This window comes from Armatimonadia bacterium (assembly GCA_039679385.1).
In the GTDB taxonomy this organism is placed as follows: domain Bacteria; phylum Armatimonadota; class Zipacnadia; order Zipacnadales; family JABUFB01; genus JAJFTQ01.
In genome coordinates, this window is sequence record JBDKVB010000143.1 from 57,672 (window position 1) to 100,454 (window position 42,783).

Sequence of the window (42,783 nt, forward strand, 5' to 3'; positions counted from 1 at the left end):
CGACCGTGACATAGGCTCCCGAAGGACCGCGCTGCACGGCCTCGCGTGGAACAGCGATCTGCTGCTCGGCGCGCTGCGTCACGATCGTGACGTGGGCGAACATGCCGGGGCGGAAGGCACCGGCGGCGTTATCGAGGGCTGCGCGAACAGTGAACTGTCGCGCCTCGGGGTCGGCAGAGGGGTTGATCTGGACCACAGCGGCCGGGAAGATCTGGCCTGGGAAGGCGTCGAAGGTCACGTCGAGGTTGTCGCCCAGGCGGATGGCTGAGCTGACGTCCTCGGGGACGGATACGCTCACCCAGATCTGCTTGAAGGACTCGATGGTGAGGATCTCCTGGCCGGAGGAGGCCATTGCTCCGGGGTCTTGGTGGCGGCCGGTGATCACGCCATCCATGGGGCAAGTGAGGACGGTGTCGGCACGTTGCGCCTCAGCACTGCGCACGGCGGCCTGGGCAGCGGCAACGGAGGCTTTCAGTGCGGCGACGCCCTGCCGATAGGCGGGGCTCTGGGCGGTGTTGGCACGGGCGTATTCCAGGGAGGCCTTTGCCTGCGCCAGCTTCTGCCGAGCGGCCTCGACGTCGGCCGTTCCCTTGGTGCGCGTGATCTCGACCTGGTGCTCGTTGGACTTGAGCTGGCCCTGGGCGGAGTCTCGGGCGCCCTCAGCAGCCCGGAGCTTGCTGCGGGCAGACTCTACCTCGGCCTCCTGGACGCCCACAGCGGTCCTCGCATTGTCCACCTCCTGGCCGGAGACGTACCCCTTCGACAGGAGGTTGGAGAGCCGGTTGTAATGCGCTCTGGCGTTTGCGAGGGTTGCCTGGGCGCTGTCGATCGAAGAGGAGGCGGTGTTGATGGCCGCGACGGCGGCGTCGACCTTGCCCTGGGTGTCCTGCACATCGGACTGAGCGGCAGCGACCTGGTACTGCAGGCTGTGCCGAGCCTGGTCATAGTCCGCAGCGGCACTGGCGACGGCAGCCTCCTGCTGGCGTACCTGCGTCTTCACTCCGACGTCGGTGGGTCCCTGGGCAATCAGCGCCTGGGCGAGCTTCGACTGGGCCTCGGCGACGTTGGCGCTCTGCTTGCGGACCTCGGCCTCGACCTGTGAGTCGTCGATGCGGACCAGCACCTGGCCCTGGCTGACGCGGTCGCCCTCATGCGCGGTCAGAAAGAGGATGCGCCCGCTGACCTTGGGTGTGATGTCCACCTTGCGCGGGGCCTCGAGCGTTCCGGTGGCCTCGAAGGTGGTCTGAAGGTCGCGCAGTTCGGCGCGAGCGACGGCGACTTGGGGCACCGTCGAGGCACGAGCGGCCCGCTGCTGGGCCAAGGCTGCCTCTGCAGCCCGCTTCTCTCCCATTCTCCACCAGATCAAGCCGCCGAGGATCAGTACAGGGATGAGGATGGTAAGGATACGTTTCACGGGGATCCCTTTGTGACGACATCCGTGCAAGCGTTCCGCCCCTTGCGAGGCGGCTAAGAGTCGCGTCTGAGAAAGCGACGCGCGAAATCCAGAACCGAGCGAGTGAAGGTGAACTCGCCGGTCTCAGGCACAGTTCTCGGCGGCGCCGGAATCCAGCTTTCGATCACGTACTGGTCCGGAGCGCCGCCGACCATGGCGTAGTCATAGCCCTGGCGCATGACCGAGATATACCAGGTCGCCTCATCCGCGATCCCGAGTCGATTGAGCGCCGGGTAGTCTGCAGCCCAGTAGAGGAGGCTGAAGGGCAACTGATGGCTGCGGCAGTACTGCTCCAGGCTCCGGATCTCGACCCAGGAGCCATGGCCGCGGACGAAGTGGACCCAGTCGACGTCCAGGCGGAAGAAGTCTAGGCCATGCACGCCCATATCGGCCAGACGTGCCTGAAGAGCCTCCAGCCACCGAATCTGGTCAGCCACAGGGATGGACGGGCAGGGCTCGATGTCACCGATCAAGGTTTGCGGGTAGCGCCTGCGCACCAGCGAGATGAAGGTGGCGGTCTCCTGTACCGCGTACTCCTCGGGCTTCTTGAGAGAATTGAGCGCGCAACACAGGGGCTCATCAAGGGCGAGGGTGTGAATCGTGGCACCGAGGCCCTGGAAACGATCCCACATCGGGACTTGCGCGTTGAAGGCTTTCTCGCCGGTCGGGCCCCACTCCTTGACGGCGCCGACCTCCAACTCGAGCTTCAGACCCCATTCCCGCAGACGCCCGAACATTGAGCGGAGTTCATCATCTCTGAACTCGCGGTTGAGAACGTGGTCCGCGAAGCCGATGGAGTCAAGAATCTGGCGGGTCTTGCTCCAGGCCTCGGGCTGATCGAACAGCTCGCGGAAGCCTCGGGCATGGTCCTGTGAAGGAGGATACATGGCGAGGCTCGGCCTCGCCACAGTCGCAGAGGTGGCAGGCTGTCCGATGGCGGCCAGAGTCGGAAGCAGCGTAACGAGCAACAGACTACCCACCTTGAAGTGGATGCGGTTGCGACTGGACACCGCAGGTAGCCTCCACACAGCCGGCATGGCGACAGACGGACACAACTGGCCTATTCCCCGGCGCGTTGCTTTCGTCCTTCGCCCGGATTCGGTGGGTCTTGCGTAGGGTTGGCGGGAGGGATCACCTGCAGCAGTCGCCATTCACCCACTCGCGCCACCTCTTTGGTGGCAACCGGCAGCGGCCGGAGCTTCTCGTGCAGGATCTTGAACTCCTCCTCATCTATCTCCAGGAAGGAGCCCCAACTGCCGGCTCGCATCCTGTCGAGCAGGCTGTCACCGGCCGGCGGTTGCCTGGGTATCCGACGCCGGTAGACCGGCCCGGCCAGCACGTAGTCCACGGGTGCGCGTCGGATCAGTGAGGTCAGCTCGGGCGCTCCGACGGAAATCCCCGCGTAGCGCTCATTGTCGACCCAGTAGACGGTGGAGGCAGTCGTCAGATACACCGAGGCACCGACAAGATCGCCAGAAGTGCGCACACCATCCCGGGCCATCAGGAGTATCCGCCGCCCACGAACCAGTTCCTGCATCCGTGTGTCCTTCCCGAGCACTGCAAGGTCCGCTATCCGCTCTTCTGGTGTGGGGAGCAGCAGATTGGCGGTTCCCTGGAGTGCGCCGTCGAGGAGTATGCACAGCCCCAGCAAGGCAACGGGGGGACGCAAGGCGGGTAGACGCGCTGCAGCGGCAACCAGCGCGGCGATCGTCATCACGCACGCCTCCATCATCATCCGCCCGCCCGGGTGGTTGATCCACTTGGCAGACCGATAGAAGGCCAGGCCGAGAACCGCTGCCAGCGTGCAGCCGACTGCCAGGACAAGCAGCCACCGCAGCCCGGTAGTCTCCGGATCGCGTCGCAGGCGCCGGTACATCACCACCGTGACGATGACCGAGACGGCAAGGATCACCATGCCCTGGAAGGCGATGAGGCCCTGGAGTCCGCGTATAGCGGAGCCCGCGCTCGGGTTCCAGCAGAAGTTGCTGAGGTAACACCGGAGGGAGATGAGAAGCTGCTTGCCGAAGTCGCCGCGGCCGGTCCCGTAGAAGCCGCCACCATGCCCCGTAACGGCCAGGCAGCGTGCCGTCCAGACTGCCCAGGAAGCCACGCCCATACCGGGAGCAAGGAGGACCGAGGGCAGCCACCTTCGCCAGCCCTGTCCTCGCAGCACCATCCAGGCAGCACCTCCTGCACACACGGCCGCCGCAACACCCCAGTGCCGCGTGAGGCACGCGAGTCCCCAGAGAGTACCGGCTCCCAGGGCCAGGCGCCATCCGCCTCTCTTGACCGCCAGCAGGTGCAGGACCGCTGCCCAGGCCGCCAGCGGAAGGTACACATGCTCCGAGAGCGCCCTCGGGACCTCAGAAAGGAAGGGCCCGGAGAGGATGCACAGTCCGCCACCCAGAAGACCGGCCGGCAGACTCCCGCTTGCGACCGTGATGAGTGCGACCAGCCCCGCCGCTGCCACCAGCATTCCAGCCAGATCGAGGTTGCCCGCTGTCGCCACCAGGTGCGCCGCGTCCATGAGTCCGCGACCCGCCGCGACGGCGATCACCAGGGAGTACAGAGGCGGCCACCAGCCGAGACGGTCCAGTTCCGGCGCCTCCGGCAAGGTGTAGGGGTTGAGCTGCACGAGGTTCAGCCCGTAGACGCCCCGGGTAGCCATGATCCGCGCCGCAGACAGGTACCCGCAAGCGTCCGGCCAGATCACCGGGGCTGCATGGCGCTGCCCGGCGGTGTAGAAGGCTGCGCAGCAGGCGAAGAAGAGCGCGGCGCCCACCAGTGGGAGTCGAGACGGCCTATCAGAGCGCTTCGGCAAACTCTCAACTGCCATCCATGATCTCCGCGTCCGGGAAACCGGGTCGCAGGCACCTGCGGGCTCACGCCGAGCAGCCTGCACTCACCGCTCAGAGGGCGTCTGGGGAGGTACAACTGCGCAGATTCGTCGGCAGGGGGAGGCACACCTTTTCGGCGAGCACATAAGAGGCCAGGCAGAACGCAAAGCCCGCAATGGTGATCATCGCGGGCTTTCATGGCAACTGGCGGACGGGGAGGGATTCGAACCCCCGGAGCTTTCGCTCAACGGTTTTCAAGACCGCCGCCATCGACCTCTCGGCCACCCGTCCGTTAACCATGAAGTATACGGAGCCCCCGCGATTGCGTCAAGAAGTGCGGCGCCCAGGGCCTTGGCCTCACCCCCGTCTCGCTGCCGCTCGACTCCCCCTCGCCACGCGTGGCGAGGGGGACAAAGGGGGTGAGGTGCCGTGTGGCCTCCCAGCACTGTGAGTGCGTCAGTGCCAGGTGCGGCCCCGTGCCCCTCTACTTACGGCACTTCCGGGGTCGGTCCCGGAACGGTTTGAGCGCCTCCGAGCGTTCTGGTATACTGGTGCTAGTTCCAAGGTATGTTCTGACTATTAGGTAGCGGTGAAGTCCGCGGGCCGTTGGGGCGCGCGCCCTTTTGTGCTGTTTGCACTCTACGATGAAGACCGGCACCGCGCAGAACCCGTCAGTGGCTTGCTCATACCCGCCAACTCCGGGGAAGTACTCTTGAGGAGCTGCGTGCTGGCCGTACTGCAACTGTTACTTGCCCTGTCCTGGGGAACTTGCGCCGTCTGGGCTCAGCAGACGGTGACGGTGCCGTCGCGAGTCCACATCTCGGTGGAGGGCGACTGGAGCCGGTACACCCTGGACGGTCAGAGGGCGACCGTCCGGGGCGATGCGCGGATCAAGGTCACCTCGCCCGAACTGGGCGGGCAGAGCGCAGAGATCCGTGCGGAGGAGCTTGAAGCCGACTTCGCCCAGCACCGCTTCAGTGCGGACAAGGGCGGGAGGATACTTGCCGGTCCTGCGCTGATAGCAGGGGACAAGTTCACGTACGACGGAGCCCGGGGCGAGCTCCTGATGGACCGCGCCCAGGGCTATGTGGCGCTCGGTCCTTCCGCGACGAACCCAGACCAGCCGGGGCCCACGGCCTACTTCTCCGGCCGGCGTGTCGTGCAGACGGGGCCGAAGGCCTATCTGTACGGCGGGCGCTTCACGACCTGCGACCACGATGACCCGCACTACTACATCGGCGCCAAGCGCATCAAGTACGACACAAGCGACGGGAAGCTGACCGTCAACAATGCCAAGCTGCACCTATATGGTCTGTCCATCCCGATTGCGCCCTGGGCGAGTACTGGGCTTGGCGGCGCGGGCCCACAGAGCGGTCTTCCCTTCGGAACCCCCGGCTACAGCAGCCGAGAGGGCCTGTACGTGCCGCTCTCGCACAGCTTCAGCGGGCCCGAGGCAGACTGGACCCTGCAGGCCAACCTCATGGCCACCCGGCGTCTGGGTGTCACCGGCACCGCCTACGCGGAGCGCAAGACGGACGACTGGGAACTGAAGGCCCAGGTGACCCGCAAGGAGGCCGTCACTGACCGGCTGGAGGACCGTCTCGGACTGTCGCGGTACCCGGAGGTCAACTACACACGCCACGTGACGCCGACGGGAGACGGCAAGGCGGCCCTCAGCTTCAACCTGAGCCTGGGCAACTACGAGGAAGACCTGGAGACGCCCGTCGAAGGCACGCCCCCGCGGCCGCGCGTGAAGGAACAACGCGTGCTCGGAGCGTTTAGCTATGTGGGGAACGCTGCACAGCTTCAAGCCCGCCGGGGCGACTGGTATGGCCTGGCAGGCCGACTGAGCCACTACTCGAGCGGCGACACCTACGGCGATCTCGAAGCCTTTGCGGGAGCGGGCTTCAATCTGGGTTGGCGGGTGCAGGCTCACGCAACGCTGCGCCACCATTTCATCTCAGGCGAGACACCCTTCCTGTTCGATGACGTGGACATCAAGACGGAGCTCGCCGGTGGAGCGACCTTCGGGATCAGCGACAAGTGGAGCTTCTCGGGCTGGGGACGCTATGATGTGGATGAGCACGACATGCGCGACTATGAGCTGAGCGCGGACCTGCGTCAGCATTGTCTCACCTGGGGCGTCTACTACCGGGCCGTCGGCGACCGCGTGGGCCTCCGGGTCAACCTCAATGGTCTGACCGGTGGCACGAAGGGGTTTGAGGCCAAGTCGTCGTTGCAGGCGAAGATGGAGAGCGAAGGCTTGTTCATCAAGCCCATCACTCTGGTGAAACCCCCGGCTGCCACGCAGGAGCCGTCGCGGGAGTAGCTCCGTCACAAACCCTTCCGGTTGGCGTCGATGCCAGACCCTCTCCGGCTGTCCTTGCTCCGAGACCTGGTCCTGGCCCTCGACAAGAACCTTAGGTCACACAGGAGACCGATTATATGGCCGCTTTCCTTTCGGCCCTTCTGGGCCTGTTCGACCCGAACGCCAAGGCCGTCAAACGCCTGCGACGCATGGTCGACGGGGTGAACGAACTCGAACCGAGAATGCGCGAGCTCTCGGACGAGGCCTTCCCCGAGAAGACCGAGGAGTTCCGTGAGCGTCTGCGCAAGGGCGAGACCACCGACGACCTGCTGCCGGAGTCCTTCGCGCTGACTCGTGAGGCAGCACGCCGAGTGCTAGGTGAACGCCCGCACGATGTGCAGCTCATGGGTGCGATCGTCCTGCACGAGGGCAAGATCGCCGAGATGAAGACTGGAGAGGGCAAGACCCTGACGGCCACCATGCCGCTGGTGCTCAATGCTCTCACCGGGCGCGGGGCACACCTGGTCACGACGAATGACTTCCTGGTCCGCTGGCAGGCGGAATGGATGGGTCGCGTCTACCATTTCCTGGGGATGACGGTCGGCTACATCCAGCATGACATGGACGCTCCAGACCGCCAGGAGATGTACGCACGCGACATCACCTACATCGAGAATACCGAACTGGGCTTCGACTACCTGCGCGACAACATGTGCGGTCACCCGTCGCAGTTGGTCTTGCGCGACCTGTCCTACGCCATCGTCGACGAGGTTGACAGCATTCTCGTGGACGAGGCGCGGACGCCACTTATCATCTCCGGCCGACCACAGCAGAGCGTGCAGTTCTATGAGGCCATTGACCGCGTGGTCCGCCGCCTGCAGCCCTCGACCAATGATGAGGCCGTGAAGGCCAAGGAAGAGGAGCCCAACGGCGACTACATCTTCGACGAGAAGTTCCAGCAGTCGGCTCTCACCGAGCGCGGGCAGGACAAGGTCGAGAAAATGCTCGGGATCCACAACCTCTCCGATCCCGAGCACCTGGACATCGCCCACCACATCAACGCTTCGCTGAAGGCCCACACGCTCTTCAAGCGCGATGTGCACTACGTGGTCAAAGAGGGCGAAGTCATCATCGTCGATGAGTTCACCGGCCACCTGCAGCCCGGCCGGCGCTACGCCGACGGTCTGCACCAGGCGATCGAGGCCAAGGAAGGCGCCAGGGTCGAGGAGGCGCGGCAGACGGTCGCGACGATCACCTACCAGAACTTCTTCCGCCTCTATGACAAGATCGCCGGGATGACGGGTACTGCGAAGACGGAAGAGGGCGAGTTCGTCCGCATCTACGACATGCCGGTCATCGTGGTGCCGACGAACGTACCTGTGAAGCGCCTGGACTCGCCGGACGTGGTCTACAAGACGGCCGAGGCGAAGTACCGGGCCATCGTCGGCGAGATCGTAAACACTCATGTTCGTGAGCAGCCGACCCTGGTCGGCACGCGCTCGGTTGAGGTCAGTGAGTACGTGAGCAGCCGGCTGGCCGCGGATCGGATCCAGACGCAGTGCCTGGTCGCGCTATGTCAGGCGCAGATCTACGACGAGAAGGCGACCCGGCTCACGAAGGAACAACGCCAGGAATACATGACGACGCTGCGCAAGCCCATCGAGGAGCTGAGCCGGCACGACCTGCGTCCGATCGCCAAGGCCGTGGGCGTGGACATGGAGCCAACGGCCGAGGAGAACCTCGATGCGACGCTGCGGCTCCTGGATGTGGCGAGCGACAAGACGCCGCCGGAGGATCGGCAACGCTACCGGGAACGTCTGGAGCGAGTCCTACGCGAGGGCGTGGACCACAGTGTACTGAACGCGAAGTTCCACGAGCAGGAAGGGCAGATCATCGCACAGGCTGGTCGTCCCGGTGCGGTCACCGTCGCGACGAACATGGCTGGTCGTGGCGTTGACATCGTGCTGGGTGGCAAGCCTGAGGACGGCCGGAAGTTCGATCCGGAGCAGCAGGAGAAGGTGAGGGCCGCCGGTGGCCTGCACATCCTCGGTACGGAACGCCATGAGAGTCGGCGCATCGACAACCAGCTTCGTGGTCGATCGGGCCGTCAGGGCGACCCGGGTAGCTCGCGGTTCTACATCTCGCTGGAAGACGAACTGATGCGCCTCTTCGGCCCGGAGCGGTTCGGGTTCTTCCTGAACTCATGGCCGGAGGAGGAGGCGCTGGTCCACAAGATCGTCACCCGCAGTCTCGAGCGCGCGCAGGAGAAAGTCGAGATGCGCAACTTCGAGATGCGGCGCAACACCTTGCGCTATGACGATGTGATGAACAAGCAGCGCGAGGTCATCTATGGTGACCGCCGCCGCGTGCTCATGGGCGAGGACATCAGCGAGAGCGTGCTGCGGATGCTCGACCGGACGATCGCGAGCGCCGTGAGCACCCATGCCAGCAAGGACCTGCACGATCTGGACCGGGACATCGAGGGGCTGCATGCGGCCTTGACCGAATCCGTGCCGGGGATCGAGCAGCGCCTGACGGTGGAGGATGTGTGGAACCTGAACGGCCCGCACCTGGAGGAGGACCTGTGCGAGGTCGTGCGGGGGATGTATGCTGAGCGCGAGGAGACCATTGGCTCGGAGCTGATGCGGCAGATCGAGCGCAGTTGGTTGCTGCGGGTCATTGATACGAACTGGATGCAGCACCTGCAGGAGATGGACTACCTGCGCGACAGCGTGGGTCTGCGAGCCTACGGGCAGATGGACCCGCTCATGCAGTACCAGAAGGAAGCCTACGAGTACTTCGACGGCCTCCTGGACCACATCGCCCGGGACGTGACCAAGGCCATGTTCCTTACCGAGGTGGCCGTGGAGCAGAAGGGCGTGGAAGTCCAGGACATGGAGCAGGGCACGCCCATGACCGAGGCTGCCCAGGACCACCGGGACGGTCGCGGTCACACCTATGTGAAGCGCGACAAGGAACCGGGGCGCAACGATCCCTGCCCCTGCGGCAGCGGCAAGAAGTACAAGAAGTGCTGCGGGTTGACGACCGCCAACCGGTAGCTGCCGATCGAAGTCAGGCCGGCGTGGCTTTGGAGTCCGGCGCCGCGAACCTGCAACCCGTAGCGGGACGTGGAGGCACGCACAGATGCTAATGGAGACCCACGAGCAGATTGCACAACTGCGCAAGTCCCTGGAGGAAATGGGGAATCGTCTTTGACTTGGCCCGGCGCCGTCGCGAGCTGGACGAGCTAGAGAAGGTCGCGGAGGAGCCTGGCTTCTGGGATGCCCCGGAGACGGCCCAGAAGCACATGCAGAAGGTGAACCAGGCGCGGCAGGCAGTGGAGCCCTGGAGCGAGCTGCGCGCGCAGTTGGAGGACCTCGAGACCCTCGCCGAGATGGCCGTCGAAGAGCAGGACGAGGCAATGGAACCGGAATTGCAGGAGGGGCTGGAGCAGGCACGCAACAGCATGGCCGACCTGGAACTGTCGACGGTTCTGGGCGGCAAGTATGATCGGAACAACGCCATCCTGACCGTCACCGCGGGCGCAGGAGGCACCGAGGCCTGCGACTGGGCCGAGATGCTGTTGCGCATGTACACCTTCTGGGCTGAGAACTACCGGCGCTACCGGTTCGAGGTGGTGTCGCATGTGGAGGGCGAGGCGGCCGGGATCCGCAATGCGACAGCGCGGGTCAGCGGCCCGATGGCCTACGGGTATCTGAAGGCGGAAGCGGGCGTTCATCGCCTGGTGCGTCTGTCGCCTTTTGACTCCTCCAAGCGCCGCCATACGAGCTTCGCCTCGGTGGATGTGATTCCTGAGGTGGCGGAGGAGGACGAGCTCCCGATCCGTGAGGAGGACCTGCGGGTTGATACCTACCGGTCCAGTGGCGCGGGCGGTCAGCACGTGAACAAGACCGACTCCGCCGTCAGAATCACGCATATCCCCACGGGCATTGTGGTACAATGTCAAAATGAGAGGTCTCAACATTCGAACAAGCGGACGGCCATGCAGATTCTGCAGGCCCGCTTGTATGAACTTGAGCAAAGCAAACACAGTCAAGAGATACAGGGGCTGCGAGGCGAGAAGGGCGACATCGCCTTCGCGAACCAGATTCGAAGCTATGTGATGCAGCCGTATACGATGGTCAAGGACCATCGGACCGGAGTGGAGACGTCAGACGTCACAGGGGTTCTGAACGGCGATCTGCAGGTCTTCATTCGGGCCTATCTGCAGTGGTTAGCTGGGCAAGGTGGTGAGGGTGTATGACAACCCTCCGCACATTGGCAGTGGTGATGGGGCTGAGCCTGGCCGTCACTTCCTGGGCACTTGCAGCAGGCCAAACCGTCAACGCGCTGACTACCGAGAACATTCAGGCAGAAGAAGCGACCTTTGGCGACCTGACCACGGACGCCCTGTGTGATGCGGCCGGAAGCACCATCGCTTTGACACCCGCCGTCGTCTTCAAGCAGGGGATGATCCCAGCCGGACAGGTAACGCAGCAGGACATCGCGTCCTTGCTGTATGACCCCAACGAAAGCTGGGCGGTCCTCAGTCTCACAGGCACGCAGATCCGCCAGGCCCTGGAGCGCTCGGTGTCCTTTGCGCCTACGCCACGGACCTTCTTCCTGCAGGTCTCCGGCCTCACGCTGGTCTATGACCCGGACGCGACGCGTGGACGACGGATCAAGTCTCTGCGCGCGGGTTTCACCGAGATCGACGACGCGGCCAGCTATGAGGTCGCCATGCCGGAGAGCCTGGCCGCCGGCGGCTCGGGGTACTTCACCGTCTTTGATGGCGCCAGGCGAGTGCGCACCGGGACCGAAGGAGCAGCGCGACTGATCGACCGCTATATCACCGCGCGAGGGTCAGTCAGCTACACCGGCCAGGGACGGATCATCGTCGGCGGATAGAGCCCGGACCCAGGCACCAGCACCGAAGTGGATAACAGGCACGGCGGCCGAAGAGGGGAAGTCCTCAGGGCCGCCGTGTTTTTGTTTTTGGGCCTAGACTTTCCCGCGCAACCTCTCCCCCACACTGACGCCCGGCTCTAGTTCTTGCGGCAGACGAAGAGCAGTTGCCGCTGCCAGCCCTCGAAGTCCTCACCAAGGTAATCGCCGTAGATCCCCTTGACCTCCAGCCCAACGCCGGTGATGAGCTCCTGCAACTCCTCGACGCCGTAGAGGCGGATCGAGGCCTCGTGGATGATGGTGTCGGGATCCTCGGGGAGACTCCAGCGGCTGTCGAGGCGTCGCAACTCGCGGTGATAGTGGCAGCGCATGAGGTACTGCTTGTCGTCGGAGGTCGTTACGAGCTGGTGGTAGGGCGCGTAGAGGATCTGGTACTGGCGATTGCGGGTGTCGAGGAGGAAGCGGCCGCCGGGCTTGAGGATCCGTGCCGCCTCACGCAGGACTGCCACGTTCTGGCCCTCCTCGAGGAAGTAGCCGAAGCTGTTGAAGAGGTTGACGACGACGTCCAGACTCTCTGACCGGAAGGGCAGGGCCGCCGCATCCCCTCTCACGAGGCGAGACGCGTGTCCGGAGGCCTGCAGCACCTTGGCCGCACCCCGCAGCATCATCTCCGAAGCGTCCAGGCTGACGACCTGATAGCCCTTCTCCAGGAGGCCCAGAGTGTGGCGTCCGTAGCCGCAGCAGACGTCGGCGATCAGGTCGGTGGGCTGCAGGGCAAGGAGCTTCTCGAGACCGCGAATCTCACGCGCCGTCTCGCGCTCGTCGGGGAAGAAGGACAGGTCCAGCGACTCGTCGCTCTCGAAGAATCGGCGCCACCAGTTGTCGCGGATGGGCTTTGGTTCGGACATTTGACCACCTGGGGGTGTCCTTAGGACCTGTCAGTATGTGTCAGGTCAGGGTGATGAAGGGGATTGGTTGCGCGGCGGACCCTGGATGCCATAGCGAAACTCGTCGCGCAAAAGCCGACCGAAGTTGCGCCGGTAGTAGTCGACCATGGTTCGGGAGCGCATCGTGCGCTCGGCGCCACCCGGGCGCAGGAGCTGGAGACGAGTCCGTGCCCAGCGGACCAGGTACATCAGGGCGGTCGCCGGCCGTCCGTAGTTCAGCCGCCAGTAAGTGTACTCGCTTTCGAGAATCTGGGCGATGAGCTGGGCGTTCTCGACCTTCGCCCCCGACTGTCGGCCGCGGTGAAGGACGAGGGCAGCGGGCACATGCACCGCCTGATAGCCGGCGCGGTGGAGCTTGCGCCCCCAGTCGATATCATCGAGCCACATGAAGTAACGCTCGTCAAGCGGCCCCACCTCTTCCAGCACCCGGCGCGGCATCATAAGGGCGGCCCCGACGAGCCAGTCGACCACACAGGGCTCCGTCATGGCGGCCATTCGGCGGTTCACCACCTCGATGCGCCGGGCCTCGAAGACACCGGGAAGCAGACGCAGGAAGTAGGGCGGGAACTCGGAAGCGGAGAACTGGTAGGAGCCGTCGGGATTGGTGAGGCGTGCACCGGCGGCGCCGTAGCGACGGTCTTGCTCGAGGACCTCCACCAGCTCTTCGAGGCAGCCTGGGCGGACTTCGGTGTCACTGTTCAGCATGAACAGGTAGTCGCCCTGCGCGGCTGCGAGCCCCTGATTGTTAGCCTTCACGAAGCCGAGGTTGTCGTCGTTGCACAGGAGGCGCACGGCCGGGAACTCGGTACGGACCATCTCGGGGCTACCGTCCTGCGAGCCGTTATCGACGACGACGGCTTCGACCCTGAGGGCCGGGCTATCCCAGGGCAGGGACTCCAGGCAGGCTCGCAGCAGGTCTTTGGTGTTCCAGTTGACGATGATGACCGAAACAAGAGGCGGCATGTATTCACCAGGTTGAGGACTGGACCTGGAATCCGAGGAGGGACTTGTCGGGCTCCTGCCAGTCGACGACGACGCGCTGAACCCAGGCCAGCGCCGGGCCTTCATAGAGCTTCTCGAGGAGCTCCTGCAGCGCCTCGGGCGAGCCCTGGGCGACGACCTCGACCTGTCCGGTGGCGAGGTTGCGCACCAAGCCCTTGAGGCCCAGCCGGACGGCCTCACGCTGGACGAAGTAGCGAAATCCAACGCCCTGCACGCGGCCATGAACGCGGGCACGGAACTGCTTGACGTCCGTCTTGCGCTTAGCCATCCGAAGGTGGCGTCTTGGCGCGCACTCGCGGCAGCACCAGGCATAGACCCCAGGCGACGAGACCACCACCCAGGGCAACCAGGACGCCGAGCAGCAGCAGACGCAGGCCAAGGGTCTGCAGGAGAGGCAGCGCGGAAGGCGTGTCGTCCGGTCGACCCACAAGGGTATGGCCGGCGTGAGCGGGACTGGGAGCTTCCTCGGGAGTTGCCGGTCGCACACTGACCGTAGCCCGGTCGAGGATGCCCAGGACGGCCGGCGTCTCAAGGGCCGCAGCCACGATCAAGCACACACCAAGCACCAGGGGAAGGAGGCCCTGGGCCGTCCAGACACGCCTCTCCTCGGAACCGACTGCAGATTCAGGCCTGGCCAAGACCCTGTCTCACCTCCCGGCATCGGGTCGCCGATGGCCCGCCAGAGGGGCCTTGTGCTCTCACTGGCACTGGAACGGATTCGAAGTATAGCATACCCTCTCCAGGGCGAACAACGCTGCGCCTTGTATCTTCGCCAGACGCAGGTAACTGCGGCCCAGGTAGCGAACTGTATGTTATTCTGCGGGTGACAGAGGGCGGCGTGCACCTTACGACCGAGACGAGCGCTGGCGAGAGCGACGCACTTCCGGGGGATACGGACGGGTGACGGGCTGGACAGGCCACGGCCTGAGCTTGTTCACGTTCCTGATGGGAGGAAGCGGGATGACGCCCCTGGGGATCTGTGTGATTGGTGCTGGTGACCTGGGTGCCACTCAGGCGGAGAGCTGGCTGAAGGTTCCGGAGGTCAGGCTCGTTAGTGTTGCGGACCCCGACATTGTGCGCTGTCGGTCGTCGCAGGTGAAGTACGGATTTGACTCGTGGCATGAGGACTACCGGGAGGCCCTCGCACAGCCGGGGATCGACGTCGTGTCGGTGGTGGTGCCCTCGGACTTGCGTCGTGAGTGTGCGGAAGCGGCGATGGGGCGCGGGTACCACGTACTGTGCGCCAATCCGCTTGCGGTGAGCATCGAGGATGCAGAGTCGATGATCGCCAGTCGTGACCGCGCCGGGGTGAAGCTGGGCGTCGGTCTGTGCAGACGTTACCTGGGTCAGGTTTTGAAGACCCGGGAGCTGATTCAGGCGGAGGCCCTCGGCAGGCCCTGCGTGTACCGCTACGTCAGCGGTGGAGAGCGTCTGCACAGGCTGTGGGTCATGGACAAGTACAGCGGCGGCGGTCCCGTCATTGATCTGTGCAGTCGCTACTTCGACGAGATGCGCTTCATCTTCGGCAGTGAGCCGGTCCGAGTGCGGGCTTCGGGGCTGACCCTCTCGGAGGGCGCCGGAGAGATGTCCGGCGCCGACCTTGCGACAGACACGGTGAACCTGATCGTGGGCTTTGCGAGCGGTGACATCGGCGTCATGAGCATCACCTGGGGGCTGCCGCAGGGAGTGGAGACGGGTGCTCTGGAGGATGTGCTGGGCTCACGCGGGGTGATTCGTCTCGACAACCCCACCGAGGTGACGCTGGTAACGAAGCGGGGTCACGAGGAGAAGTTCACCGGACTCGAGGCGGATGCGCAACTGCGGCAACTGGAGGCCTTCGCGCAAGCCATCCGCGAAGATCTGCCGATTCCCTTCTCTGCGGAGGATGGGCTGACGGCGCTGCGGGTCTCCCATGCGGTTTTGGCATCGGTGCGGACCGGTCAGGCGGTTGACCTGGCCTGAGCCCCGCCTTGAGACTGCCTGCCACTTGCACCCTTGGACGGCGCTGACGGCGCCGTCCCGCCATGTCTGGAGAAGGTAAGGATGAGCGGCGACAAGAGCTTTGACGTCATTGCAGTCGGCGGCGTGTGTTGGGATGTGCTGGGAACGGTGACGCGCTATCCTGCCCTCGACGAGAAGGAGATTCTCGGCGAGTTGGTTGAGCAGGGAGGCGGACTGGCGGGCACGGCGGCCGTCGCTGTGGCACGGCTTGGCGGGAAGGCGGCAATCTGGGGTCGCGTGGCCGATGACGAGTACGGCGACAAGAACCTGAGGGAGTTTGCCCGCGAAGGCGTGGATACCGGGCACCTGCAGGTCGTTGCCGGCGGCGCCTCGCAGTTCGCCTTCTGTGTGGCCCAGCAGGGGAGCGGACACCGCAGCATCTTCTGGAAGCCGCCGACGGTGGGACGTCTGCAGCCGAAGGACCTTGACCGAACTGCGCTCATGGACTGCCGGGCGCTCATGATCGACGGCAACCACGTCGACGCGGCGCTGCAAGCCGCCGAGTGGGCGCACGAAGAGGGCATCCCGACGGTGCTGGACATCGAGCGTCCCAGCGCCGACAAGATGCGACTGCTGGAGCTGTGCGACTACCCGATCCTGCCGCAGGACTACGCGATGCAGGCCCTGGGGATTGCCGATCCGCTGGAGGCGGGTCGTTCGCTGCACCGGCAGTTGGGGAAGCTGCTGATTGTGACGCGCGGTGTGGAGGGCTCAGTGGCCTTCGTCGAAGACCAACTCCACCATCAGCCAGCCTTCCGCATGGACAAGGTGATCGATACGACCGGCGCCGGGGACGTCTTCCACGGCGCCTTCGCCTATGGGCTGACGCTGGGCTATGAGCTGGCCCAGAACCTGCGTTTCGCTTCGGCGGTCTCCGCGCTCAAATGCCGGGCGCTCGGTGGACGGACCGGCATCCCGAGCTTCCCCGAGACCCAGGCGCTGCTGGATCGCGGGGAGTAAGGCAAGGACGCCTAGGGCGCCTGCAAAGTCAGGACGCCTGCGGACAGGGCCGGCATAGTGAAGACGACCACTCTGCCCGCGACCGTTGTGGGTGCGCCGGCCGTGGTGACCTTGTGGGACAAAACGAGATTGTTGCGCGCCTTTAGGTCGCCGGGGCTCACGAGCTCCAGGGCTGCGCTGCGCACGCTGTAGGGCGGCTTCAGCGTCACCACTACCGTCGCTATCTGCGGCGTCGGGTTGACGCACTTGAGGTAGACGGTGCGGCTGTCAGGAGTGGCGGTGGCGGCAACGTTCAGCGGCGATTGCGGCCCCCCCTCAACGGCAATCAGATCCGGCGCGAAGTGGTCACGCCACAGCTTCATGACGACGTAGTTGGGCGCCGGGAACCAGGTGCCCTGATCGAAGTTGATGAGGGCATTGTCCCAGGCGGTGGCAGAGACGTGCCGCAGCCAGAGTGCCGGGCTGCCCATCGTCACCACGTCGCCGCAGCGCTCGAAGGCATTGAGCAAGCCCCCGCAGTAGAGGCCGGTGCGCCAGTCGGTGCTCTGCGCATTCCACTCCGAAACGAAGACCTGGACCTTTGGGTTCGGCGAAGCGGCGATCATCTCGCCCAGCTTGCGGAAGAGGTTCTCATAGACGCGAGGCCCGTCGGCGTACCGATCGGGGTTCTCGTAGTGGTGGATGCTGAGGTAGTCGAAGAGCTCGCCGCAGCCCTTCAGCACTTTGGCGTTCCAGTCGTTGTTGCCCGCCGGGTTCGTGCCGGAGCCCCCGCAGACGAGGATCTGCACCTTGGGGTCGGTCTTGCGCAGGGCCGGTGCGAAGGTCTTGACCAGCTCGACGTAGCGCTCCGCTCCGAGGTTCCAGGTCTCGTTGTCAATCTCCCACAGCCGCACGTTGTAGGGCTCCGGATGACCGTTGGCCGTGCGGACCTTCCCCCACTTTGAGGTAGCAGGCCCGTTGCAATAGTCGATCCAGTCGCAGGCCTCCTGAACATACTGAGCCTGAGGCGTGGTGCTGTCGTGACGCCCGGTGTTGATGACGATGAGGGGCTCGGCGCCGACCTTGCGGCACATCTGGACGAACTCATCCACGCCGAAGGAGTTGACGTCGACATCGTCCCAGATGGAGACGGGGTAGCTGCGGCGCTGACTCTGCGGGCCAAGGGCGTCCTTCCAGCGGTAGTACTCGGCGAAGCACCCTCCAGGCCAGCGAATCACGGGTGGACGAAGGTCGGCGACAGCCTTGAGCAGGTCGGGGCGATAGCCACCCGTAGCAGCGGCCTCGTCACCCATGAGGCTCACCTGATCCACCCAGACGCGACCGCGACCCAGTAGACCGACCTGCAAAGTAGCGGCGTCGACGGTCTCGGGGGCGAGGAACTCGAAGGGGAACTCGCGCCACTCGGCGGAGGGCCTACCGAGGTTGACCTGTGCCAGCGTCTTGGTGCCGTTGCGAAGGCGCAGGACCAGACCGAGGGAGGAGCTGCCGCGGGCCCACACGGAGCCGCGGTAGGTGACATTCTCGCGCAGGGAGAAGGGCTGCTGCTGGATGCCGCACTCACCACGCTCGGCGGCCAAGCGGACGGAGACGCTGCTGTTCAAGGGCCGGTCGGAGTCAGCCACGACCTCGCCCGTGCCGTAGATGGACCAGAAGCGGGCTCCGAAGGCGCCGGTGTTGTCGATGGGCGGCAGACCGCTGAAGAGGACCCTGCCGTCGAGCCTGGTGACCTTGAAGTTGCGATACTCGGCCTGGGTCGCCCAGGTACCGACCCCGACGCGACCGGATAGGTGCGCTTTCTGGTCGTCGGTGAAGTCGAGCACGAGACGGTCGTCGAGCCACGCCTGGAGATGGCGCCCTTCGCAACGGAGGCGGATCCTATACCAGCGCCCGGTCTCGATGCTTCCGGGGCCGAGGTCCTTGATGACGCCCCAGCGACCGCCGCCCTTGATGCCGCGTTCCAGAGCATGACGCGTGTTGCTCCAGCCGCCGAAGTTGAGCCAGTAGAAGTCGTCGTCACCAGCTACGCGGAACAGGAGGAGGAAGCCCTCGTTGCCGCCGGTCTTGCGGGCCTCAAGGGTGTAGTCGTAGTCCTTCCAGTCCGCATCGCCAAAGGACAGTCGCAGGTTCGTGCCGGCGCCCTGCTGGCTGACAGCGTTGCCGCGCACTTGCCAGCCACCTACGCCGGGGCCGTCCTCGAAGCTGCGATTCCAGACCATCTCCCCCCAGAGCCCGCCGTTCACCGAGTGGTAGATATGCTCGAGGAAGTGGCCGTAGATGCGCTCATCGACCTGGTGCAGGACCCGGCCGGGATCGACGGTCAGCGCCACCTGCGTCGTGTCCTGCGCCAGAGTCAGCACGGGAAGTAGGAACAGTGGAGCCACGAAGAGCAGCCGATCCATGCGAACCCCTCCAGAGCTGTCAGGTGTCCTGAGGCGTCAGCGCGGTTAGGGCAACTGGGCTCGGAAGTTGAAACGATCGTCCGGGGCGCAGTCGCCGTTGAGGGCAAAGTCTGACCAGTCGCCGGTCTGGGCCAGGTTGTCGGCCCACTTGAAGTCGATGGTCGCGGAGCTTGCAGGCAGCCCAAGCGCCGCACGGGGAACCGCCAGCTCCAACTCGCAGCCGGCGACTCGCAGGGGAAGCTCGACGGGGCCGGTCCACTCGTAACGACCGCCGAGGTTGCGCTCGAGGTTTGTTGCCTGTGGACGCACGCCGGTGCGGTTCACCACGAAGTCGTAGCCCAGCCAACCTGTCGCCGGGTTGTGGTCGACGTCGAGGAACAGCATCATCCACGCCGGATCGGTGCAGGACGACAGTGGCTCACGGGTGCGAGCGTAGAAGTAGACGGTCTCGGCGTCGCAACTCACCTTCGCAGCGACGAGGTCGTTGCGGCCGGTCTGATTCACGTAGCGGCCGGCGCCCTCCCAGCCGTCATGATCGCGGCGAACGGGATCGCCGAGGTGGTCGTGGAACTCGGGCCGGACGGCGGACCAGTCGTCGAAGTTGCCGTCGATGCGGATGGGATGGGGTGCGACAGGAGGAAGAGGACGGACGCCTTTGAAGCGGCGGATCCCGGCGATCATCTGGTAGTAGTAGTTGTCGCCGTGGCCGCCCTTCATGGGCTCGGCGTCGCGGCTGAACTCCTGGTTGTACTGGTCGACGAAGTAAGTGTCGCCGGGATTGCCCTTGCGGCCGAGAAAGCCGACGTTGCCCTTGTTGATGAAGCGCTGGGCCACCCACTCGTTCCAGCCGGTGATGAAGACGAACTCCGGGTCAACCTGGAGTGCGCGCTCCCATTGCTCGGCGAAGTAGAGGCCACGCTCGGGAGTGATCTCGCCGGGTCCGGGCTGCTTGCGATCGTGGAAGCTGCGGCCGATGTTGGAGGTGGGATGCTCGGCGACACAGACGCAGATCTGCTCGGGCCTGGTCGGGTCGTCATGCCAGCCGAAGCCCTGCGGCGTGTGATCGACCCAGGGCCACTTGTCCTTACCGTCGCCGAACCAGCCGCCGGGATTCGTCCAAGCCCAGGACTCGCGGACGGTGAAGAAGTCGGCGAGAGCGGGAGTGAGCTCGCCGGGAGTGGCCAGGATCAGCGGCTTGCCCTTCCACAGGAACCAGAGGTCGCGGTGCAGGCCCCTGGCGTAGAGGCTGTCGTAGAGGCGCTGCGTGAGCTCCCCGCTGCGGGCGTGAGTCATGAAGGCGATCTGCGGCGTTGCCTGGCCGCTGCGCCGGAGGTCCTCGTAGACGCGGAAGAGACTCTCGAGGACGCTGTCATACGTGAAGGCATTCGTGACGTCGAAGAAGACGACATCGACGCCGGCAGCGGCCAGCATCTGGGCATGCCTGCGCAGGACAAACTCGTCTTCGCTGCGGTAGTAGCCGAGGAGCGGCTCGCCCCAGAAGTGGAAGGCGTGCTCCGGTCCCCAGGTCGGCTGCTGTGGATTGGCGGCGAGGATCTTCGAGTTGTCGTAGACCTGCCTGCTGTGTTGGCCGAGCCAGAGGAAGTAGAAGATGCCGACGTACTTGCCCGGGCGCGGCGAACCGACCTGGTCATGTCCGGGAAGGGCACGTCCCAGGCCGTCTGTCGCTACCCAGGTGTCACTGTACGGGTCCCATGCAGGCATGGCCTTCGGCTCCTGCGCCACTCCCTGCGAGAGGGAGAGAAGGGCAACGCCGATCATGAGGGCAAAGGTCAAGAAGCACTGGACTCGGCTATCCTGTGGGGTGCTCAGCGACCTGCGCAGCATGCCAAGACTCCTGTTGGGAGACTACTGGACGACGGGCTTGATGCCGAGTTCCTCGATGGTGAAGATGGACTTGAGCGCGAAGCCCTCGGCCTCGACCGCCGCCTGAGCGCCCTGGAGTCGGTCGACCATCGCAATCACTTTGACGATGTCCACGTTTCGCTCGCGCTCAACGGCCTCGATGGCTTTGAGGGTCATGCCGCCGGTGGTGACGACGTCCTCCACCATGACGACGCGGTCGCCATCGCGCAGGGGACCGGCGACCTGATCTTCCATGCCGCGTTCCTTGCGCTCCTTGCGGACGATGAAGCCACGAAGAGGGATGCCCATCGAGGCAGCGACGCCAAGGGTGGCTCCGACGATGGGATCGGCCCCGAGGGTCATGCCGCCGACGGCGTCGATCTTGTCGTCGGCGATCTCAGCGAGGAGGAGGCGTGCCAGGCAGTAGACGCCCTCGGCATCGAGAGTGGCCTGCTTGCCGTCGATGAAGTAGTTGCTCCTCTTGCCCGAAGCCAGCCTGAAGTCACCGAGGGCCAGGGCGCGCTCCTTGATGATCTGTGCGAGGCGCTCACGAAGCTGCGGGATTGTGGCATCGGAGGGGATCATGGGATTGGGTTTCCTTTCCTCGTACTAGGCTCCGTGAGAGAGGCACAGGGCTTTGGAGAGCGCAGGCGAAGCCGCTAGATCGGTCGAAGCTGCAGCAGCGCCTGGACCATCTTCACCTCGTAGCTGATGAAGGGAACGCCCAGACCGGGTCGCGCGTAGGATTCCGGGTCACGGTTGCAGATGCAGACGACACAAAGCGCACCCCGGTGGCGGTAAGGGACCAGCAGCGCATTTCGCAGACCGGGGAGGAACTGCTTGCCCGGGTCCTCTCCGTTGCGGACGGTGTCATGGCGCTCGGCCTCCACCACGGCGCGCAGATAGGCATTGTCGAGCTGATGCGGGATCTCGATCGGTGTCGGCTCAGGATAGGAGACGAAGGGTCGCAGCGTGCCATCGGCGGGTGTATGGATGGCAGCGAAGGCGAACTCCGACTCACAGGTTTCGACGAGGACACGCAGGAGGCTCTCCTGGAAGGTAAGGCCTTCGCCCTCCATCATCTCAGGGATGTGGGTGAGGCCGGCGATGAAGGCCTGGTGGGTCAGCATGTCCACAACAAGATTGCTCATGTCACCTTGACTCAGTGGGTACATGGTTTGCTCTCCTACGCGTAGACAAGGCTTGTGGCGTGACAGCTCAAGGGCAGCGGGCAAGACCGGGAAGGGCGCGGTTCCGCAGGGGAGTCGCGACCAGGCCCGGCTACTCGAACAGCGTCATGCAATCGCCTTTTGGATGGTGCTCAGAACGACCTTCATGCTCTCGGGCTTGTTGAGGAAGGCATCCAGGCCCAGAGCCCGCATCTCTTCCTCCACAGCCGCCTCGGGGCGCCCTGTGAGGACGATGACGGGGGTCTGAGCATCGGCGCCGGGCAGGGCTCCGCCCCGCAAGCGACGGAGGAACTCGACACCGGCAGTGAGGGCCTCGGACTCGCTGTTCTCGCCCTCCCCGGGCGGGATCATGACATCGAGCAGGATACAGCCGTAGTTGCCGGACTGAGCCGCCGACAGGGCTTCGCTGAGGGTTCCGGCAAGGCTGACTTCCAACCCGTTGGCCCTCAGGAAACGGATCATCTTGTCATTGCGGTACTCTTCGTCTTCGATGAACAGCACGTGGGCGCGCCTGCCCATGGCTACTCCTCCTGTCGCAGCGGCAAACGAATCGTGAAGGTGGTAATGTGGTTCTCCCAAGCGTGGGCAGGGTCTCTGACGGGTTCCTTCGCGGTCGACACGCTTTTGACCTCGATATCGCCGCCGTGAGTCTGCACGATCTCCCGGGCGACCGCAAGGCCGAGACCGCTGCCCCAGATGAAGCGACGGGGATCACGCTGGCTCCCGCGGACGTAGGGCTGGAAAATGCGGGTGTACTCGGCCTCCGGGATTCCGAGGCCGAAGTCCTCTACGGAGATGCGGATCTGGCCATCGTAGCGGGAGCCATAGATACGGATGGTGCGGTTGAAGTGCGAGTACTTGACCGCGTTGTCGATCAGGTTCATGAGAGCGATCTTGAGCATCTCCCAGTCGAAGGCGGCATGGGGGAGCTTGCGGACGCTCTCATCGATCTGGATGTGGATATTGCGGGCCTGTGCAACGGTGCGGAAGGGCTCGACGCAGGTGGCCACCAGCCTGTCCAGCGGATGGGAGGCCAGAAGCTTGTACTCGGTGTGGGGCATCCCTCCGCGCAGATGGAACAGAGAAGAGCGAGCACGAGCGCCGAGACGCAGGACCTCGCTGAGGATGCGCTCGATGGGCTCCAGTATCTCCTGGTCATCGAGATGAGCCATGTCCTGCACGTAGAACTGCAGCCACTCACTCTCCTCGACAATGGTCTGCAGGCCCGCGTTGATCTCGTGGGTGGTCTGGGCGAGAAACTGCGTGTTGTCGGCGTTGGCCTGCTGGAGGTCGAGGAGCAGGCGGGCATTGCGGGCCCGCATCCCAACCTCGAAGTGGAAGCGCTCCAGGAAATCGTCACCGGCGGTCCGCAGCAGCGTCTCGGTGTGTCCGGGAAGCTGCGGGCCGAAGATGGTGACCGTAGAGCGCTCCCCGGCCTCGCCGAAGTCGCAGATCAGAGCCTGGGCGTCCGTGAAGGGCGGCTTCTCAGGCGAGATGCTGTGGAGGAAGGCTGCGATGGCGTCGGTGTCGGTGCAGATGGCAAAGGTAGCCTCACCACCGCCCAGGGGTGGGCGGGCGGGCAAGCGCAGACTGGGCAAGGGTGGCTCGCCACAGTCGCCGGAGCAGGCGATGGCCGAAAGCTCCTGCGCCCGCGGGAAGCTCTGGGTGTAGACGACGCTGTAGCGGAGGCGGAAGAAGTCGTTGATCCGCCCCAGAACCCCGGCGAGTCGAGCCTCCAGCTCGCGGTGGTTGGCGCAGGGCAAGCTGAGCTCCATCATGAGCTCTGTGAGCAGCAACTCCTGGCGCAGACGGCGCTCGACATCCCAGCGGTCCTGCCCCAGCTTGGCGATCGCCCCGGCGTGCTGCTCGAAGGTGGCGACGACCTGGGCCATGCCGTCCTTGCTGACCGCCTGGAGCTCCTCGGCAGCCTGGTACAGTTCGTCGGCGTCGAGGCCGGGAGTCTCAGCGGCGATCCCGCGAACATGGGCACGGAGGTCGTCGTCGGTGCCCTCCAGACGGTACTGGCCCGTGAGGAACACCGCGACTACACGATCGGCGACGATGATGGGGATGGCGACCTCGGCGACGCCCAGATGGCAGCGGCACCAGCTTGCGGTCGCCTCGGGTCCCTGGTCGAGAAGCTCCCGAGCCACGGCAAGGTCACACTCGCGGCAGCGACGCTCGCCCTCAGGGGCGGTGCCCATGAGTGTGCACAGGCGTGATCGGCTCTCCGCCTGGTTCCAGGGCGTGATGTAGCGGAAGCCCTCCCCGTAAGGCTCCAGAATGGCTACGGCCGTCTTGTGCTGAGTGGCGAGGCCGGCCTGGAAGGTCTCCAGTAGGGAGATGGGGACAACGTCGGACAGCCGCGCGATGGCGAAGGGCTGCACCGGCCGCTGTCGAGCATCACCGGCCGGGCGTGCTGGAGGCGTCGGATCAGGCTGCTGCTGCGAGGGTATCACAAAGGTCAATATAGGAGAGTGGGTCGGTTAAGTCAAGGAAAGGGCAGCTCAGCGGGGCAACAGCATCTCAGTCGCGAAGAGCTGGTACCTCTTGCATGGCCGACCGGCGGCCGATAGGATAGGTAAGGCACAGGCTGATCCCGAATAGCGCGACCGGCCCTCGTGACCCGTTGTCAACCCAATATCTCGTTCTTTGTGAGCTTGTCATGACCTCCTATCAACCAATCAGCCAGATCTATCTATATGATGAGCCCGATGCGGCGGGCCTGGACGTTGACGAGATTGGCGGGTTCATCGCTTCGCAGTTCCCGTCGGTTGAGGTCCAGCCCAGGGCCGACTTCGTCACCCACCAGTTCCGGCGCTTCACTCCTCAGCAGCGGACCGAGCTGGAGCGCGAGATGCTCAAGCAGTTCGAGCGTGCCCAGGTCAAGGACCTGGAGGTGATTGTCGGCGGCGGCTCGGTCGGCACCTACAAGAGCGAGGACCTGGGCCTGGTGTTCGACGCGGCGGCCTACCAGGCGATCCTGCGGCTGCTGACTGAGGAGACGGAGGCCGGACCGGATCACCTTCACGTGGTGTTCACCGAGAACCTGATCGGCTCGTGGCGGGAGGAGAAGACGCTATTCCAGCTCCAGCCGATCTGCCTCGGCGACCCGGCGATCGTGTCGACGACAGGGCTGGTCGAGGCACTGGCCAAGCCCCGGGAGTATGAGTACCGGCGAGCCCAACTGGCGATGCTCGGGATGGACACGGAAGCGCTGGAGGACCTGGCCGAGGACTTCGCGAGCTGCACCCTGGGCTACGGCGACCCGCGGCTGAATGAGGTCTGCAAGGGCTATGCGCTGATGGCCTGCATGCACCGGATGTTCGGCGAGGCCTTCTGCGACGACCCGGGCTGCCGACTGTTCAATGCGCGCACGCAGCCGGAGATGATGGCGGCCCAGTGCGGACCGAAGGCCGGTCTGTGTGAGCGGCACCAGGAGATGCTGGAAGGTGTGACCGGCCCGAAGGAGGACCAGGAGTAGCCCAGGAGTCCACGTAACGGCAACGGCACCTCACCCCCTTTGTTCCCCTCTCCACGCGGTGGAGAGGGGAACGGCAGAGGCCAAAGGCAACGGCGAGAGGCAACGGATCACGGCAAGGGCACCTCACTCCCCGGCCTTCTCTCCACTGGCGGCGGCAACGACTCGCCACCTTAGGAGAGTGGGAGAAGGGCAAAGGCGAAGGCCCTCGCCGGCTTCCTCTCTCAGAGGGAAAGGTTGCACTGCCACTCAGGACCCCGGCGTCGCGCTGACGTCGGGGTTTTCGTCTTCCCGAGGCGCCCCCGTCGTATCCTCTTTCACCTCACCTGGACGCACGAAGCGGCACATCGCCAGATAGGCGGTGACGACCATCGGAGGCAACCAGAGAAGCACCGGACGAAGGTGGTCGCGCACCAACTCGAAGGGTGCCCCCATGAGACTGATCTTGCGGACCATATCGGCGAAAGCGGTCAGCGGCAGGGCGTTGGCGACGGTCTGCAACCAGGTGGGCATCGCCATCAAGGGCCAGGTGAAGCCAGAGAGCATGAAGGCCGGGACAGACAGGCACAGCAGGACCTGGACTGAGGTCAGGGCAGTGCGGAAGAGCCCGGCCACGGTGAACCCGGCCAGCACCTGAACCAGAAGGAACAGCGCGGTCGTGGCCAACACCGGGCTCCAGCTTCCGTGGAAGGCAGTCCGGAACACGGAGAAGGGCAGATACAGGCCGAGGCAGCCCAGAGGAATCATGAAAAGGCACTGGACGAAGGTCTTCGCCAAAAGCACTTTGAGAGGGCTGCGAGTGAGGGCCAGGAGACTGCGGCGGTGCTTCTCCTCGCACTCAAGCCCCAGAGCGATCGCGGCGCCCATCATCGTCACCTGCTGCAGGGCGATGCAGACCAGTCCCATGAGCAGGAAGGTGCTGTAGTTGTAGGCGGGGTTGAACATGACCCGGAACTCGGCCTGGAGCGGGCTGATTCCGGGCATGAGGTGTCGGCGCGGTGTGCCGGTGAGCAGCAGACGCTCGGCCTGAGCCCCCGCGCTGTAGGTCGCGATGACCGTCCGCACCGAGCGGTAGGTCACGTTGGCTACCAGCGTGTTGCTACCGTCGACGAGCACTACCACCCTGGCTCCATGGCCGCGCTTGAGGTCGCGCTCGAAGTTCGCCGGAACCATCACGCACAGGTAGACCTGACCGCGCTTGACCGCATCGGCGAAGTCGTCGGTGGTCTCGCCGTAGCGCAGGATGTGGAGGTTGTCGGAGGCGTCGATGGCGGTGAGGAGGTCGCGCGACAGGGCTGAGTTGTCCTGATCGATGACCAGGATCGGGACCTCTCGCACCCGGCCGTACCAGTACACGCCGCCGAAGAGCAGACCGTAGAGGAAGGGTCCGCCCAGCATGATCAGGGCAAGGCGGGCGTCCGTGAAGATGCGTCGTAGCTCACGCAAGACGAGGCGCACCCAGCTACGCACTCGGCGTCGCCTCCTTGCGTCGAGCGAGACGGCGGAGGCGCCAGGCTCCGAGGTAGCCCACTAACAGGGCGACGCCGGACCAGATGGACAGGGCGAGGATCTGCGGCCCCAGGTACTCAGGACCTGCGTTCTGAAGGGTGATGCGCCGGACCGCCATGACGTAGGGAGACAGGGGCAGCGCGTAGGAGACGACCTGCAGCCCCGGTGGCATGGCGAAGGTGGGCCAGGTGTAGCCTGACAGCAGGTATGAGGGCATGGCGACCACGGCGAAGACCTCAGTGGTCTGGAGAGCGTCGCCGACGAGTGCGGAGACACCGGTACCGACAACCGTCAGGAGTGCGATCAACCAGGCGGTGAAGGCCACCAGCAGCCAGGGACTCCCGAGCATGGGCACATCCAGCAGCGCAGCGGGCAGGTACAGCGCCACCATGCAGGAGGGGAGCATGATGACCAGGTACGGGAGGGGCTTGCCGAAGACCACGGGCGTCAGGCGACGGGTGATCCGCGTCAGTTCAGCGGCTCGTCCCGGCTCGTGCTCGCGGGAACCGGCAGAGGCCACGAGCAGGAGCGTGAGAAGCTGCACCGCGATCATGACCAGGCCGAGGAGCATGAAGTTGGTGTAGTTGTAGTTGAAGGCGGGGTTGTACCAGAGGCGGTACTCGTCGGTGATCGGCCGGGCCACCGTGAGGACGTTGGTCGGCGAGGCCATACCCCGCAGCAGGTACTTTCGTGCGTCGATGCCCACGGAGTAGGTAGTGAAGACCGTGGAGGCGGCAGCGATGCTGACGTTGCCGATCAGGATGCTGGTGGCGTCGACGAAGACGGCGACCTTGGTTTCCTTGCCCGACTTGACGTCGCGCTCCATCCCCGGAGGGAAGACGACGAGGACGTTGGCGCGGCCCTTGATCGCGAGCGGCAGGAAGTCTTCGGGCTTGTCCAGGTAGCCGGCGAAACGGAAGGACTCACCGGCCTGCAGCGCCGTAAGGAGCTGGCGCGAGAGAGCGGAGTGGTCGGAGTCCACGACCACCAGCGGGACGTGGGTGACCTTCTTGTTCCAGTAGATGCCACTGAACAGCAGCGCATAGGCCAGCGGCACCAGCAGGGCAAGGACGAGACAAGTGGGACTCGCCACCAGGGCCGCAAACTCGCGGGCTGCAACTCGGCACGTCGCCCTGATCATGATCGGCTCGCCGTGGTCGGGATCTTCACCCGGGCCGTCATGCCGTTGCGCAGACGCGGGTCCTGGGAGAGTATCCTGACCACAACCTCCATGGATCGCACGTCGAAGGTGCCCTGCTCGTTGGTGGCCTTCTTGGTGGCAAAGTCGGCAGCTTGGGAGACCCGCAGGATCTGCCCATCGACCTCTGCATTGGCCAAGGCCGGTAGGACGACCTTCACGCGCTGGTTCAGGCGCAGGAAGCCGAACTTGGACTCGTCGGCATAGACCTTCACCTTGAAGTCCTGGGCCTTGACGATGGTGAAGAGCGGGAAGCCCGCGGAGACGATCTCGCCGGGGTCGGTCATCTTCTCGCTGATGAAGCCGGAGATGGGCGCAAGGATCTGCGTCTCGGACTGGTAGGCCTGGGCCTCGTCGACTTGCCCCTCAGCGGCCTCGGCTTTCATGCGCGCAGCTTCCTGGTCCTTCTGACGAATCTGGACCTGGAGCGCCGCGTCGCGGGCGAGCTTCAGTTGTGCCTCGGAGGCCGAGACGCCCGCCCGAGCCTGCTTGATCTCCTCGGGACGGGCACCCTCAAGAACCTCGCGCAGCTTCGCCTGTGCCTGGTCCAACTGCGCACGGGCAGCCAGGTGGAGGCGGGACTCCTGGGCCATTCGCAACTGGGCCTGGGCGGCGTCGACGCCTGCGCGAGCCTGGTCGAGGTCTTCCTTGCGAGCACCCTCACGGACAAGGCTCAGCTTGGCCTCAGCGGCCTCCTTCTGGGCCTTGGCGGCGAGGTACTGGTAGCGGATCTCGTCATCTTTCTGCTGGGCGATGACGCCCTCCTGGAAGAGCCCGTGGAAGCGTTCGTAGGTGGACTGGGCGGTGTCGTAGGCTGCCCGTGCAGCCTCGACGGCCTTCTCGGCCTGCGCGATCTCCTGCGGCCGGGCACCCTTGAGGGCCATCTCGAGCTTGGCCCTGGCGGCGGCGAGACCGGCCTCGGCTTGCTTGATCTGCTGGTCGTGGGCCCTGGTGGCGGTCTGGTAGGCCTCGCGAGCCTGGTCGACGGCTGCCTGCACCTGGGCGATCTGGCTGCTCTTCGGGCCGTTGAGGGCCATCTCGAGCGTGGCCTTGGAGGCGGCGAGACCAGCCTGCGCCTGGCGGATTTGGTCGTCGGTGCTCAGTGACTGCAGGCCGACGGCAGTGCCCGCCTGGTCATGCACGGCCCTTGCGGCGCCCAACATGCCGGTCGCCTGAGTGACCTTGGCGTCGACCTCTTTGGACTCGAGGGTGGCGATGACCTGACCGGCGGAGACCGGGTCACCCTCGTCGACCATCAGCGCGCTGAGGCGACCGGGAATCTTGGAGGAGACGTCAACCTCCGGAGCCTCAAGGGTTCCCTCCAGGAGTGTGTACTGGGCCTCAGGAGCGACGGACTGGGACCTCTTGAGGACCGTCCGGGCGAGTACCACGGCCGTCAGGGAGAGGGCCACGACAACGATGACGACTGCGAGGATTCTGATGGCTTTGGTGCTCATAGTCCGGCCCTCCGGCAGGCGGCACGAAGGTCCCCTACGTACCGGTGCATCTTCAGCCAGGCTTTGTCGAGCTGGTACAGCGACTGCGTCTCCCCCACGCGAGCGCCGGCGAGAGTAGTCGTGGCATCGAGGACTTCAAGGCTGGTGCCGACGCCGAACTCGAAGCGCCGCTGGGCCAGACGCAGGCTCTCCTCGGCCAACTCAGCGGATTTGTGTGACGCCTCAAGACCCACGCGGGCTGCTCCCATGTCAAGGTAAGCGCTCTGGATCGCCAGTTGGATCTGGTTGCCGGCATACTCGCGCTCAGTTTCGACCTTGCGCTGCTGGGCCTGCTGCTCGCGGACCTTGGCCTTGCGTGCGCCGCCGTCGTAGAGGTCGTAGGTGGCCTTGACGCCGACGGTCCACTCGGGGTCAGTGGCGGCGAGGTTGCCGGTGAGAAGCTCCACCTGACCGATGGCGGCGACCTGCGGACGACCTCCCGCCTCCTCGACTTTGCCGGCCATCTGGTAGGCAAGGCTCTTGTTGTCGAGGGCCTTGAGGGCGTCGCTGTCGGTGAGGGCGATCTTCTGGGCCTCAAGGAGGGTCAGGCTCTCGGAGACCTCCTGAAGACTGCCGCGGAGTTCGATGGGCGTGTCACGGTCCATCACCAGGGCTGTGCGGAGAGCGGAGAGGGCCAGGTCGTACTGGTTCTGCGCGTCGCTGACCTTCTTCTCCTGGTCCTTGACGGCGGTCTCGGCCCGAATCACATCGTACCTGGCGACGACGCCGGCCTTGAAGACCTTGTTGGCCTGATCGAGATGCTGCCGGTAGGTGTCCAGGGCTTGCTGCTGCACCTTCACGACCTCGCGAGCCAGCAGCGCCCCGAGGTAGTAGTCGGAGACTTCGAGCATCACACCGGACTCGGTGTCACGGGCGAAGGCTTTGAGGGCCTCGGCGCCGTAGGTGGCCTGCTGGACCGCCCGCTCGATCTTGTTGCCCGTGTAGAGCGGCAGGCCTGCTTGCACGCGGGCATGGAGAAGCTCCTGCGGGACAATCACGATGGGCGGCAACTTGAGGCCGAGCCCGGCCGGGAGGTTAATGGACATTCCGATGGAGTCGTTGAGGTGCAGGTACTCGGCTTCAAGCCCGACCTTACCGCGCTTGAGGGCCTGCACTTGCTCGACGACCTGAGCGGCGGCCTCAGCGCCCTGCCAGGCAGCGCTGATCTGCAGGCTGCGCTGAAGCGCCAACTCGGTCGCTGCGGGCAGATCGAGTGAGACTGTAGGAGGAGTCGTGGCCGCATGGGAAGGCGTCCCCGCGAGGGACAAAAGAAGGAACGTAACGACCGGAAGCACGTCGCATCACCCAGCTATCAATACCTGTCGATGGACGCAGCAGGGACACGGAGGGGCGTGGTCAGCTCTGCTTGTCGCAAGTTTCGCCGGCCGTTCCCTTCGTTCCTGTCAGCGACCTACGGGATGGTATTCTTGTTTGTTGCAAGAGTCAACATTCACGCCCGGAGGAGAGGCAGAGGCACCTCACCCCCTGCTTGTGGCATCCCCTCTCGCTCGCGGGACAGCGCCGGGTTCAAGGCGAGAGTCCGAGGAGAACTGGGAGCGGTGGCGAACAGATTGCCGGATAGCTCGCTCCAAGGCTTGTGGGAGGTGTGCCGACATGACCGTGTCGTCTCCGCTGAGGTTGGTGGCCCTGGGATGCGTGGCCCTGCTACAGACGAGCTGCGGCTGGACTGCGACGGGCACCTATGTGCTCGCCAACGGCTACGTCCGGCTGGTCGGCTCGGGACCTGCGCTGCAACAACTGGCCTTCGACCCCGCCGGTGGGGGCAAGTACAGCGCCAATCTGCTGCGCAGCGGCGGGTTCGCGGGTCTCGAGGCACCGCCCGAGGTTACCTGGACCAGAGAAGGTAACGTCCTCACGGTCAGTGGACTTGAGCTGTGCGTGCAGGACGTGGTGGAGCCGCAGAAGTGCAGCACACCCGACCGACTACTGCCCGGGCACGTGTTAGGGCAGTCTTTCACGGCCACCGGGACCTTCACACAGGTGGCGGTGAAGGCCCCGACTTGGAACACCGACACCTCTGGGGCGTTGCTGCGTCTGCGTCGCGAGGGTCCGGAGGGAGAGATCGTCGCCAGCCGCCAGTGCGAGAAGGTAGCGGACAACTCCTTTGTGCCGCTGACCTTTGAGCCGCAGCCCGCGGGCAAGTACCTGATTGAGTGGGCCGAACCCGTGGGGACGGTCGGCTGGTGGAGCTCGCAGGACGAGCAGTACGCCGGTGGCGAGGCCTATCTGGACGGCAAGCCGCTGCCGGGTCGAGACCGGGGCATCCGAGTGACCTTCCAGCGACCAGTGGGCAAGGCTCGGCTGCGCTACGCCCTGGAGGGTCCCACACTGGATATCACGCTGGACAGCCTCACGGGCGGCCTGCCTGCTGCGTTCCCGATGATTCTGCGCATGCCCTGGGACAACACGGGCTATGACGTCTCGGCGAAGGCGGTGCCCTTCTTCCGGTTCTTCACGGACAACCAACGCTACCTGCCGGCAGAGCAGTTCAAGCGGGCAGGCTCACCCGGCGTGTCGATAGGAAGCTGCGGCTGGCTGGAGGCGGAAGGCACAGGGAACTACGACCTGCGCTTCAGCGGAGCGGGACTCGCTGCCTCCTGGGACACGACCTCAGACACGGCGTCCTTCCGGCTCTCGTCGAGGGCGCAGTCCGGTCCGGGCGAGTCGAAGAGTGTGGCGGTCTCGGTGCGAGTGATGCCGCGAGAGGATTCGGTGCCAGAGGGATGGCCGTCCTTCGAGACGCCGGACCCAGAGCTGACTCGCGACCTGAACCGATTCTGGTATGAGCGCGCCTTCTCCTATCCGGCGCCCAGCGGACCGGCAGCCTGGTATGAGTGGTCGGCGCTGATCCGGTACTGGTTCGGCGGACCGCTTCATGACGGTGAGGCCAACAACCTGCGCAATGCCCGGATGAGCGACGAGGGCTACGTCTACACCTGGGGCGGTTCAGCAGGCTGGCCCTTCCCCGACAATGCGGTGTTCGACACACGCCACTTCGACACCAATGCACGGTTCCTCCTCGCCTGCTGGCGGCACCTGTGCTGGACGCAGGACCTGGACTTCCTGCGGTCGCAACTGGCGCGAGTGCGGCGGGCGATGGAGTATCAGTTGACCACGCTGAAGGGCGAGGAGGGGCTGATCGTCGCGGCGAGCAAGGACGTGACCGGGCGACACAAGGGGATCGGCGACAACTACTGGGACATTCTGCCCTTCGGCCATCTGGACGCCTACGCCAACACGGTCTACTACGCTTCGCTCGAGGCGATGGCGCAGGTGGAGGAGCTGGCGGCCCGGCAAAAGCTCACGACCGAGACGGCGGCGGCGCGGCCTCCGGACTACTACCGGACGCTGGCGCAGAAGACCCGGGAGGCCTACAACCCGACCTTCTGGGACGAGGAGAAGGGACGCTACCTCGGCTGCGTGGATGCGGACGGCAAGCGGCACGACTACGGCTTCACCTTCGTGAACCTCGAAGCCATGGCCTACGGGCTCGCGACGCCCGAGCAGGCGAAGCGAGTCTACGAGTGGATGGAGCACGGCAAGAGCTCCTCGGGCGAGGCCGACATCTACAGCCGCTGGATCTTCGCGCCCCGGGCGACGACGATTCACAACCCAAGGTGGAACGACAAGGGAGTGAACGACCCGAAGGCCGAGGGAGTGGAGCCCTGGTGGATGTTCGGGTGGCGAGGCACGCCTTTCGGTGACCAGTGCCAGGATGGCGGGGCGATTCTGTATACCTCGTACTTCGACCTGATGGCCCGGACAAACCTGATGGGGACGGAGTCGGCCTGGCAGCGTTGGAGCCAGATTCTCGGGCGCTACCGGATGCCGGACCGTCTGTGTGGTGGGCCACCGCTGAGCCGGGGTGAAAATCCGCAGCAGGCGAATCCGGGCTCGACGGGAACGGACATCCCCTTCCCGGAGAGCGGGCTGGTGCCCTGCTGGTTCGTCTACGGCGTGGCAGGGGTCAACGCGACCTCGGAAGGGCTGGTGATCTCGCCACGACTGCCGAAGGAGCTGCCCTGGCTGGTGATCCGGAACCTGCAGTACCGCGGCCTGACGATGGACCTGCGGGTGCAGTCGCTGGGCGACGCCGGTGTACGGGTGGAGCTGTCTTCACAGCGGCCCGGTGCGGAGTTCTCGCTGCGTCGTGACCTCAAGCCGCAGGAGAAGCTGGTCGTCGCCGAACCTCCGGCACCGCTGAAGGCCTGGCCCCAGGTGGTGCAGCTCCCGAGTGGCTGGCAGGCGCAGTGGATCTGGGCGACCGGCGATTCGGAGCGGGTGACGCGAGTATTCCTGCGACGGAGCTTCGATCTCGCGCAGGTTCCGGCAGCGGCGAAGGACCGGAATCAGGTGGCGCCGATTGCGGTGACAGTGGACAACGCCTTCCGGCTCTACGTGAACGGTGCGCTGGTCTTGAGCGGCGAGGGCTGGGAGCAGCCACAGCGCCTTGACTTGCAGCCCTTCCTGCGCAAAGGGCACAACGTGCTGGCTGTCGAAGGCATCAACGCCGGAGGTCCGGCGGGAGTGCTGGTGCAGGCCAAGATCCCGCAGGCAGGGAAGGCAATCAGCATCGTGTCGGACGGCACCTGGAAGGTCAGTGACGCTGAGGTCGCCGGATGGCAGGGCACGGACTTTGATGATTCGGCCTGGCAGGTAGCCGTGAGTCTTGGCGCGCCGCCGAGCGGTCCGTGGGGTGATGTGGCCGGTCCGGGGTTCTGAGACGATTCGGTTCAGTTGAGCCAGGCCTTCGCATACTCAAGACCAGGAGGCAGTTATGTCCCTTCATGCGCCGCGTTCGACCGGTCGCCCGGTTCCGTATAGTGATGAAGAGCTGCTGCAGGTCGGTCCGCCGGCGCCGATGACCGGCGAGAACCTGCGGGAGATCGCCTTCCCGCTGGGCGGCCTTGGTACCGGCTGTCTGGCCCTGTCCGGCAGCGGGCAGTTGGTGGATTGGGAGATCTTCAACCGGCCCAACAAGGGCTGGCGTCCCGACAATACCTACTTCGTCTTGTTCGCCCAGGCGGAGGGAGCAGAGCCGACCTTCCGCGTCATGGAGGGGCGACTGCAGCCGCCCTACCAGGGCTACCAGAAGGGTGCAGAGCAGTATCGTGGCTTCGGCTTTGGTCCACCGCGAGAGTTCGGCTCGGGCTTCGTGAGGTTCCAGGACTGCACCTTCACCGGGCGGTTCCCCTGCGCTCAGGTCGACCTGCAAGACCCGGAATCGCCCGTTGCGGTGAGCATGGAGGCCTGGAGTCCCTTCATCCCGCTGGATGACGCGAACTCCTCCTTCCCCGTGGCGATCTTTGACATCACGCTGACGAACACCACGGACAAGCCGGTGCGGTCGACAGTGGCCCTCGGGCTACAGAATGTAGTGGGCTGGCCGGAAGTGGGACGCGGACTGACGAGCTTCGTGGAGGAAGAGGGCTACTGCGGGCTCCTGATGACCACGCAGAAGCACGAGGAGGATAGCCCGCGCTTCGGGTCGATGGCGCTGCTCACGCCGACGGAGGGTCCGGCTGAGGAGGCAGTGACCTACCAGTTGCGCTTCGCGGAGACGAGCTGGTTCGCCCAGACCGAGGGACTGATGGACGACTTCGGCACCACGGGCGAGTTCAAGGGCCCGCGGGACCTGCAGCTCAGTGGCGACAACGCTGCCTCGACCGCGCACCTGGGGCTCAAGGTGTCACTGGCACCGGGCGAGAGCTGCACGCGCACGCTTGTGCTGGCCTGGCTGATGCCCAACTTCGAGAAGTACTGGGGCCCCGGCGCAGGCACGACCTGGAAGACCTATCAGGCGACTCGCTGGGAGAGCGCGCAGGAAGTTGCGGCTGAGGTGCTCTACAATCTGGGGACGCTGCGGGACCGCACGCGACGCTTCGCGGACACGTTCTTCTCGTCCACGCTGCCGACCTATGTGCTGGACGCTATCTCGACGCAGGCGTCGATCCTGCGCTCGCCGACGGTGACGCGGCTCACCGACGGCACGCTCTACGGATGGGAAGGCTGCCACTGCAACGCCGGCTGCTGCGAGGGCTCCTGCACCCACGTGTGGACCTATGCGCAGACGCTCGCGTACCTGTTCCCGCAACTCGAGCGCGCGATGCGGGACGTCGACTTCGCCTATGACCTGCGCGACTCGGACGGGCACATGCAGTTCCGGATGCCGCTTCCGCCGGGCACCTACGCCGACCACAAGTTCCATGCCGCCGCTGACGGGCAGATGGGCAACGTGCTGCGGGTGTACCGCGAGTGGCAGATCTGTGGGAAGGACGAGTGGCTGCAGAAGCTGTGGCCGGGAGTGAAGAAGGCGCTGGAGTACGCCTGGACGGACTGGGACAAGGATCGCGACGGGCTGCTGGAGGGCGTGCATCACAACACGCTGGACATCGAGTACCACGGACCGGAGACCGTCTGCGGAAGCATGTACCTGGCAGCCCTGCGGGCAGCGGAGGAGATGGCACGGCACCTGGGTGACACGGAGGCAGCGGAGAAGTACCGGAGGGTGTTCGAGTCGGGCAGCCGGCTGAGTGATGAGAAGCTCTACGACGGCGAATACTACGTGCAGCGGATTCCGGAAGGCTCCGAGCTGCCCTATCAGTATGGGCCCGGCTGCATCTGCGACCAGGTGCTGGGCCAGTGGCATGCGCGAATGTACGGCCTGGGCGACCTGTATGATCCGGAGCACGTACGCAGCGCGATTGCCTCGGTGTACCGGCACAACTTCCGCGACGACTTCTTCTCGCACAACAACCCGCACCGGGTCTACGCGCTGAACGATGATCGCGGGCTGCTGATCTGCACCTGGCCGAAGGGTGGACGGCCCAGGCGCAGCGTTACCTACGCCTTCGAGTGCATGATCGGGTTCGAGTACCAGGTCGGCGCGCACCTGATCTATGAGGGGTTCCTGCGCGAAGGTCTGACGGTGTGCAAGGCGGTGCGCGACCGGCACGACGGCCTCAAGCGCAACCCCTTCAACGAGTTCGAGTGCGGCAGTCACTACGCACGGAGCATGGCCAACTACGCCTTCTTGCTGGCGCTGTCCGGGTTCCGCTACAGCGCCCCGGAGAGGACGCTGCATCTGGAGCCCCGGTTGTTCGCTGAGGACTTCCACTGCTTCTTCTCGGTGGAGGGCGCCTGGGGACTGGTGCACCATTGCCGGGGCTCCGAAGGGCCACAGGTCGAAGTGGAAGTGCTGGAAGGGAGCCTGAAGCTGGACCGCGTGGTTGTGCAAGAAGTGGAGCTTTCGACGACGGCGTGGAAGGTGAAGTAGGGAGGGCACCTCACCGTTGCCTTCTCATGCACGGCGACGGCACCTCACCCCTGCCTTCGGCCTCCCCTCTCCACGCGGTGGAGAGGGGGATAGCGACAGGGGCAAGGACTGAAGGCACTCGCGGAAGAGGGCGGCGTGTATACGACCGTCCCTGTGGTGAAGTAGTCGCGCATATCAGCGGCCCGCTGCACCGGGGGCCGCAGAAACGTGAAGGACCTCTCATGAAGGACTCTTTGACCCTCCAGGATGCCTTACCCCTGGCCGAGAAGCTTGCCGCGGACCTTGAGGCCGCCAACGACGCCATCACCGCGCTCGATGCACAGATGGGAGACGGCGACCTCGGGGTGACCTGTCGGCTGGGGATGAAGGCGGCGCTCGAGGCCGTGCCGACCGTGGCAGACGGCTCCCTTGACGCAGTGCTGATGAAGGCGGGCATGGCCTTCAACTCGGCAGGCGCCTCGACCTACGGAGCCCTCGTAGCGACCGGCGCGATGAGGGCTGCCAAGTATGCGAAGGACAACGGCCTGGCCGCCTGGGACCTGGCTGCTCTCGCGGGCGCTCTGAAGGCAGCGGCGCAGGGAATCGAGCAGCGGGGCAAGGCGGCTCGGGGCGAGAAGACGCTGCTGGACGCCCTGTGGCCGGCGATCGAGGCACTGGAGGCTGCGCAGCCAGAGGGCAAGTCGCTGGGAGATGCCCTAACTGAGGCTGCGAAGGCGGCACAAGCCGGCGCTGAGGCGACGATTCCGCTGAAGTCGAAGTTCGGGCGTGCCGCGTGGCTGCAAGACAAGACCGTGGGCGTGCAGGACCCCGGCGCGACGGTAGTGGCGACTGTCATGGCTGCGTTGGCGGCTTACGTGGCGGGAGCTTAGCGCCACTGCCAGGGGAGGTCGCCGTCATCGCGATCAGCGTCTGGCGGCGCCTTGCTTGGGTCTGGAGTTAGCCTCCACAGCAGCCTGCCGCCGTCGTCGTCACCGTCTGGGCCGACGCTGTACAGCAGGTACCGGTCGCCCTGGAGTTTGTACTTCATTGGCGCGTCAGTGAAGGGGTCCTGCGGCACCGGCCAGTTGATCTGTGCAAGCGCGTCGAGGGACTGCGGGTACCGGCCGGTCTTCTGCTTGTAGAGTCCGAGGCCCAGGCCGCCGCACAGCAGGTTGAGGTTAGCCTGGCACTCGAAGCGTCTCTGCGAGGGTTTGTACCAGACGATGCCCACATGCCGCGCGATACGCGTGTACTTGAGGTGCTCCTTCCCCCATTTTGCGAGCGTTTGCATCTCACGCTTGGCCTCCGCCCAGGGGAGGGTCGCGATAACGAGTGAACGTTCGGCCAGTTGCAGGTAGGATAGCTCGTCGGCGCTGAGCAGACCTGGGACACAGCGGACGGCCAGACACCAAGCCCCATCTCTCGGTTTGTCCAGGAGTATCCCCAGCAGGTTGATCGCCGACATGGGGTCACGTCGCGCCATATCGTAGAGCTCGATGTCCATGGCGCGATCCGTCCGTAGCGCGAGGACCGTGCTGGTGGCCAGGTCCAGACTGGTGACCTGCGACAGGATCGCTCGTGCCTGCGGCTCCGGCACCACGACCCTGGAGAGCGCAACCTCGGCCGAACGCTCCGCGATGGCCACGATGGCATAGGTGACCGTCTGGGAAATCACTGTGGGCTCCTGCGACGCGTGACAGGCCAGGACTACGTTCGCATGAAGTCGCTGCCCCGTCAGCTCACCGTTCCCCTCAACCGCGGCCACAGCAGTTGCGACGGCGCAGAAGCGGGACATGGCACGCAGCCTCGACAAATGGGACAGCCGCATGTTGATGCCCTCGGACCACTTGAGGTCGAAGCGGCAGCCGGGCCGCGCCGCTGCCTGGCAAAGCAACTGCAGCGGCTTCTCGTCGCTCTTGACCATCGCCGATAGAGCCCTGACAGTCTCGGGGTCGCTCCAGTTCACGTACGCGCCCCACAGCCGGTTGTCAGGCTGCCACTGGACACCGTCCTTGTCAGCCTTGGCCCCCAGGCTGGGGTACCTGTCCTCGTGGGGCTGAAGCAGCTTTGCGGCCTCCAAGTATAGCGGAGCTGCGTTGTGGTCTGCCGGGATCAGGGGTGGTGCGGCTTGTCCGACCGAGATTGGCGCGCCCGCTGCGCGGAGGCGTTCGAGCTCGCCGTATACGCCGGTGCTGCCATAGGTTAGCACCGCACTGACGATCCCATCCACGATCAGGAGCGCCATGATGAGGTAGGCGAAGTACAGACATCCGCGCCAGAGCGGACCGCGCCGAAGGGGAGCGTGACTCCCAGTAGACGGCCCTGCAGTCGATGGCGGCAAGGTCGGCTCGGGCATGGTGACCAACTCCCTCACACACGGCCACCGAGGGAGCTTCGCCACCCTTCCCCCGGGTTGTGCGGCGACTTCGAGGCCTGACGCACGGACTCCTTGCCAAAGCTGCGCTGCACGGCCCAGAGCGTGCGCCCCGGACTGTGGCTTCTGGACCACACGCTCTGAGTGGTACTTCACCTGACGGGCCTGTCTAGCCAGGTTGTCTACCCAGGCCCGGTGATACTAGCGCCCCGCCACCTAGAGAGGTTCCCAGAGAAGGCGGCCGAAGGGCTCAGCGCCACTGCCAGGGCATGTCGCCGAGGTCCTGGTCGGCGGGTGGCGGTCCGGGTGGATGGGAGGCCATCCGCCACACCGGCTTGCCGCCGTCATCGACACCGTCCTTGCCCACACTGTAGAGCAGGTACCGGTCGCCCTGGAGGGTGTACTTCATCGGCCCGTCGGTGAAGGGGTCCTGCGGCACCGGCCAGTTGATCCGTGCAAGCGCGTCCAGGGACTCCGGGAACTGACCCGTCTTCTGCTTGTAGAGGGCGAGGCCCAGGCTGCCGCTGATCAGGTTCAGAAGAACCTCGGTCTCGAAGCGCCGCTGGGCCACCCGGTAGGTTGCGGGCCCCACAGAGCGTGCGATGAGGGCCCGTGCGAAGTGCTCCTTGGTCCACTCCTCCATCTTCTGGTATTCGCTCCGGCACTCGGCCCAGGGAAGGGCTGCAGCCCGCACCGACCAGTCGGTAAACTCCAGGTAGGCCAGTTCATCCGCGTTGATCAGGCTCGGGAAGCCCTTTACGTAGAGCCACCACATCCACTCCGTGATCTTCTCTGCGCCCTCGGACGACCCGATCAGAGCGCTGGCTGACGCGGGGTCTCGCCGGGCCATGTCGTAGATGTCGAGAACCATAGCCCGCTCGGTCTGCAGCGCGCGGATCATGCCGTTGCTCAGCTTGAGGTCCGTGATCTTCGCGAGGATGGCCCGGGCGTCTGCTTCGGACAAGGAGCCCTTGGAGAGTGCGAACTCGGCAGTGCGCTCAGCCATGTTCGTGATGGCGTAGGCGACGAGCTGCGAGATCAGCGAGGGCTCCTGGGTTGCGTGGCAGGCCATGGCAACCGCGGCCTTGAGTCGCCGACCGGCCAGTTCGCTGTTGCCCTCGACCACCGCGACCGCCGTTGCATCGACGCAGAAGCGGCAGATGGCCCGCATCTTGGCTAAGTGCGGCATCATCATCGCGAAGCCGTCGGACCACTTGAGGTCAAAGCGGCAGCCCGGTCGCGCTGCTGCCTGATAGAGCAACTGCAGCGACTCCTCGTCACTCTTGACGAGGTCAGACAGGGCCTTCATCGCCTCGGGGTTCCACCAATCCGCCACGCCGTAGCGCATCGGCTGACCGGGCTTCCAGTCGCCGGCGCCAACGCGACCATCTGCATAGCCCGCGCCCTTTGGCTGGTGCGGCTCGATCTGCGCCGCGACCTTCAGGTACAGAGGAGCCGCGTTCTGGTCGGCCGGGATCGCCGGCGGTGCTGCCTGGGCACAGGACAAGGGTGCGCCCTGGAGACGCAGGCGCTCCAACTCAACCTTGAGGTCGTCACTGCTGGAGTAGGTCCCCGCCGCGTTGACGATCCCAACCACAAGCAGGAGCGCCACGCCGATGTAGGCGAGGTATAGCCAGCCACGCCAGAGGAGGAGGCTGCGGGTCACGGGCATAGTGCGGGCAAACCACCCTCGCGGGCGTGTTTGCGGGGTCAGTTCACGCATAGCGATCATCTCCCTCACACCTGGGCACCGAGGGACCTTCGCCACGGCGTCCCGCGGGCTCCGGTGGGACTTCGAGCTTTCTGGGTGCAGGCGGCTGAGCGGCAGCGGCTTCCGGTTCGGTCGCATCGAGAAGGGCCAGTCGGCGTGCGAACAGACCGGCAAGGTCTCTGACCGGCGTCTGTATCTGGGTCACGAGGCTGCCGGGGTTGCTGAGGTGTCGCAGGTCGCGGGCGGTGAGGTCGCCACCGAGCAAGACCAGCAGCCAGGCAGCCACGGCTGCCGCCGTCATCCAGCGCAGAGGACGCAGCGCACGGGCCCTGTCCCGGACTCGGCCGCCTTCGAGTACCTGCGACAGGTCAAGGCCCGGCTTGCTGAGCTCGACGGCACGGAGCCGCTGCTTGAGATCGTCGTCACGGTTCATCCTGCATCACCACCCTCAGTTTCTCCAGAGCATACCGGTAGCGACTGGCCGCCGTATTGGGCGAGACCCGGGTAAGCTGCCCAATCTCCTCGAAGGTCAGGTCGCCCCAGATATGCAGCACCACGCACTCCCGCTGCGGCGCCGGTAAGGCCAGGACGGCCTCACGGACGGCAAGGGACACGGCATCGGGCCCTTCTGCCGGGTCCGAACAGACCTCGGCGCGGTCAACGAATCGCCGAAGCCGACGCCACCTGCTGCGGACTGCATTGCGGACCATGGCGAAGAGGTAGGCACGGGGATTGCGTGCCCTGCGCAGGCACCCCGGACGACGGGCAAGCTTGAGGAACACATCGCCGACCACATCCTCCGCCTCCTCGTCGGACCCGGTGAGCGCAAAGGCATAGTTGTGCAGCGGTTGCGAGAGGCTCTGCCAGACCTCTGACAGGGCCTCGGCTCGGCCTTCGCTCAGATGGACGAAGGCATCCTGCACACTGCCGCCGAGTGCCGGGCTCATGGTCATATCTATTCGGAAAGACGCGCGAGGGACCTTTTCCTGTCTACGAATCGAGGAGAAAGGGCAAGGGGGAAAGGACAGCAAGAAGTGGCTCAGGGAGGGGTCCTCTGCGGATTCCGGACGCAAGGAGAGCTTCCGCCCGGAATCCGCAGGACTCAGTCATCTGGCCGGCTCGCGTGGTCAGCGTGAGGCGCGCCACTGAGGTAGGAAGGGCGAGTAGGCAGGCGCATCCAGCAAGGGCAGGAGTTCGTCGTCGAGCTTGAGCAGGCTGATCGAGGCGCCGGCCATCTCCATGGAGGTGGCGTACTCGCCGATGAAGACACGCTCGAGGGTGATGCCGTGATCCGCGATGACCTGGTTGGCTTTGCGGAAAAGCAGGTAGAGCTCCTCGGGCGGCGTGGCCCCGAGACCGTTGACGAGGAGGGCAACGTGGTCGCCGCTCGCGAAGGGCAAGTCGGCGACGACACGCTCGGTCATGATCTGCGCGACCTCGTCGGCGGTCTTGATCTTGCCGCGCTCGATGCCCTGCTCACCGTGGATGCCCATACCCAGTTCCATCTCGTCTTCGCCGAGGGTGAAGGTGGGCTTGCCGACGGCAGGGATGGTGCAGGGAGACAGGGCGACGCCCATGCTGCAGGTGTTCTCGACGACCTTCTGGGCGGTGGCGGCGACGGCGGCCAGATCGGCACCGGTGTCGGCCTTGGCCCCGGCGATCTTGTAGGCGAAGAAGAGGCCGGCAACGGCGCGGCGGGTGTCGGCGGACTCCTTCGGTGCAGAGACCACATCATCACGGACGCGGACGGAGAGGACCTCGATGTCCTCCATGGCGCACATCTCGGCGGCCATGTCGAAGTTCATGGTGTCGCCGGAGTAGTTGCCGTAGAGGTACAGCACGCCTGCGCCGGCGTTGATGGACTTGGTGACGG

32 protein-coding genes and 1 tRNA gene (1 of these 33 cut by a window edge) are annotated in these 42,783 nt (G+C 65.2%); 10 read left to right on the plus strand and 23 right to left on the minus strand.

Going from position 1 to position 42,783, the window contains the following annotated elements:
• The 4 genes from ABFE16_16495 to ABFE16_16510 form a co-directional block, all read right to left on the minus strand.
• On the minus strand, positions 1–1,414 hold the 5' portion of the coding sequence (locus tag ABFE16_16495) for an efflux RND transporter periplasmic adaptor subunit (GenBank protein MEN6346905.1). 260 nt of this gene lie to the left of the window's left edge; only the first 1,414 of its 1,674 coding nucleotides appear in the window; its start codon is at positions 1,412–1,414; its stop codon lies off the left edge, out of view.
• Positions 1,415–1,467: 53 nt separating this feature from the next.
• Positions 1,468–2,463 (minus strand): hypothetical protein, encoded by a 996-nt coding sequence (locus tag ABFE16_16500; GenBank protein ID MEN6346906.1) that lies wholly within the window; start codon positions 2,461–2,463, stop codon positions 1,468–1,470.
• 50 nt (positions 2,464–2,513) lie between these two features.
• Positions 2,514–4,289, minus strand: coding sequence for a hypothetical protein (locus ABFE16_16505; protein ID MEN6346907.1), 1,776 nt, complete (start codon positions 4,287–4,289; stop codon positions 2,514–2,516).
• Positions 4,290–4,495: 206 nt separating this feature from the next.
• Positions 4,496–4,581: transfer RNA gene (locus tag ABFE16_16510), tRNA-Ser, on the minus strand.
• A 433-nt stretch (positions 4,582–5,014) separates the two neighbouring features.
• Here ABFE16_16510 and ABFE16_16515 point away from each other — a divergent pair.
• From ABFE16_16515 to ABFE16_16530, 4 genes are all read left to right on the plus strand, one after another.
• Positions 5,015–6,619 carry a hypothetical protein gene (locus tag ABFE16_16515; protein MEN6346908.1) on the plus strand — a complete coding sequence of 535 codons (1,605 nt, stop codon included), beginning with the start codon at positions 5,015–5,017 and terminating at the stop codon, positions 6,617–6,619.
• Between the two features lie 116 nt (positions 6,620–6,735).
• A complete protein-coding gene (locus ABFE16_16520; protein ID MEN6346909.1) occupies positions 6,736–9,657 on the plus strand; it encodes an SEC-C metal-binding domain-containing protein in 2,922 nt (973 codons plus the stop codon).
• An 85-nt stretch (positions 9,658–9,742) separates the two neighbouring features.
• A protein-coding gene (prfB, locus tag ABFE16_16525; protein MEN6346910.1) for a peptide chain release factor 2 occupies positions 9,743–10,862 on the plus strand; the annotation gives its coding sequence in 2 pieces (ribosomal slippage) (positions 9,743–9,799 and positions 9,801–10,862; 1,119 coding nt in all).
• On the plus strand, positions 10,859–11,506 hold the full coding sequence (locus tag ABFE16_16530; GenBank protein MEN6346911.1) for a 5'-nucleotidase: 648 nt from the start codon (positions 10,859–10,861) through the stop codon (positions 11,504–11,506). Before prfB ends, ABFE16_16530 begins: the two co-directional genes overlap by 4 nt.
• A gap of 137 nt (positions 11,507–11,643) precedes the next feature.
• Here the strand turns inward: ABFE16_16530 and ABFE16_16535 are convergent, their stop codons facing one another.
• Genes ABFE16_16535 through ABFE16_16550 form a run of 4 tightly spaced genes read right to left on the minus strand, consistent with a single transcriptional unit; the run spans position 11,644 to position 14,090 of the window.
• On the minus strand, positions 11,644–12,411 hold the full coding sequence (locus ABFE16_16535) for a class I SAM-dependent methyltransferase (GenBank protein MEN6346912.1): 768 nt from the start codon (positions 12,409–12,411) through the stop codon (positions 11,644–11,646).
• A 45-nt stretch (positions 12,412–12,456) separates the two neighbouring features.
• The gene (locus tag ABFE16_16540; GenBank protein MEN6346913.1) at positions 12,457–13,413 is read right to left on the minus strand and encodes a glycosyltransferase family 2 protein; all 957 of its coding nucleotides are present in this window, start codon (positions 13,411–13,413) and stop codon (positions 12,457–12,459) included.
• 4 nt (positions 13,414–13,417) lie between these two features.
• A complete protein-coding gene (locus ABFE16_16545; protein MEN6346914.1) occupies positions 13,418–13,720 on the minus strand; it encodes an acylphosphatase in 303 nt (100 codons plus the stop codon).
• Positions 13,713–14,090, minus strand: coding sequence for a hypothetical protein (locus tag ABFE16_16550; GenBank protein MEN6346915.1), 378 nt, complete (start codon positions 14,088–14,090; stop codon positions 13,713–13,715). Before ABFE16_16550 ends, ABFE16_16545 begins: the two co-directional genes overlap by 8 nt.
• 322 nt (positions 14,091–14,412) lie before the next feature.
• On the opposite strand from ABFE16_16550, the gene ABFE16_16555 reads away from it, so the two are divergent.
• Both ABFE16_16555 and ABFE16_16560 read left to right on the plus strand, forming a co-directional pair.
• Positions 14,413–15,414 carry a Gfo/Idh/MocA family oxidoreductase gene (locus ABFE16_16555; protein ID MEN6346916.1) on the plus strand — a complete coding sequence of 334 codons (1,002 nt, stop codon included), beginning with the start codon at positions 14,413–14,415 and terminating at the stop codon, positions 15,412–15,414.
• A gap of 81 nt (positions 15,415–15,495) precedes the next feature.
• A complete protein-coding gene (locus tag ABFE16_16560; GenBank protein ID MEN6346917.1) occupies positions 15,496–16,413 on the plus strand; it encodes a PfkB family carbohydrate kinase in 918 nt (305 codons plus the stop codon).
• An 11-nt stretch (positions 16,414–16,424) separates the two neighbouring features.
• Here the strand turns inward: ABFE16_16560 and ABFE16_16565 are convergent, their stop codons facing one another.
• From ABFE16_16565 to ABFE16_16590, 6 genes are all read right to left on the minus strand, one after another.
• The gene (locus ABFE16_16565; protein ID MEN6346918.1) at positions 16,425–18,812 is read right to left on the minus strand and encodes a family 16 glycoside hydrolase; all 2,388 of its coding nucleotides are present in this window, start codon (positions 18,810–18,812) and stop codon (positions 16,425–16,427) included.
• A 45-nt stretch (positions 18,813–18,857) separates the two neighbouring features.
• Positions 18,858–20,657 carry a hypothetical protein gene (locus ABFE16_16570; GenBank protein ID MEN6346919.1) on the minus strand — a complete coding sequence of 600 codons (1,800 nt, stop codon included), beginning with the start codon at positions 20,655–20,657 and terminating at the stop codon, positions 18,858–18,860.
• 21 nt (positions 20,658–20,678) lie between these two features.
• Complete coding sequence (gene pyrE, locus ABFE16_16575; protein ID MEN6346920.1) at positions 20,679–21,260, minus strand: orotate phosphoribosyltransferase; 582 nt, start codon at positions 21,258–21,260, stop codon at positions 20,679–20,681.
• Between the two features lie 74 nt (positions 21,261–21,334).
• Entirely contained in the window at positions 21,335–21,850 is a 516-nt protein-coding gene (locus ABFE16_16580) for a hypothetical protein (GenBank protein ID MEN6346921.1), read from the minus strand.
• A 120-nt stretch (positions 21,851–21,970) separates the two neighbouring features.
• Complete coding sequence (locus ABFE16_16585; GenBank protein MEN6346922.1) at positions 21,971–22,384, minus strand: response regulator; 414 nt, start codon at positions 22,382–22,384, stop codon at positions 21,971–21,973.
• A 2-nt stretch (positions 22,385–22,386) separates the two neighbouring features.
• Entirely contained in the window at positions 22,387–24,252 is a 1,866-nt protein-coding gene (locus tag ABFE16_16590; GenBank protein ID MEN6346923.1) for a PocR ligand-binding domain-containing protein, read from the minus strand.
• Positions 24,253–24,530: 278 nt separating this feature from the next.
• Here ABFE16_16590 and ABFE16_16595 point away from each other — a divergent pair, with 278 nt between their 5' ends.
• A complete protein-coding gene (locus ABFE16_16595; GenBank protein MEN6346924.1) occupies positions 24,531–25,349 on the plus strand; it encodes a DUF6775 family putative metallopeptidase in 819 nt (272 codons plus the stop codon).
• Between the two features lie 246 nt (positions 25,350–25,595).
• Here ABFE16_16595 and ABFE16_16600 read toward each other — a convergent pair whose 3' ends face one another.
• The 4 genes from ABFE16_16600 to ABFE16_16615 are packed head-to-tail and all read right to left on the minus strand — an operon-like array spanning position 25,596 to position 30,844.
• A complete protein-coding gene (locus ABFE16_16600; protein MEN6346925.1) occupies positions 25,596–26,816 on the minus strand; it encodes an ABC transporter permease in 1,221 nt (406 codons plus the stop codon).
• Positions 26,809–27,996 (minus strand): ABC transporter permease, encoded by a 1,188-nt coding sequence (locus ABFE16_16605; GenBank protein MEN6346926.1) that lies wholly within the window; start codon positions 27,994–27,996, stop codon positions 26,809–26,811. The genes ABFE16_16600 and ABFE16_16605 overlap by 8 nt, the downstream gene beginning before the upstream one ends.
• The gene (locus ABFE16_16610; protein MEN6346927.1) at positions 27,993–29,510 is read right to left on the minus strand and encodes an HlyD family efflux transporter periplasmic adaptor subunit; all 1,518 of its coding nucleotides are present in this window, start codon (positions 29,508–29,510) and stop codon (positions 27,993–27,995) included. Before ABFE16_16610 ends, ABFE16_16605 begins: the two co-directional genes overlap by 4 nt.
• Complete coding sequence (locus tag ABFE16_16615) at positions 29,507–30,844, minus strand: TolC family protein (protein MEN6346928.1); 1,338 nt, start codon at positions 30,842–30,844, stop codon at positions 29,507–29,509. Before ABFE16_16615 ends, ABFE16_16610 begins: the two co-directional genes overlap by 4 nt.
• Before the next feature lie 319 nt (positions 30,845–31,163).
• Here ABFE16_16615 and ABFE16_16620 point away from each other — a divergent pair, with 319 nt between their 5' ends.
• From ABFE16_16620 to ABFE16_16630, 3 genes are all read left to right on the plus strand, one after another.
• Complete coding sequence (locus tag ABFE16_16620) at positions 31,164–34,292, plus strand: GH116 family glycosyl hydrolase (protein MEN6346929.1); 3,129 nt, start codon at positions 31,164–31,166, stop codon at positions 34,290–34,292.
• A gap of 55 nt (positions 34,293–34,347) precedes the next feature.
• Positions 34,348–36,846, plus strand: a complete 2,499-nt coding sequence (locus ABFE16_16625) for a GH116 family glycosyl-hydrolase (protein MEN6346930.1) — start codon at positions 34,348–34,350, stop codon at positions 36,844–36,846.
• Between the two features lie 221 nt (positions 36,847–37,067).
• On the plus strand, positions 37,068–37,715 hold the full coding sequence (locus ABFE16_16630) for a dihydroxyacetone kinase subunit L (protein ID MEN6346931.1): 648 nt from the start codon (positions 37,068–37,070) through the stop codon (positions 37,713–37,715).
• On the opposite strand, the gene ABFE16_16635 is transcribed toward ABFE16_16630, so the two are convergent.
• The 5 genes from ABFE16_16635 to ABFE16_16655 all read right to left on the minus strand — a co-directional run.
• A complete protein-coding gene (locus tag ABFE16_16635; GenBank protein ID MEN6346932.1) occupies positions 37,712–39,181 on the minus strand; it encodes a hypothetical protein in 1,470 nt (489 codons plus the stop codon). The two genes, ABFE16_16630 and ABFE16_16635, sit on opposite strands and share 4 nt — an antisense overlap.
• A 268-nt stretch (positions 39,182–39,449) precedes the next feature.
• A complete protein-coding gene (locus ABFE16_16640) occupies positions 39,450–40,922 on the minus strand; it encodes a hypothetical protein (protein MEN6346933.1) in 1,473 nt (490 codons plus the stop codon).
• A complete protein-coding gene (locus tag ABFE16_16645; GenBank protein MEN6346934.1) occupies positions 40,915–41,343 on the minus strand; it encodes a hypothetical protein in 429 nt (142 codons plus the stop codon). The genes ABFE16_16640 and ABFE16_16645 overlap by 8 nt, the downstream gene beginning before the upstream one ends.
• On the minus strand, positions 41,333–41,857 hold the full coding sequence (locus ABFE16_16650; GenBank protein MEN6346935.1) for a sigma-70 family RNA polymerase sigma factor: 525 nt from the start codon (positions 41,855–41,857) through the stop codon (positions 41,333–41,335). Before ABFE16_16650 ends, ABFE16_16645 begins: the two co-directional genes overlap by 11 nt.
• Positions 41,858–42,037: 180 nt before the next feature.
• Positions 42,038–42,783: dihydroxyacetone kinase subunit DhaK (locus tag ABFE16_16655; protein ID MEN6346936.1), on the minus strand; the 746-nt coding region annotated here is incomplete at its 5' end.

Excerpts from the sequence above, each read along its gene's own strand:
- ABFE16_16505 (MEN6346907.1), bottom strand. The coding sequence starts at position 4,289 with ATGGCAGTTGAGAGTTTGCCGAAGCGCTCTGATAGGCCGTCTCGACTC.
- ABFE16_16520 (MEN6346909.1), top strand. The coding sequence starts at position 6,736 with ATGGCCGCTTTCCTTTCGGCCCTTCTGGGCCTGTTCGACCCGAACGCC.
- ABFE16_16530 (MEN6346911.1), top strand. The coding sequence starts at position 10,859 with ATGACAACCCTCCGCACATTGGCAGTGGTGATGGGGCTGAGCCTGGCC.
- ABFE16_16535 (MEN6346912.1), bottom strand. The coding sequence starts at position 12,411 with ATGTCCGAACCAAAGCCCATCCGCGACAACTGGTGGCGCCGATTCTTC.
- ABFE16_16540 (MEN6346913.1), bottom strand. The coding sequence starts at position 13,413 with ATGCCGCCTCTTGTTTCGGTCATCATCGTCAACTGGAACACCAAAGAC.
- ABFE16_16545 (MEN6346914.1), bottom strand. The coding sequence starts at position 13,720 with ATGGCTAAGCGCAAGACGGACGTCAAGCAGTTCCGTGCCCGCGTTCAT.
- ABFE16_16555 (MEN6346916.1), top strand. The coding sequence starts at position 14,413 with ATGACGCCCCTGGGGATCTGTGTGATTGGTGCTGGTGACCTGGGTGCC.
- ABFE16_16560 (MEN6346917.1), top strand. The coding sequence starts at position 15,496 with ATGAGCGGCGACAAGAGCTTTGACGTCATTGCAGTCGGCGGCGTGTGT.
- ABFE16_16565 (MEN6346918.1), bottom strand. The coding sequence starts at position 18,812 with ATGGATCGGCTGCTCTTCGTGGCTCCACTGTTCCTACTTCCCGTGCTG.
- ABFE16_16570 (MEN6346919.1), bottom strand. The coding sequence starts at position 20,657 with ATGCTGCGCAGGTCGCTGAGCACCCCACAGGATAGCCGAGTCCAGTGC.
- pyrE (MEN6346920.1), bottom strand. The coding sequence starts at position 21,260 with ATGATCCCCTCCGATGCCACAATCCCGCAGCTTCGTGAGCGCCTCGCA.
- ABFE16_16580 (MEN6346921.1), bottom strand. The coding sequence starts at position 21,850 with ATGTACCCACTGAGTCAAGGTGACATGAGCAATCTTGTTGTGGACATG.
- ABFE16_16585 (MEN6346922.1), bottom strand. The coding sequence starts at position 22,384 with ATGGGCAGGCGCGCCCACGTGCTGTTCATCGAAGACGAAGAGTACCGC.
- ABFE16_16595 (MEN6346924.1), top strand. The coding sequence starts at position 24,531 with ATGACCTCCTATCAACCAATCAGCCAGATCTATCTATATGATGAGCCC.
- ABFE16_16605 (MEN6346926.1), bottom strand. The coding sequence starts at position 27,996 with ATGATCAGGGCGACGTGCCGAGTTGCAGCCCGCGAGTTTGCGGCCCTG.
- ABFE16_16610 (MEN6346927.1), bottom strand. The coding sequence starts at position 29,510 with ATGAGCACCAAAGCCATCAGAATCCTCGCAGTCGTCATCGTTGTCGTG.
- ABFE16_16620 (MEN6346929.1), top strand. The coding sequence starts at position 31,164 with ATGACCGTGTCGTCTCCGCTGAGGTTGGTGGCCCTGGGATGCGTGGCC.
- ABFE16_16625 (MEN6346930.1), top strand. The coding sequence starts at position 34,348 with ATGTCCCTTCATGCGCCGCGTTCGACCGGTCGCCCGGTTCCGTATAGT.
- ABFE16_16630 (MEN6346931.1), top strand. The coding sequence starts at position 37,068 with ATGAAGGACTCTTTGACCCTCCAGGATGCCTTACCCCTGGCCGAGAAG.
- ABFE16_16635 (MEN6346932.1), bottom strand. The coding sequence starts at position 39,181 with ATGCCCGAGCCGACCTTGCCGCCATCGACTGCAGGGCCGTCTACTGGG.
- ABFE16_16640 (MEN6346933.1), bottom strand. The coding sequence starts at position 40,922 with ATGCGTGAACTGACCCCGCAAACACGCCCGCGAGGGTGGTTTGCCCGC.
- ABFE16_16645 (MEN6346934.1), bottom strand. The coding sequence starts at position 41,343 with ATGAACCGTGACGACGATCTCAAGCAGCGGCTCCGTGCCGTCGAGCTC.
- ABFE16_16650 (MEN6346935.1), bottom strand. The coding sequence starts at position 41,857 with ATGAGCCCGGCACTCGGCGGCAGTGTGCAGGATGCCTTCGTCCATCTG.